Origin of the sequence: Pontibacter qinzhouensis (assembly GCF_008017455.1) — a bacterium.
GTDB classification, from domain to species: domain Bacteria; phylum Bacteroidota; class Bacteroidia; order Cytophagales; family Hymenobacteraceae; genus Pontibacter; species Pontibacter qinzhouensis.
Map to the genome: position 1 here is coordinate 1 of NZ_VRTY01000029.1, position 57,671 is coordinate 57,671.

The window sequence follows — 57,671 nt, forward strand, 5'->3', positions numbered from 1 at the left end:
TTTACCTGGTGGTGATGAATGTAGAGAAGAAATGGATAAAGCCACTGCCTAACTGGGCCTTGACTTTCTCTCAGCTTTTTATCATGTTTGAGGAAAGACTCAGGCCCCACCTGAGGGTTTGACTTTTTAGATGTTAGGCTAAAGCCGTAACATCTAAAAAGCCACTAAAAAAACGAGTGACACAGTTCTGTTTACACTCCCAATAAATTAAGTATTTTAGGATAACCTTACTCCTCTAGGTTTACCTGCTTATCTTCCGCTTTTAAACTTTTCCTTTTTGGGCTTTCCTTTAGCAAGTCCTCTGCATTGATGATTGGCAAAGTGAACCCCTCTAAAGGAGTACCAAGTGTCTTAGTAATAATCATTCCTCTTGCTGTTGAATATGCGGTTCCTAGTAATGGGACAACAAGATGAGGTCCTGGAATCATAGCGTCGGAAGTTTTTGATTTGACTAAATGATCTTCTATGTTTAGGACGTTAAATGTAAATCCTAAATTGAATTCTCCCTCAATTCCAGACGGTTCCGTCTTTTCATCAAATGCTTTGCATTCTATATGCAATTCAACCTTAACACCTTTCTCCTGGATGCTATATGTACTATTAGTAGAGAACTTGCAATCAAAACTAGCTATTAAGCTAGATGGAGAATTAGAAGAATTGTTGTTTTTGATGCAGAATTCTAAAAATAAAGCTTCCGTAAGTAGGAGCTTTGTGAAATCTAACTTTTTATTATTTGCTGCAGGCATGTTAATGCAAAGCTTCAGTTAAGTTTTTATCTAAAGATTGTACTTTGGGTAAAGAAACTTTAAACGTCAACGGCTCAGCCTGCTCATTGAATGATGTCCAGGCATGGATAGTTTCCTTTGTACTTACCTTTGGAGTACTTTCTACTTCTATAGTATTATTTGTGCCATAGATATAGTTCTCTAATGCCTTCAAGACCTTTTCGCCCACTATATGCTTTTGTTGTGCGATAATTTGAGCGAGGCCCGCATCTGAAACAACTAATCTTAATAGCAACTGATGTGAAGGCTTAGGGAGTTCACCATTCTCATAATAGCGATATTGATTGACTCCAAGTCCAAGAAGTTTAGACATTCCTTTTTGACTAAGCTTTAATCGGATTCGAACATCAACCAATTCTTCCGGAGAAGGAACTTTATAGCGCTCGCGCCATTTTTTTAGTAGTTCTTCAACTACATTAGTTGTCATTTCAATATCACCAAACTTTTCTCCAGTTTCATTACAAATGTAACTGACCACCTCTATTTCAAAGTCTTCACCTCTAAATGGAATAGTCTCTAGGGTAGTAACCTTAGTCACTTCTCCCCCAGTGTATGGGCTTTTCATATTATTCTTATTAAACCAAATTAGGATACTTCATTGCAAATTTTGAAGGATGAAATGAAATACAAATGATTTTATCATTCTCGTAGCCTATTTGCACCTTAATGTAATACTCAACCTTTTTCTTGCTATTAGTTTTATATTTGGGGCCGATTTTTTTTCCAAATATCCAAAGCTGACCTTTTGAAGGAATGTTCTGTGTGTCCTCAATTGGCCCCTCTGAATAGTTTTCAGGGGTGAGTTCTTTAATTATTTTAGTTAGCTCATTAGGCGGATACCCCCAAGTATAGAGCTCTGCATAAGCACTAATATATTCTGGTCTGTATATAAAATGCACCTCCTGAAATGCCAACTTTAAGTGGAGCGCTTCCAGGAAAGCCTCAACTTCTTTTAACGTCGGCATTCTTTCTTGCTTTCACAGCCCAAAACTATACTGTTTTAACTTAAAACGCAACAAATAAGTTGCGTTTTAAAAAAAATAACTAAAGGGTCACTCCTAAAACTCTTAAAGTTCAGTATGCGCACTACTATCTTTTCAATATAACTATGAACAGTTAAGCTCTCAATTTTATATAACGTATTTTCTATTTAACATAATGGTACTTATCGGCCAGGACAAAATAAGAAGTTTATCTTGTTTATCACAATTTAATGAGCAAAAGGAAGGGCTATAAGAGCCCCTCATCTGCCATAGAATAGTATGCCTCACTGGTGAGGATGATGTGGTCCAGCACGACAATGTCAAGCAGTTCTCCACCCTGCTTCATTTTCTTTGTCAGCTGTAGGTCTGCCGCGCTTGGTTTGGTATTGCCGGAGGGGTGGTTGTGGCAAAGGATGACGGAGGAGGCGCAGGCTTTGAGTGCTGCCGCGAAGATAAGCTTGGGGTCAGCTATGGTGCCTGCGATACCTCCGGTGGAAAGCTCATAAATGCCCAGCACCCGATTTGCCCTGTTGAGTAGCATCACTTTGAACTGTTCTACAAACTCGATCTTGCCAGTATCCCAGTTTTGACGGAGAACCTCTGCGCTGTTGGTGGAACAGGTCACCTGGGGGCGCTCGGACGGTTTCACTTTGGAGCGGTACGTCAGTTTAATTTCTGCGACTTTGTTCATTCCGGTTTTATTAGTCGGCTTTTCCATAATCTTGTTCTTTTAAGGTTTTAGGAATTGATTATGGTGCCTTCCCTGCCTGGCGAACGGACTAAGGGCAGGGTGGAGCCGAAGAAAATGCGGAGGGCTCCCTCCGGGATACCCATTTTCTTCGGACTACCTTGTCCCGTGTCCGGGCGCCAGGCTAACTTTGCGCCGGAATGAATGACCCTGGACTTTTGTATTTGCGTGTCTTGAGTGGGTGATCCTTTTAATTTCTCATCAAACTATTTTGCCTCAGTTTAAAAAAATGAGGAGGATACAGTCATCTTAAAACGAGTGAGTAAGAATAGAGTAGGAGCAAGGTTATTTGATGACCTTAACTATATTATCATTGATGTTTTAACTATAAAGACATTAAGAAAGTCTGTCCAGTTGCTAGAGCAAGAAACTGGACGTGTAGAGGCTTGTGAAAAAATGGGCTGAAAGAGTAAATAAGCTCTCAGAGTATACACTTAGGAGGCAGTAGCGGAGATCTCAAAGCTTTACTGAGAATTAATTGAAATAATAATAAGTCCAGCAATGTGGTTCGGAAGAAGGAAAGATGAAAAAAAGTTAAATAGCTATGGTGGGAATTATTTTACAAATAAGAAGGCGGCTGAATACTAAAGCTTGTGTGCAAATTGTGTGTACATAAAAAAAGCCACTTAGCAGTTTTACCTGTAAGTGGCTGATTTTCAAGCTCCCCCTCTTGGGCTCGAACCAAGGACCCCATGATTAACAGTCATGTGCTCTAACCAGCTGAGCTAAGGAGGAGTGTTTCTTTCAGCAACTGTCTTGCTGTTTGATGCTGCAATATTACGGCGGTTTTTCTTTCTACGCAAGTGCAGCCCAAAAAAAATCTTCAACTAAAGGGTAATTTATTGGAAATCAACCTGAAAAATTAATTGGTAATGTATAAGACCGATCCGCTTAAGGAGGTTCTGTATGGCTTAAGGCCTAAAATGGCCGGACCAGCGTTTACGTTGCCATACATGCTGAACTGAGAGCCGCAGCACTTATCGACCATAAACAGGTTAGAGTCGTCTACCTCTACTCTGGCGCAGTCGGCGGTGGGGTCGTAGGTACAGGCGCGTTCAAAGGCGTGGTAGATGGTGGAAGTCTGGCGCACGACAATGATACCTTTGTAGCCGGCATTAATATAAGCATAGCCGCCATCCTGGCGTAGCATCGGGTATTGCAAGCTGCTTACATTTAGCTGCTCGTTTACCGGCACGTTTGGTATGTTCGGGTGGTTGTTCTCGTCGCGGCACGAGAACAGCAGCAGGAGCGTAAAAAATGCTAAGAGTTGGTTAATCCTGGTCATAAGTATAAAAGCCTTTACCGGTTTTGCGCCCCAGGTGCCCGGCATCCATTTTTTGTTGCTGCACACGGCTGGGTCTGAATTTTGGGTCGTAATGAAAAGCCTCGAACATGGAAGCGGTTACGGTATAATTAATGTCAACACCTATCATGTCCATAAGTTCGAAAGGGCCCATTTTAAAACCACTGGCCCGCAGGAGCTCGTCTATGGTGGCAACATCGGCAACGCCTTCCTCCAGCAGTTTCAGGCTCTCCACGTAAAATTGGCGGGCTACTCTGTTAACGATAAAACCCGGCGAATCTTGTGCCATAACAGGAGTCTTGCCGAGCTTGAGCACGAGCTGCTCTATGGTTTGGGCTACAGCGGGTGCGGTAGCAGCCCCGGATATCACTTCGACCAGCTTCATGATATGTGCAGGGTTAAAAAAGTGCATGCCTACCACGCGCTCCGGGTTCGGTACCGCGGCTGCAATGCGTGTAATTGAAATAGACGATGTGTTGGAGGCAAAAATAGTGTCGGGGCCGTTAATGCCGGAAAGCTCCTTAAAAATACTCTGCTTTACCTCCAGGCGCTCCACAACGGCTTCTATAATAACATCGGCATAAAGCTCCAGGGTATTGCCGGTAAAGCTGAGGCGTTGCAGGGTAGCTTCTTTGTCGGTGGGCGTTAGCTTCTGGCGCACTATGCCCTGGTCCAGGTTCTGGGTAATAGTGGTTTCTGCCTGTTGCAGCTTGGAGGTACTGATGTCGTAGAGAATAGTGGTATAGCCTGCCTGGGCGCAAACCTGCGCTATACCTAGGCCCATGGTACCTGATCCTACTACTCCTATTTTTTTTATTTCCATCTTTTTTCAGACACAAGTACTAGGACACAGAACTCAAGATTGCTACTGCTTGAATAGCAGCAGCAGGTATAGCATAACATCACTCCAGAGGTTCATACCCTTGGCACATAACCAAAGAAAAAGCCTCCGGAAGGCCAAATTCATTAGAATAATTGAGTTAATGTGCTATGCCTCCGACTAAAGAGAAGAAAACGATTTAACCGTTGAGCAAATCAGCAATCAAGAACCAAAGATCAAATAACGCCTTCGAACTGCTTCAGGAAGCGTACGTCGTTTTCGGTGAAAAGGCGCAGGTCTTTTATCTGATACTTAAGCATAGTAATACGTTCTATGCCCATACCGAAGGCGAAACCGGAGTATGCTTCCGGATCGATGCCGCAGTTCTGGAGCACGTTCGGGTCTACCATGCCGGAGCCGCCAATTTCTACCCAGCCGCTGCCTTTGCAGATGTTGCAGCCTTCGCCTTTACAGATGAGGCAGCTAATGTCGATCTCGGCGCTTGGCTCTGTGAACGGGAAAAACGATGGCCGGAAACGAACCTTGGTGTCTTGCCCGAAAAGTTCTTTGGCAAAGTAATACAGCGTCTGCTTCAGGTCGGCAAAACTTACATTTTTGTCTACGTACAAACCTTCCACCTGGTGGAAAACCATGTGCGCCCGGGCCGAAATAGCCTCATTGCGGTACACGCGGCCTGGCATAATGCTGCGCAAAGGTGGCTTCTGCATCTCCATGAGGCGCACCTGCACGGTAGAAGTGTGCGTGCGCAGCAGCTTGTCGCGGTCCTGGCTAAGAAAGAACGTGTCCTGCATCTCGCGGGCCGGGTGGTTCTCCGGGAAATTGAGGGCCGTAAAGTTATGCCAGTCGTCTTCCATCTCGGGGCCTTCAGACACATTAAAGCCGATGCGCTCGAAAATGCGCACAATCTCGTTGCGTACCAGCGAAAGCGGGTGGCGTGTGCCAAGTGTGCCCGGCACAGGTGGCAGCGAGAAATCAAAGCTCGTTTCGGCGGTGTCGGCGGTGGTGGCTGCCAGTTGCTCCTGTGCCTGCTCCAGTTTCTCCTGCGCCAGGTTCTTGAGGCGGTTCAGGTCCTGGCCTACCTGGCGGCGCTGCTCCGGCGCTACCAGTTTCAGGTCGTCGAAAAGAGCGGCTATTTGCCCTTTGCGGCCAATGTATGTAATTCTGAATTGCTCCAGTTCGGCTGCATTGCCAATGTGTGCGGCCGCTATTTCTTGTTCTACTCGTTGTATGTTCTCAACCATAATACACAAAGATAACAAACCTATTAATTAATGTGCTAATGGGGCAATGTGCTCATTAATCAATTTGAAGATTTGAAAATGCTTTTGCTTTAGTAAACTCTTTGCTGGTGCGAGCTTGTAGCTCGTGCCTACATCCTTAAAGCAAGCATCTTTTCTTGCTTTGGTAAACATGGCTTTTACACCTAGAAGGTAAAGATGCAGCAAATATGTAAAGGTAAGGGTTACAAGCACTCACCAGCAAAGAGATTAAGTTGGCTTTTAAAATGACGAGCTGCAAAGGGGAACACCATTAGAATAATTCAGAAGCTACACGCTGCTCATGCAACGCTTTAGCAAAAAAACGACTCCTACCTGTTAAGATGTAAAAGTAAACTGTTCAGAGCCTGAAATTGCCAGTTTGTCTAGTTTCGCTTTTAGCTAAGGCCTTGTTTCTGCAAATTTGAGATATGGGGCTGATAGTAAGAGAGTTCTTTTTTAGCCGGAGGCAAAGCAGAGGCTGTCTGAAGGGCCATTTAGCACAGTGGCCATCGGTGAAAAAATCTGTATAGTAAATTTGCTATGCTTTTACCGACAGAAACCTGGTGTTCACCGATTTCTTCTTAGAGCTGGCCTATTAGCTGTTGAGTTGCGCCGGCCTACGCTGTAGCTTTGGTTAAAATTAAGAGTTATGGAAGAGACTAAATTACAAAAAACCGATCATTATAACCGGCTGGAGAAGCCTGGGCAGGGGCGCTCGGGCAGGGTGCTGGGTGGCCTGGTGGTTATTGGCGTGGGCATGGTGCTTTTGGCTAACCAGCTAGGCGAAGTTAATTTGCCGCGCTGGGTTTTCTCCTGGAAAATGGCGCTGATACTGCTGGGTATTTTTATCGGGGCACGAAGCTCCTTTCAGCGGTCAGGCTGGCTGGTGCTGGTGTTCATCGGGGCCATGTTTCTGGCAGAAGATCTGTATCCGTCTATCTCGCTGAGGGCATACATCTGGCCTATTGTGCTGATCTCGATGGGCCTCTGGATTATGCTTCGGCCTAACAGGTTTGGAGGCAACTGCGGCGGTTCCCGCAGAAGAGAATGGCGGCCTGGCCCGGGTGATCAGCAGGGCAGAGGCGGCATGGCAGCTGAACCGGGTTTCGCACCCAGCCCTGGAGCCGAGTTTATGTCTGATGACTATTTGAATGCTTTTACATTGTTTGGCGGTACCAAAAAGAACATCTTCTCCAAAGACTTTAAAGGCGGCACCATCGAGACTTTTTTTGGCGGATCGGAAATAAACCTGAGCCAGTCCGATTTGCAAGGTCCCGCTACCATAGATGTATCGCAGGCATTTGGCGGCACCAAACTTATTGTGCCCTCGCATTGGAAGGTGCAGTCGGATGTGATGGCGATACTTGGCGGCATAGACGATAAACGGCCACTGGTAAACGATACTTACAACACCGATAAAATACTCTACCTGAAAGGCACCATTATTTTCGGCGGCCTCGACATCCGGAGTTATTAATTTTTGAATTGTGAATGAGAGAGTGAGAGAATTTTTAAAATTCTGAGTGAGCGAATGGATGATTAAAAATGAATGGACTGTAATAGCAATTGCCTTGCCTCTACCCATAACTAGTTTACTCTCCGTCAGCACCTGAATACTATTCTCTCACTCATTCATTCATTCAAGATTCACAATTTAATTCACTCATTCAAAATTAAAAAATGTATTCTCTCAAGCTCATACTGCTGTACATAGGGTGGGCCTTGCTTTGGGCAATGGTGCAGGTGCTGGTGCTGTACCAGGCAGGTTATGCATGGGAGCTAACGGTAACAGATGGGTTAGTAACGAACGGCGCCATTGTGTTAGGGGGCTATGTAATTGGGTCGTGTTTACGGTTTTACCAGCCGGAACTTAAAAATGTAGCGTACCTGCTGGGGAGTACGCTGGTGCTGGCTGGCTTAGGAGTGGCTGCAGCCGAGTGGGTGCTGGAGCAGGCGCTGAATGGGCAAACGGCCTACCTGCAGTTTGTAGATGCCACGCTGCCCGTACGCTTTGCCTTTGCCTGGCTTATGCTGCTGTTCATGGCGCTGCTGCACGGGCTCTGGGCTTATATGCGGGAGCAGCAGCAGGCAGAGGAGCGGAAATTGTCGCTAGAGAAGCTGGCCCGGGAGGCGGAGCTGCATACCCTGCAGCAAAAATTGCAGCCGCACTTTCTGTTCAATAGCCTTAATTCTATCAGCGCCTTAATTGGGGCAAGGCCGGAGCAGGCCCGCTGCATGACACAGCAGCTATCGGAGTTTCTGCGCGGCACCCTCCGCAAAGACGACCAGCAGCTGGTGCCGCTGCAAGACGAGTTGCAGCACCTGCAGCTCTACCTCGATATTGAGAAAGTGCGGTTTGGGCACCGGCTGCAAACGGTGCTCGAGCACCAGTCCGAGACCCTAACCCTGCAACTGCCGGTGCTGCTCCTGCAACCTGTGGTAGAGAATGCCATTAAGTTCGGCCTCTACGATACCCTCGGCGATACCACTATCCGGCTGTCGGCCAGGGCAGAGGCCGGGCAACTGGTGCTGGTGGTGCAGAACCCCTACGACCCAGCTACGCTACAGCCCAGGCGCGGCACCGGCTTCGGCCTAGACTCGGTAAGGCGCAGGCTTTACCTGCTCTATGCCAGGCCCGACCTGCTAACTACCGAGCAATCGGGGGCACTGTTTATAACCACCATTAAAATTCCGCAAAGCCTATGATTAAATGTTTAGTTATTGATGATGAGCCCCTGGCGCGGAGCATCGTGCTGGAGTACCTGCAGCAGTACCCCGACATACAGGTAATGCAGGAATGCTGCGATGGTTTTGAAGGCGTGAAAGCCATTATGCAGCACCAGCCAGACCTGGTGTTCCTCGATATCCAGATGCCAAAGATCAGCGGTTTCGAGATGCTGGAGCTTGTGGAGGCCGCCCCCGGCGTTATTTTCACGACCGCTTTCGATGAGTACGCCATCAAAGCCTTTGAGGCCAATGCCGTAGATTACCTGCTCAAGCCCTTTAGCGCCGAGCGGTTTAACGCAGCCATAAAAAAATGGATGAGTCAGCAGCAGGCAAGTGTACACCAAACGGCCAAAACCCTGGACGAAGCCACCTCCCGGCACCCCGAGGAGCAGCATCGGATTGTGGTAAAGGTCGGCAGCAACATCCGGATTATTCCGGTGCACGAGGTGCAGTACCTGGAGGCCTACGACGATTATGTGAAAATTCATACCAAAGATGGCTGCTTCCTGAAAAAGAAAACCATGAGCTACTATGAGAAAACCCTGGACGAGGCGCAGTTTGTGCGGGTGCACCGGTCTTACATCATCGCCTTGCCGGAGCTAACCCGCATCGAGCCGTTCGAGAAAGACAGCCACATGGCCCTGCTCCGGACGGGCACACGCATACCCTTAAGCAAAAGCGGCTACAGCAAACTTAAAGCTGTTTTAGGTATTTAGACCCTGGTAACCCTTGACCTCAAAGAGTTAAAATATCTTCGGAAGGCTGTTTTCATTAGAATAATTTGGTTGTTGATTGTCTTTTGTTAATTGTTAAATGGTTGATGTAAGGATTTGAAATGTGAAGATGTAGAAATGATGTAAGGAGATTTTGAGTTCTAAATGAGTGGATATCTCATCACTTTTAACTTGTAAAAGGTCTCGGATCTAAAGTCAAAAAAATCCTTCAGAAGGCCATTTTTATTAGAATATTTGATTTTTTACACTTGCAGCTCAGGTTTTCTACTAGGCTGAAAAACGATTCTTAGGTACTTTCAGCAGGTGTGGCAGGTAGCTAACGGGTTGATTAAGACAGGCTTACAATTGTTAGTATTGCGAATAAATAATATAGGAAACTTTGGAAACTAAAAATGTTTCCGTAGTTTTGGCTTGTGGATCAGCAAACAGAGGCGCTTCAGTTGAAGTCAGAAAATCAGGTTAAAATTGCAACAGCTGCGTTCGAGCTGTTTTGCGAGCAGGGCATTAAAAGTGTGTCGATGGATGATATTGCGCAGCACCTGGCTATATCTAAAAAAACCATCTACAAGTGGTACAGCAACAAAGATGAGGTTGTTTTTGCTGCCGTAAAAGGATTTTTAGATAAAATGGGAAGCGATAGCGAGTGCTGCCTCTCTAATGCTGGAAATGCGGTTGCCCAGCTTTTTGACATCATGCAGACAGTGCGGCAGCTTTTCGTGAGTATCAGGCCAGCCGTTTTTCATGATTTGCGCAAATACCACCCTCGTGCCTGGAAACTCTGGCAAGACCACAAATGCGAATTTATGCTCGAGAAAATAAAAGAGAACCTGCGGCAGGGTATAGCCGAAGGCCTCTTCAGAAAAGACCTGGACATAGAAGTAATAGCCCGCATCCGGTTGATTATGGTAGAGTTGCCATTCGACCCGCACATTTTTCCGCAACACGAGTTTAACCTGCAGCAGGTGCAGCAGGCAAACCTGGAACTCTACATGCTTGGTATCGCCACACTTAAAGGCCACAAGCTTATAAACGAGTACAAACAAGTCAAAGAAGAAGAATAACCACACCTACTTCCAGCATAAATTATGAAAAAACTAGTTAGCCTTGTAGTGGCAGTGGCTGCTATGCTTGGCGCCTCGTGTGCACATGCGCAATCTTACTCGCTCAAGCAAAGCATCGAGTATGCGCTGCAAAACCGGATTAACCTGAAGATGGCCCGCAACCAGCAGCAGATCGATAAAGCCCAGGTAGGCGAGATCAGGGCCACGGGGCTGCCTCAGATAAGTGCCGTGTTCGAAGCCGGCGATAACTTTATACAGCAGCAGAGCTTTTTGCCAGCCGAGTTCTTCCAGGACCCCGACAACCCTAACTCGCCGGAGCCCGGCACCTTTGTGCCGGTTACTTTTACCCCAATTTACACCGGTAACGTGATAGTAAGCGGTAGCCAGCTCTTGTTCGACGGGTCTTACCTGATTGGCCTGAAAGCTGCCAAAACCTATACCGAACTGGCCCGAAAAGATTTAATTCAGAATGAAATAGATGTGGCCGAACAGGTTTCTAAGGCCTACTACAGCGTGCTGGTTAACCGCGAGCGCCTGGAACTGCTCAACCAGAACCTGCTGCGGCTCGATACGCTGCTCTGGCAAACGGATGTGATGTTTAAAAACGGCGTGGCAGAGAAACTGGATGTTGACAGGCTGCGCGTTTCTTTAAACAACCTGAAGGTGGAGAAACAGAAAACTGAGCGGCTGCTTGTGCTGAGCGAAGACCTGCTGAAATTTCAGATGGGGCTGAACCAGAAAGAGCCTGTTTACCTGACAGATGAGCTGGCTGAAGTAGAAGTGGAGGTCGCTAAAACCAACACCGCTAATTTCGATTACGCTAACAGAATAGAATATTCTGTGCTCGAAACACAGCACAGCCTGGCAGAACTGAACCTCCGCAACATTAACTCCGGCTACCTGCCTAAGCTCTACCTGAATGGCCGCTACGGCTACAATGCGGCCAGCAACGAGTTTAACGGCATGACCCGAACCCGTAACTGGCTCGAGTATGGCTACGTAGGCGCGCAGCTGCAGGTGCCTATTTTTGATGGCTTGCGCAAAAGCTACCAGGCACAGCAGGCCAAGTTGACCCTGAACAATACCAAACTCGGTTTCGAGAGCCTCAAGCAAAGCATCGACCTGCAGTTGTCGCAGGCCTCCGCCGACCTCACCAGCTCGCTCGAAGTACTGGCATCGCAGCGCGAAAACATGGAGCTGGCAGAAGAAATAGCGCGTGTGGCAAAAATTAAGTTTCAGGAAGGTGTGGGTACCAACCTGGAAGTTGTAACCGCCGAAACAGACCTGCGTGGCGCACAAACTAACTATTATTCTGCCATGTACGATGCCCTGATAGCCAAAGTGAACCTTGATAAAGCCACCGGCACCCTCTTAACAAAATAAAACTATAGCATAGGCAAACCTCAACCAACCATGAAAAGAGTATTAGGAATAGCAGTAACAGCCATTTTGGTGAGCCTGGCAGCCTGCCAGCAAAACAACGACAAAGAAGCACAGCTGGCTGAACTGAAAAGTCAGCAGACCGACATACAAGCCCAGATTGCCGCACTCGAAGCTGAACTAAAGGCCGAGGGTAAAGGCGGGGAGCCTGAAAAGAAAACCATTCCTGTAACAGTGGCCGCTATCCGGCAAGACACATTCCGGCATTACCTCGAAGTACAGGGCAAGGTAGACTTTACGCAGAACATAATGGTGAGCCCCAAAGTAGGTGGCGTGCTGACCAGCGTGCGGGTAGTGCCCGGCGATAAGGTAGGAAAAGGACAGACCCTGGCAACCATAGATGCCACCATACTCGACCAGAACCTGGCAGAAGTGCGCACCCGCCTCGACCTGGCCCGCATTTCTTACGAAAAGCAGAAAAACCTCTGGGACCAGCAGATTGGTACCGAAATGCAATACCTGACGGCCAAAAACAACTACGAAGCCTTGCAACGCAACATTGGCTCTATGGAGCAGCAGCGCGACCAGTTTAATGTAAAAGCTCCCATTAGCGGCGTGGTAGATGAGGTGGTGCCCAACTCAGGTGAGTCTGTAGCGCCGGGTGTAGGCATTATTCGGGTAGTAAACACAACCGGAGGTAAAGTAGTAGCCGAGGTGTCGGAGGCCTACCTCTCAAAAATTAAGAAAGGCGATGCCGCCGTGGTAAGCTTCCCGGATCTGCAGACAGAGGTAAACGCTACGGTAGATGTAGTGAGCCAGTTTATTAACCCGACTAACCGAAGCTTTAAAATTGAGCTGAGGCTGAAGGAAAACAAAGACATAACACTTCGTCCGAACCTGGTGGCGCTCGTGCGCATTCAGGATTACGTGAAACAGGATGCTATTACCGTGCCCGTTAACCTGTTGCAGAAAGACGAAAAGGCACAGTATATCTACGTGGCTAAAAAAGAAGGTGAGCGCTATGTGGCTACCCGAAAAGAAGTAACAACCGGTGTAACCTATAGCGGACAGGTAGAAGTACTCTCGGGGCTGTCGGCAAGCGACCAGATTATTACGGCTGGCTACCAGAACCTGAACGAAGGGCAGCCAGTGGTTTTTAACCAGGTTAGCAGTGTAGCTCCATAACACTTAAGCAGAAAACTATGAAACAGTTTAAGCCAACCAACTGGTCTATCGACAACCGGACCAGTATCTATATCATTACCATTATTATCTCTATTGCAGGTATCTTCTCCTACATTAACATGCAGAAAGAGAACTTCCCGGATATTGTAATTCCTACCGTGTTTGTGGGTACTATCCATCCGGGTACGTCGCCTTCGGATATGGAGAACCTGGTAACGCGCCCCATCGAGAAACAAATTAAGTCTATTTCGGGTGTGAAAACAGTAACTTCTAACTCGCTGCAGGACTTCTCTATGATTACCGTGGAGTTCAACACCGATGTGGAGGTGGTAGAGGCCAAGCAGCTGGTAAAAGATGCCGTAGACAAAGCCCGCACCGACCTGCCAACCGACCTCGACCAGGACCCCACCGTGCAGGAAGTTAACTTCTCCGAATTCCCGATTATGTCGGTTAACGTGTCGGGTAGCTACAGCCTCGACAGGCTGAAGAAGTATGCCGAAGACGTGCAGGACCGGATAGAAGGGCTGCCCGAGATTACCCGTGTGGATATGGTGGGAGCACTCGACAAAGAGGTGCAGGTGAACGTGGACATGTACAAAATGCAGACGGCCCGGGTTACTTTTAACGATATAGCCAATGCCATTGCCTACGAAAACATGACCATATCAGGCGGTAACGTGGCTGTGGGCGAAATGAAGCGCTCGGTAAGGGTAGTGGGGCAGTACACAGATCCGAACAAGATCGGCGACATTGTAGTGAAATCTGTAGCAGGTGCCAACATTCAACTTAAAGAAATTGCTGAGGTAAAAGAAGGCTTTGAAGAGCAGGAAAGTTATGCCCGCCTCGACAATTCGCCGGTTATTACCCTGAATGTAATTAAAAGGAGCGGCGAAAACCTGATTGAGGCATCAGACAAAATTACTGCCCTGATAGACGAAATGCAGGGTTCTGTGCTGCCCAACGACCTGAAGATAACCATTACCGGGGAGCAGGCAACACAAACGCGCCACACGCTCAACGACCTGATCAACACCATCATTATCGGGTTTGTGCTGGTAACGCTTATCCTGATGTTCTTTATGGGAACTACCAACGCTATTTTCGTTGGCTTGTCGGTGCCGCTGTCTATGTTCCTGGCCTTTATTTTTATGCCGACCATCGGTTTCTCGCTGAACATGATCGTGCTGTTCTCGTTCCTGCTGGCATTGGGTATAGTGGTAGACGATGCCATTGTGGTTATCGAAAACACGCACCGTATCTTTCATCAGTCGAACATCAGCATAATAAAAGCAGCCAAAGAGGCAGCCGGAGAGGTGTTTGTGCCGGTGCTGGCCGGTACGCTTACAACAGTGGCACCTTTCCTGCCGCTGGCGTTCTGGCCTGGTGTGGTAGGTAAGTTCATGTTCTTTCTGCCTATAACACTTATTATAACACTGATGTCGTCGTTGCTGGTGGCGTTTATCATGAACCCGGTGTTTGCTGTTACTTTCATGAAGAAAGACCATGGGCAGAAGATTTCGCCAAAGGCTCGCAAAAGGTTCTTGTTCATTACGGTAGGTGCGCTGCTGGTGGCAGTGGTGCTCTATATTGCCGGCTGGTACGGAACGGCTAATCTGATTGTGCTCGGTGTGCTGCTCGTGCTCCTGAACAAGTATGTGTTTACCCGCATGATCAATGGTTTCCAGAACAAGGTGCTGCCACGTTTTATGAATAGCTATGAGAAGATGCTTCGGTGGACGCTTGTAGGGAAAAGGCCGATAGGTGTTTTTGGAGGCATACTGGTGTTGCTCGTCATCTCCTTTATCGCGATAGGCATCCGGTCGCCAAAAGTGGTTTTCTTTCCTGAAAGCGACCCTAACTTTGTGTATACCTACATCCAGTTGCCTGTTGGTACCGACCAGGTTGTAACCGACTCCGTTACGAAACTTGTTGAAAAGCGCATTTATGGTGTGATAGGGGATAAAAATCCTGATGTGGAGTCGGTTATCTCGAACGTAGCCATTGGTGCCGGCGATGAGAACGACCGCAGCACGACAGCGCAGTCGCATAAAGGCAAGGTAACAGTTGCTTTTGTGGAGTACCAGGACCGCGTTACTGACAGAACTTCAGGTACTTATCTTAATGAGATACGGGAGGCAGTAAAAGGTATTCCGGGTACAGAAATTACAGTCAGTAAAGAACAGGATGGCCCGCCGGTAGGCAAGCCAATCAGTATCGAGATATCCGGTGAAGAGTTTCCGGAGCTTATTACGGTGTCCAGAAATGTGGCAGCCTATATAAACCAGCAGCAGATACCTGGTATAGAAGGCCTGAAGTCGGACCTGGAAGACAGCAAACCGGAGGTGGTGATTAACATAAACCGTGAGCGTGCCAACCGCGAAGGCATCAGTACAGGTCAGATTGGCTCTGAGGTACGAACAGCCATTTTTGGAAGAGAAGCCTCCAAGTTTAAGCTTGATGAGGACGAGTATCCCATCCAGGTGCGCTATGCGGAGCCTTACCGAAAGAATATTGATGCTGTGATGAACATGCTCATCACCTACCGCGACATGAACTCCGGGCTTGTACGCCAGATTCCGCTCTCGTCTGTGGCCACTATCGAGTACTCGAACACCTATGGCGGCATTAAGCGCAAAAACCTGAAACGCATGGTTACCTTAGAGTCTAACGTGCTGGACGGCTACAACGCTAACGAAATTGTACAGCAAATTGAGCAGTCGCTGGTTAACTTCCAGACACCCGAGGGCTATGAGGTGCGCATGGGAGGGCAGCAGGAAGAGCAGCAGGAGACCGGCCAGTTCCTAATGGTGGCGCTGGTAGCTGCGTTCTGCATCATCTTCCTGATTCTGGTAACACAGTTTAATTCAGTTTCCAAGCCATTCATCATTCTGTCAGAGGTGTTGTTTAGTATAATTGGGGTGCTTTTAGGGTTCTCTATTTTTGGCATGGATGCCTCCATTGTTATGACAGGAGTAGGTATTGTGGCGCTGGCAGGTATTGTTGTAAAAAATGGCATTCTAATTGTGGAGTTCACTGAAGTGCTGCTTGCAGAAGGTAAGGAGTTGAAGGAAGCCATTGTGGAAGCTGGCAAAACCCGTCTGAACCCGGTGTTGCTTACTGCTGCTGCTACCATACTAGGGCTTATTCCGCTGGCGTTAGGTATTAACTTAAACTTTTTTACCCTGTTTACAGCCTTCGAGCCAAACTTCTTTATGGGAGGCAGTAGCGCTGCTTTCTGGGGGCCGCTGGCCTGGACCATTATTTTTGGATTGAGTTTTGCAACCATTGTAACGCTGGTGATTGTGCCGGTGATGTACCTGCTGAATGAGAAGTTGAAAGACAGACTTATAGGTAAAAAGAAAAGAGCGCACGCGCTAAAATTAAGGCAACAGACTATGCCTGTTAATGGAAAAGTAAAGGACTATACGATTTAAATTTATGCTTACATCAGATAAGACGATAGAGAAAGAGGTTGTTAAGATTATTAGCAAAACCAAGCATATCAGGCCAGCCAGAGTGCGGGCTAAAGCAAACCTTTCGCAGGACTTTGGGTTCGATCCGATAGATGTGGTAGATATTATCCTGGAACTGGAGAAAAATTTCCACATCACGATTCCGGATGAGGTGCCGATTGATACGGTAGGCGATTTTATCAACTATCTCACCACCCACACCATCCAGAAGGTCGATTAACACGTACATTTTATCCTAAAAGCAAAGCAGCACGAGCGTAATCTCGTGCTGCTTTGATTTTATAGGGCTAGCAACTTCGTGCGCAAAACCGTTATTTTAAATGACCATCATGCCCTTAGCTCATTTTGGTAAGCACACTAATTATTCTAATAGTTTTGGCCTTCAAACAGATTATTGGTGTTTTTTAGTCAAGGGTAAGAGAATGATTTTTTTACTCAAACTCTCATGCACTCATTCAAAATTGCTTACCATCATCTTCAAATTTCCAAATCCTCACATCTCCAAATCAACATCAACAATCATCCAGATTATTCAGATCAAAATAGCCTTCCGAAGGTATGTAAACGGAAAAAGACCTTTGGCTGGCAGGCTAAAGGTCTTTCTTTTAAGGTTTAACAACATTTTATAAACGCCAGTTTAAAGTGGTTTCTGGCGGCTGATGTTCTTGTTTAGTAGCTGTGTTATCAAATAAGAAGTGGTTTAGTAGATGGTGATGCGGTAGGCTTTCAGTTTTTTGTCGAGCGACCTGGCATTGCCACAAATGCTGTCGAGGAGGGACCAGAAGCCGGGGCCGTGGTTCTTTTCGACGGTATGTGCCAGTTCGTGCAGAATGACGTAGTCGCAGAGGGAGTCGGGCAGGCGCATAAGGTGCAGGTTCAGGTTAATGTTGTTAGTAAAAGAACAGCTGCCCCACCTCGATTTGGCATTTTTGATAAATACATTCTGATACTCAAAACCAAACTTATCGGCAAAGTAAGCTACCCGCTCCGGCAGGTATTGCTTGGCCTCCTTACGGTAAGTTTCTTCTATCGACTTTCGAATAAACTTCTGCACATCGATATCGCGAACATCTTTGTGAGCCGGATAAAATACGTTGATGTACTCTTTGTCTATAACACAACGCATAGTGTACTGGGCGTGTGTGAGGAGGCGTAGCGTGTGCGAGCGGGTTCTGAAATCGCTGCTGTGGTCGTAAACCGTTACCTTGGCCTCATGCTTCTGCATAAGCGCCTGGTGCTCCTTTATCCAGTCGGTTTTGGTGTAGATAAGCTGCTCCGCTTTTTCGAAGCTTACATGTGGGGGCACAGCTACCCGAATGCCTTTCAGAGGTCTAACGCTGATGGTGAGGCGTTTTGCCTTATCGCTCCTTTCGATCAGCACCTTTCCAATGCCGTCAATGTGGAGGTTAACGGAAGATAAACGTAAAAATGATGAGGACACGTTGGCTAAAAAGTTAAAGTCCAAAAACAGTAAGCCAAATATAAATAAATATTTTCTTAAAACGCTATCATTGCCAGAGCTTTTATCTTAAAAAATGTATTTATCTGTATTTGAATTGTACTATATTTTAGCGTAGCAATAATGCATTATATGCGTTTTTTAACTAACTAAAGACATTTTTGTTAGGATGATATGGTAAACACTAAGGCTGTAAGTAGCAGCCTTAGTGTTTACGTTAAAAATACTTTATCTTATGTTGCCGCCTTCCGGAAGGTCGTCGTTGTTGTTCTTTGCGGAACGCGAACTATCGGTAGTGGCGGTGCGCAGAGTTGGCTCCTGGCTGTTGCCTTCCGCCCCCGTATTGGTGTGCTGAGGAGCCTCCTCCGGTTTCTGATCCGACTTTATGGCGCCGTCTTTCTTATCTGCTGCTTTTTCAGGGTTCTCCTTTTTGTTTGCATCCATAAGCGAATAGGGTTTAGTTAGAGATCTTTTTTGTCTTCTACTTGTACGGTGCCTGCAGCCTGATTGCTGTATTTTGGCGTACCAAACGAGCTGTCGGCGTTATGCACCTGCTGATCAGGAGTTGCTGCCGGCGTAACGGCGGCCAGTTGTTCCGGCGCTGGTGCAGCGGCTGGTTTGGTAGCTTCCCATTCGTTAAACCTATCCAGCTCCGATTTAATGCTTGTCATAAACCAGGCCAGCAAGGTGGCATCGTCGAGCAGGCCAATAACCGGGATTACGTCGGGTATCAGGTCGATTGGTGTCAGGAAGTAAATAAAAACAGCTATGCCACCCACTAAAGTAGAAGTCGGAATACCTTTATATTCTCCTGCCATCGCCGATTTTATCATGCGGCTTAGCAGTTGCAGGCTTTCCCAGGCCTCTGTGGCCAGTGTGCCGATGTTTTTCTTCGTGCTGGCTTTCTTCAGACTGTCTGCTAGGAGCTTGGTAACCTGCATCGGGTGCTGTAAGAACTGCTCTGCTTTTTTAAGTATATTTTTAAAAATAGGGCTCTGCGCAACTTTTTTTCCGTCGTATTGCTGTTTCTCCTCTTGTTGCTGATTCTCAGTTTGCATAATATGTGCTTGTGCTTTATGTTTAGTTGTAAGTTTATAATACCAAAAGTATGGATATCTGATGAACAAGAAAACAGGCAGGCTCCCTTATCAGTAGAAGTTTTAAGATCTTTTACCGGAGGCTGTTTTTTAGATGTTTTGCTCCGGGCCCACCTGTACCTGTAACTGTCGTGCTCTCTCCTATACTAACTCTCTCTTAAAATGTTATGGATATACTAAACCACAGCGCCCTGCCATAACTGGTATGGCAGGGCGCTGTGGTCGGGGCAAATGCGTTTGCTTAATTTACACGGCCGGCGGCAAAGTAGTGGTGGCGGTAATAAGGTTCTTTCAGCGAACTGATCATAACACCTCCGTTGGTAGCCGAATGAATAAATTTGTTGCCCTTCAGGTAAATGCCCACATGAAAAATAGGCTGCTTCGGACCTCTCCGGAAAAAAACAAGGTCACCGGTCTGTATGCTGTCTTTTTTTATGCGCTCCACATCTCCGAACATCGACTGCGAACTGCGGCTCAGGTCTATGCCGTACACTTCGCGGTAAATGCTGGTTACAAAGCCGGAGCAGTCGGTGCCTTTGCGGGTGCTGCTGCCGTACTGGTAAGGTGTCCCTATCCATTTGGTAACGGTTTTCAGCAATTCCTTGTCTTCGGTATAGTCGAGGCGGGTGCCCAGCTTTTTGGCATATTGCTCGTAAAAAAGAGAGTCGTTGGGAGTAGGAGCTTCTATTAATTCGGCAATTGGCTCAGGCTCGTAAGGCGGTGGCAGCAGAAAAGCAGCAGCATCGGCTACAGGAGGGGCAGGGGCATTAGTTTCAGGAGATATTTCGTATAAATACGAGAGCGTGAGCGAGGCTATAGCTAAAATGCTCAGTATAATGCTTTTAATCATAGGGTTTGGCTTGTTACGGCCCCGGCTATCGGGCCAACAGTTTCACCTTTTTATTTAAACAAATTGGCTCTGCTTAGTAGCTAAAATAAGCCAACGTATAACGTTTTTGATGTTGTCGCATCTTTACAAGCTGTGAAAATAGGCTTCAAATTTAGAAGTTCCAAATTTTAGAAGCATTTTTTGCTGCAAGAGCCTTTTTTGAGCTGGCAGTTTTAATGAATTGTTAATTTTTATGAGGTAGTAAAATGCCTGATGAAATTACCTTTTATAACATTTTTTAGATGAGAAAAATGGACGTACAAGTGGTGGAAAATTCGCCTTTTGCCCGCCTTGCCCGCATGGTGCTAAAGAGCAAAAACGTGGCGATGGTGCTGGGTAAAAAAGTGCACCTGAGTGGCGTAAGCAAAGAAGTTTTTTTGAAGAACGATGGCTGGGTGGCGCACGAACTTTGCCATGTAGAGCAGTTCAGGCAGCATGGGTACCTGCGCTTTCTGTGGCTGTACCTGGTAGAGTCGATGCGGGTGGGGTATTATAATAATAAGTATGAAGTAGAAGCTCGCCTGGCAGGCATGAAACACACCCAGCACCTGGCGGCAGTGCAAAAGGCTGCGAGCACGGTAAAACCCATAGAGCTTCCCTTGCCAGCCTATAAACGGGAAACATAAAAGCAAACGGCACAAGATGAAGTAATACCTCTTGTGCCGTTTGCTTTTAGCTGCAGTACCTGTTGCTTAGGCTTCGCGCCATTTAATGGTGCAGCCAATGGCTTTGGTATTAGGCTGGCTAATAGTTTTGCCTGCGGCTAGCTCCTCTATGGCCTCTTCGGCATATTTTTTCTGCACTTTGTCTGCCTCGCGCGAGTTGTCGTCTACGGCTCCTATGTAAGCTACTTTATAAGTGCCATTCTGCTGTTTCTGTACTACATAAATATGTGGTGTGCGGGAGGCACCGTAGGCTTTGGTAATATCCTGGGTCTCATCCTGCAGGTACGGGAACGGGAATTTCTTGTCTTTGGCGCGTTTCTGCATATCGGCAAACGAGTCTTTTGGCGATGCCTTGGTGTCGTTGGGGTTAATGGCGATAAGAGGATAACCTTTTGGCGCGAACTTGTTGTGGAGCTCTATCAGGCGGTCTTCGTAAGCCACGGAGTAGGGGCAGGTGTTGCAGGTAAAGGTCACGATAAATCCTTTGGCATCTTTGTAGTCGGCCATCGAGACCATTTTGCCATCTACGTTCTTCAGTTTAAAGTCGCGGGCAGTATCGCCCACCTGGTAACCCGATTCGGCAGCAGGAATAGCAGCGAGCAGCAGGCCCACAAAAAGTAGGCACGTAGCATAAATAAACGGTATTCTGACTCTTTTCATAGACGGTATGGTTTTAAGGTTTATATTTCTGTATGAGTTGCTGTAGCTGTTCCTCCTTCATTTCTCCCTCCAGAAAGTAATAGGTATTGCGCTTGTTATTGAACATAATGGTGGCCGGAATAGCACCTGTCCATTTCTGGTCTACTTTGTCTATAAACGTGTTACCGTCCGGTTCGTCGAGCAGCAGGAGCTCCGACTGCAGGCTACGCTTTTTGGCAAAGGTGTTTACGCGTTTCTCCAGGTCCTGCACCGCATCCATGCTGACCAGAATTACCTTTACCGGCTGGTTTTTATATTGCTTGTTGGCAGCTTCGAAGTAAGGCAGTTCTTTTACGCAGGGGCCGCACCAGGTAGCCCAGAAATTAACAACATACAGGGTGTCGTGGGGGAGTTGGCGCAGCTGTTCGAGTTCCGCATATTTTATTACTTTCACCTCCTGCGCCAGGGCTGGCAAGGCAGCAGCCACCGATAACAAGAGAGCAAAAGCAACGTGTTTTAACTTCTTCATAAGATAGAAACGGTGCCGGGTTTCAAAATGATATAGCAACTATCTAATTTACTCAAAATCCGGAAAACTGAAAATGCTGGCCTGCCTCTGTATCGAGTGCAGGCCAGCATTTTCAGTTTTAAGTGTAGCACCCTTCTGTGAGATTTTAAACACCAGATGTTAGCTACCAGTCCCTTCTTTATATCGAAGTTAAGGATAGCAGTTTTCGCTCCATCTCTCATTCAAAAATCGCCTTATGTCAGCTTTAAACTTGCCGATCTTCATCTCAACAATTAAACCATGCAGCAATCAGCAGCTAACCACCAGCAATTATTCTCATAAAAATGCCCTTCAGAAGGTTTTTTAGCTCCCGATGCTCGAGGCCATAGTTTTAGTTTTAACATGGCGGTTCCTCTGTTTTGGCTTTTTGCGGAGCTTGTTGATCCAGATAAGGGTGCCGGTAACTGGTAGCGAGGTTGCTACCAGGCAGGCAATAAAGTAAAGTATTTTGGAGAACGTGCCATAAATATCGCCCAGGTGCAGGGGCTTTATAGAACTTGCGATCTGTGCATTCAGGGGCTTGTCCGAAAATTTCTCCAGCTTCAGCACCTCATTGTTGTATTGGTTGAGCTGTACCTTGTCGGAGGCGGCAGGTGCAAAAAAGCCAGCTTTGCTTTTGTTTACCACCACCGAGCCAGTTGCGTCGGCCGGTAGCGAAATCCGGAGGTTGCCCTCGTAAGGAAGCACGGTGTTTGTCTTTTCTATAAAGGCCGCTAAGTTGGGTGTGGTACCGGTAGCCGTGGCAGGGTCTGAAGGTAAGGGCTGCTCGCGGCGTCCTTTAAAAACCTCTTCGCCTAATACAGCACTCACACCATCTTTGTACCACTCAAACGACCAGCAAAGCCCGGTAAGCGACATTATGAGCAGCAGCGGCAGCGAGTAGAAGCCTAACGTGTTGTGCAGGTCGTGGTTTGTACGTTTCCAGTTACCGCTGGTTTTTACTTTTAAGCCTTGTTTCCAGTTTTTCAGCTTTACCGGGAACCACAGCACCAGCCCCGACAGCACCAGAAAAGTAAAAATGATGGTAGAGACGCCTACAATTATTCTGCCCGGGTTTACAGCGCCTGGCTCTGCCTCCAGGAGCAGCCAGCGGTGCAGCTTCATCATGCTCATAAAAAACTCCGATGCGGCTGTTTCTGTTGTGCCTTTTACCGTGCCCGTGTACTGGTCTACGAGGTAGGTAGTTGGTCTGCCCCCACGGCTGCGGCCACCTGGTGCGGCCTGTGCTGTTGCTTCAGCAGGTTTTCCACGCTTAGCCTCGGCTGCTACTGCCTTGTTTTTGCCCTCAGGCTTTGCCTCCGGGCTGGCGGCAGTTACTCCAAAGCGATAAGGCCTGGCGGGGTCCTGTGGTATCTCTACTGCCACTACCTTGCCTTTTAGCTCCTGCTCCAGGGTAGCCGCCAGGGCATCGGGCGAAAGCGCTACGGCATTGGCCGGCACAGTTACCCGGAACTTGTCGGCTTCTATAAATTCTTCTATTTCGGTGCGGAAGGTGTAGATGGTGCCGCTCAGGCATACCACAAATAGTACCAGACCACTGCCAATGCCCAGCCAAAGGTGCAGGTCGGTAACGAGTTTCCGCCAAAGAGATTTATTTTTCATACAAGGAATCTGAAAAGTATGAGCTAGATGTGTTTCAGAAGAGGGCAGTCATACAAGAGCGCCTACTTATTTTCAGGTATTCAAAATTAACCTTGTTTAGATTAATTCCAAACAGTAGAAGGGGCTAAAGGTATTATTCTTTCGGGATAGGAACTGCATTGCCAGGTGTTTTGGCCAGCCTGAAAGGCAATGGAAGCATGTTGTTTTCTGATGTAACTGTTTGTTAATCATTTGTTTGATGCAGTTGATGGGCTTGCTGTAAAACCCCGGCTCATCAGGTAACGACCCTTGAGGCTTAAAACGTGTAAAAAGCTTTTGAAGACCTTTTTCATTAGAATAATTTGCTTATTTACAGCAGCAGGTAAACGATACAGGCCGGTTTACTTTAACAAATAAGGCGCCGGGCCGTTTAAAAAGATAACAATGTTAAAACAATGTTACACGAAAAGAACTATAACCATGGCTGCAGAACTGGCTGGAAAAAAAATAGCAATATTAGTTGATAACGGCTTTGAGCAGGTAGAACTGACCGAGCCACAGAAAGCACTGAAAGAGGCAGGAGCCGAGACCCACCTTATTTCGCCACAGAAAGATGAGGTAAAGGCCTGGGAGCACACCGATTGGGGAAAAAGCTATAAAGTCGACATCCATTTATCGGAGGCAAAGGCGGAGCAGTACGATGGCCTGCTGTTGCCTGGCGGTGTCATGAACCCCGACCACCTGCGCGGAAACAAAGAGGCCGTAGCCTTTGTAGATGCCTTTATGGTTAGCGGCAAGCCCGTAGCCGCCATTTGCCACGGCCCCTGGACCCTGATAGAAACCGGAAAGGTAAAAGGCCTCACCATGACCAGCTACCCCACCCTGAAAACGGACCTGATAAATGCCGGAGCCGACTGGGTAGACGAAGAAGTAGTGGTAGACAAAGGCATTGTAACAAGCCGCAACCCAGATGATATTCCGGCTTTCAACAAAAAAATAATAGAAGAATTTGCCGAAGGGAAGCATGAGCGCTAAACGCGTATTATGCAGGATTGTGAAGAAGCGAAAAGGCTGCCTTAGTTAAGGCAGCCTTTTCTTATATGCTGTTGTTTCTGGTTCTGTTCCTAATCTGCCGCAACAGTTGTGCCGGCTGCTGGCTTGGCCAAAACAGAAAGCCCAATGTTTACGCTGGAGTAAATTGTTTTGTCGCCCAACGACTCGTCGGAGCGGTAAACCAGGCCCCACTTGGTGCGATCTATATTAAAGTTAGCTTTGGCTTTTAGCTGGCTATCTTCTACTGTAACTCTTGCCGGAAACGTAACACTTTTGGTATTACCTTTTATTGTCAGGTTACCGGTTATAGTGTGTGTAGGGTTATTTACCTTCAGCTCGCTTTGAGTGGCTTTGCTCTGCGCGCTTTCCTCCTTTTTGGAGAGGCTGTCGTAGGGCGCCACAGACACAATTTCGAATATGGCAGTCGGGTGGTTCTCTACATCAAAAAAGTCGGCAGACTTCAGGTGTGTAGCCAGTTTATTGCTGCTTTCTGTGTTGATAGATTTGTCGGTACACTGCAGCCCCGTGAGGTCCAGAACAATTTGGCCACCGCTAATGCGCCCGCTCTGTACTTCAATTTCGCCGCTTTTTATACAGATGGTGCCATTGTGCCTGCCTGTCATTTTAGACCCGATCCAGGTTACTTCGCTTTTGGTTGTGTCTATCAGCAGTGCCTCTGCTGGCCCGCTAAGTTCAGTTTTGGCCAGAGCTTCGCCCACTTCGGCATCGTCGGTTTTAATGGTTGTATCACATGCCGCTACCAATAACAGCAGGAGCATGCCTGCTAGTGTTCTCCATCTTCTTCTGCTCATCATGTTCTGGTAGCGGCTTAGTTATATGGCTTAAATGCCTATGCCCAGGTACACCTGAAACACACCATTCTTTATATCTTCGTTTATTTTCTGGCCCAGCGCATTCTCTTTGCGCAGGTCTGTGAGCCCCAGGAAATAGCGTGCTCCGAGTCGAAGCCAGCTAATTTTAGCCTCTATACCGGCTGCAGCGCCATAATCGAAGGTGTTGTAGGGGGCAAGGTCTATCTCGGAGCCTCCCCGTTTACCTGACATCAGGATGCCGATTTGCGGACCTGCATGTAAGCTGATATTCTCTGTTACATTAAAAACAGCCAGAATAGGCACATTCAGGTAATCGAACCGGAAGGTAGAGTCGTTACGCTCATAACCTCTCCGTGAATATAACACTTCGGGCTGAATAGAGAAAGCATCAGAGAAGGCAAACTGCGCAAAAACACCTGCATGAAAGCTGGTGTGTCCGCTAATGCTGCCGAGCATGTCTTTGTCGCTGCCTCTTAACTGCGAAAAATTTACGCCACCTTTAATACCGAAACCGGAGTTATGGGCACCGGCACCACTAAACAGATTGTGATTTCGCTGCATGCTCGAAGGGCCGCCGTAATCTTCTTGTTGCGCGTGAGCCGTAGAAACAAGGGTAAACAATATAAGCAGTAAGGTGAAGGTCTTTTTCATAGTTTTTTGGTTTGTTTAAGAAAAATGTTCTTCTGAACAACTTGTTCAAAATGGGTCTTAGTAGTTTATACTACTTATAGAATAGGATAGGTTACAAAAGCAGGTAAACCAACCAAGGAGCAGCACCTATAAAAAGGTGCTTTTTAGTGCAATAGAATATAATGTAACCTGTGTATTATGTAAACTACTGGTAATTACTATAGATATGATAAATTTGTTAAGAAGAACCTTGTTTGTTAACACCCTTTTAACAGCGAATAGTGGATAAACATACGCTTTCAACAAAGTTATCCACATTTTAGAGGTTTGTTAACGTGTATTTTCTGAAATAGCTATACCTGAATAGTTTACAACAGCTTTTTTACTTAAGTAATTTCTGTGCAATTTGGGTAGTGGCGTGGGCGCGCCGGGGGAGCAGGCCAGGCTGGAGCCTGATTTTGTACAATGCTTCAAAACTTCTGTCGGGCTTTTGTTGTTTCTTTGTGGTATGCTTAAAATTGCCTGGTCCGAGATATTTGCCCATTCGCTGCCCGAAGGCCATCGCTTCCCGATGGCGAAATACGATCTGTTGCCGGAGCAACTGCTCTACGAAGGCACTATTACGTCTCAGAACCTTTTTGCCCCCACACCGCTAGAAGATGCGGTTATAACAGCTACGCACGATGCTACCTACTGGCACCGGCTGCGCAACCTTCAGCTCACGCCCTCCGAAATCAGGAAAACGGGTTTCCCGCACTCCAAAGAACTTATTCACCGCGAAATCGTGATTATGAACGGCACCGTGCAGGCGGCCCTGTTTGCGCTGGAGTTCGGCATAGGCATGAACATTGCCGGCGGCACCCACCACGCCTTTACCGGCCGCGGCGAAGGTTTTTGCCTGCTAAACGACATTGGTATTGCGGCCAACTTTCTGCTCCGGCATAAAGGCATCCGGAAAATACTCGTAGTGGACCTGGATGTGCACCAGGGAAACGGTACTGCTGAAATTTTCAGAGAGGAGCCGCGCGTGTTTACGTTCAGCATGCATGGCGGCAACAACTACCCGCACCGCAAAGAGCAATCGGACCTGGACATACCCTTGCCCGACCACACAGACGACAAAGCGTACCTGCACCTGCTCCGCAACACCCTGCCCCGCTTACTCGATGAGCAGCAGCCGGAGTTCGTTTTTTTCCAGTCGGGGGTAGATGTGCTGGCTACCGATAAACTCGGGAAGCTTGGCATGAGCATAGCCGGCTGCAAAGAGCGCGACAGGCTGGTGCTGGAATTGTGCGCCACCAGCAAGTTGCCGGTAACTGTAAGTATGGGAGGAGGTTACTCTACGCAGATAGCGCATATCGTAGAAGCGCATGCCAACACGTTCCGGCTGGCACAGCATATTTTCTTTTAAGAACTGTAGTTAGTTAAGAGTTAAAAATTATGAGTTAAAAGTTGAAAAGGATGGTTCATTCATCTACTCATCTTCACATTCCTACATCTCCAAATTTCCAAATCTTCACATTCCCAAATCAACCATCAAACAATCAACAACCAACAAACAAATTATTCGAATAAAAACTCCCTTCCGAAGCATTTTCTGGGGAAAAAGGTCAAGGGTGGCAGGCAGGTTTATTTCTCGAGGAGGAAGTACAGGTAGGAGTCGGAGCCAGCTTCGTTACTGGTGGAGTAGTTACTGCTCTTCAGTTGCCAGCCATTGTTTTGCTGCGCCTTCACCAGCTGCAGCACCGACGAGTAATCGCCGTCGCTTTCCGATTTCGTTTTTTTCTGGACAAAGCTGGTTTTGGTGCTGGTGCTCGAAATGTTGATGGTAATACTTCGGCCACTGATAGATGCCAGGATCGTCATCAGCTCTTTTGGTGCTGCTGCTGTTTGCTCATACTGCTTAAAACCAAATAAGGCGCTTACTGTAAAAGCTATGACCACTACGATCATCGTGTTTCTGTTCATAAATTGGAGTTTTTATTTAAGCTTTTGTAAGTGCAGGTACCAGTAAAGTGGTACCTGCACTTACAGCATCTTTTTAGAATTTCTGTGGGATTACTCTCTTCTTTTAAGCTTGTTGTCCGGTTTTTTTGCCCTGCCGATAAACAACCGGAGCACCAGGTAAATAACAGGAGCCAGGGCCGCCACCAGAATAACGTACAGTATAAGCTTGAGTGCCTTAAAGAAAAGAGAAATGGCAACAACCGAGAGTATGATCGAAACAATAAAGAGAAGCCAGAATTGTATAGTGCCTTTGTTCATAAAATTTATAAGTAAGAAGTGAGAATAGGTAGGCTGCTGCTCCGTAAATTCAAATTACATCTGTCGCATCAAGTAAAATTCTGCTCATGATCAGAACTCCAATTTTTCTAATGAAAATGGCCTCCGGAAGGAAATACATCACAAATTAGCCAAGGGTCTCTCAATCTATTCTTCTTGAATGTACTGCACCAACAGGAAAATACAAGACAGCTATACGGTAATTTCCCGGTTTAGATGGTGCCCTTCTTCAGGATCAGCTGCCACCTGAAAGCCCACATCCAGCTCAGTTTAAAGTTAGGAGCTTTTGCCTCCTGCACTAACTGTTGCAACTCTTCCCGCTTAAAAGCCCGCCACACCGATAGGGGCGCATCGTTTTTTACCAGATAGGATTTAGAGAACAGCGCCGTAATCCATTTAATAGAATAGTAGGCCAGCCAGTGCCGGTGCAGGTCGTTTACTATAACGGCCACTTGCGCCTGCCGGTGCAGTTGGCTGAAAAGCCGCACCAGTTGCGCATTGCTGAAATGGTGGCAAAAAAGGCTGCAGACAACAATATCGTAAGGCTGCTGGCTGAAATTGTGAGAAAACACATCGTGCTGCTCCACCTTTATTTCGGGAAAGGAAGTGCTGTGCTGCCGTGCATACTGCACCATAAAATCGTTGGCATCTACACCAATCAGTTCTACGGCTACACCCTTACTTCTGGCCCAGCGGGCCATGGCCCGCAGCATGTCGCCACCGCCGCAGCCAATATCGGCAATGCGCAGGGGCTGGGGGAGTAGCTTTGAGCCGCTTACCAGCTGATTGAGGGCGTGCAGCACCACTTTGTGGCCGCCAAGCCAATGGTTTATAACCTCCAGCTCCTGCAGGTTGCGGCGCAGGTCCTCGCCCGAGAGCGAGAGGTCGTCCATGAGCTCGGGCCGGTTTGTTCTTTCTTTAAGAAGCATAATGCACTTTCAGTAACATAGACTCCAGGGTAAGGCCGGGGCCGAAGGCAAAGCTCAGAACAGGCTCATTTTTGTCTTTCAGGGTAAGCGACTCCATCAGCGATTTCAGCACAAACAGCACCGTGGCCGACGACATGTTGCCAAACTCCTGCAGCACCTGGTAAGCAAAGCGGTTGTGATAGCGCGGCATGCCCAGTTCCTGCTCTATTACCTCCAGAATACGGCGCCCGCCTGGGTGTATGGCAAATAAGTTTATTTCGGAGATGGTGGTTTTGAGGCCTAGCAATAGCCGCTCGGTTAGCTGCTTTATCCCGTTTTTTATCAGGTCGGGAACGTAAGACGACAGCGTCATTTCGAAGCCTGTGTCGCCTATATGCCAGGCCATATCGCGTTTGCCTGCCGGTGCCAGGTCGCAGTGGAACGACTGCAGCTCCAGGCTCAGCTCGGTGCAGGGTTGCCCCTGCAGCAGCACGGCAGCTGCGCCATCGCCAAATAAGGCGTTAGATACCAGCTGGTCGTGGGCAGCGTTTTTTTGAAAATGGATGGTGCAGAGTTCAGTGCATACCATCATTACGTTAGCGGCAGCGTCGGCTTTGCAAATGGCATCGGCTAGTTTCAGGGCATTAAAGGCGGCGTAGCAGCCCATAAAGTTAACAGCAGTTCGTTGCACGCTAGGCGAGAGGGCCAGCCGCTCCACCAGCTCAATATCGAGGCCGGGTGCATACATGCCGGTGCAGCTAACGGTAATCAGGTGCGTAATGTCTGCTGCCTGAAACGCAGGAGCGGCCTGCAGGCAGTTGCGCACGGCAGCTTCGGAGAGCGTAACGGCATGCTCCCGGTACACATCCATGCGCTGCTGCACCGTTGGGAAGGGTTCGAGGTCGGGGGTGTTGGGGTAAAAGGTAAAGGCACCGTTTGAACGTGTGTAGTCTTCGAGCACGCTGTAGCGTTGCCCAATGCCGGAAACACGGTAGAGCGCCTTCAGCTTTCTTGTTTGTGGCTCATCGAACTGCAGGGCCGCAGCCATAAAGTCGGCCACCTGCATCTGCGGAATTACATGTGGCGGGTTAGCCGTGCCGATGGCACATAAATAGCTTTTCATGCAGTTTTGTTGTTTCTGGTTAAATGCCCGTTTCAGAGCTTGAACGTTACTGGCTCCTACACCACCTTATCTGGTGAGAGCATAAACAGGCAGGAAACACGCTCATCAGGATGAACATTACCTACGGATTCAGGCTGGCATAAGATGTATTCTCCTGAAACAAACTAAAGTCAAAAAGGTTGGCCGTGCGTTTGGCGCATGAGCAGCTGCACTGCAAAAGGCAGTTGTTTGAGGGTGCCTACCGCCAGTTCTGTTAGCACAGGGTGGCCAAAGAGTTGCTGCACCACACGGCCAATCTGAAGCCTGGTGGCAAACTGGTTTCTCCAGGCGCGGGTATAGCCCTGCTCCAGCTGTACCCGGTCGCGGCCGTTTTGGAAGTAGTGCAGCACCTGCTCTGTTGCCAGCTTTCCTGCGTGTATAGCCATGGCCATGCCGTTACCGCAGAGGGGGGTAATCATGCCGGCTGCGTCGCCGCACATGAGCATGTGATTCTCGATGCAGGTTTTGGTAGCAAATGAGATCTCGTTTATGACCTCCGGCTGCTCGTATAAAAATTCGGCTTCGCGGAAAATGTGTTGCAGGTGCGGGTTGCGGTGCAGCACTGCTTTTTCCATGGCTGGTATGTTGCCGTGGCTGCGCAGGTTCTGGCGGGTGGTCAGGTAGCAGAAGCAGTACCGGTCGTCTTCCACGGCCGATATGCCGGCGTACCCGTCTTTAAAGTTGTGCAGCGCGATCTGGTCTTTTGGTAGCTCCAGCCGCACATGGTACTTTACGCCAATGTAGGGCGAGGGCTGCTGAAAGAAGGGTCGGTTGAGGGTGCGGTCGAGGGAGGTGCGTTTGCCGTATGCGCCCAGTACCACAGGTGCCTGCAAGGTTTGCCCGCTGTTGAGCTGCACGGTAAAAATATCATTGGCATAGTTTACTTTATCTACCTGCTGGCGCGTGTGCACCTGTACGCCCTGCTGCAGCGCCACCTGGTACAGAAAATAGTCGAGGGTGAAGCGGCTCAGGCCCCAGCCGCCCAGGTCTAACGTCGCCTCCAGGGTTTTGCCTGAAGGAGCGCTTAGCAGAAATCGCCGGATGCGGGCAGGCTGCAGCGGAGCAGGGTCGGCACCAATGGAGGCCAGGTAAGGCAGCACTTCGTTCGAAACATACTCGCCGCACACCCGATGAAAAGGATACGCTTTTTTTTCGACCAATGCCACCGAAAGCCCCTGCCTGGCCAGCCCGATACTGCTTACCAGACCAGCCAGTCCGCCCCCTATAATAACGATATCTTTCAATGGTTTTTATGATAAAGTGCATTATGGTTTTAATCCAATGCAATTGTTGAAATTAAGTTATTTTAACATGAAAAATACAATAACTAAATCTAAATAAAAGCGTTTTATTACAATTAGACATATAATAATACGTATTGTGACCTGAACTAACTATGAAACAACATATACTAAGCTTTTTCTTGTGCCTGGTAGTGCTGGTACCACAGGCGCAGACCCGCAGCACTGTGCCCGGGCCTGTTGTCGTGCAGCCAGACAAAGAAAAGGTGCTTGAAGAAGAAGTTCGCGAAGACCAGGAAATCGCGATTTACCCAAATCCTAACTCCGGCATTTTTACGGTGTCGTTGCCTACATCGGAGGCAAAGCAGGCGGACCTTCGCATTATGAATGTAATCGGAAACGAGATTCACCGGGAAGTGCTGACAAGGACCAACGCGCAATTTTCTACGACCATAAACCTTAACAGATTCGCCAAAGGGCTGTATTACGTAAAACTGGAAACAGATAATTTCAGCGCCATTAAGCGGGTTGTTGTAAAATAAAGAACCTTTAGGTTTAGTTACCGGCTACCCCCGGTTATGCTGCCAAAGCACAAGCGGCCACTCTGCCAACAGGGTGGCCGCTTTTTTGTTTTCGTTTAATATTTTCTGTGTAAGCGTTAAACCCTTGGCCGCTGGCTGTGTCAAAGAACAAACGTTCATAAAATTAATTAAACATGAAGAAGTTACTTAACCTTACCCGTGTGCTTGCGCTTTGTTTTGGTGTTTTCTTAGCTACCGGAGCTGTTGCCCAACAAGGGAACAGGCCGCAAGGGCAGGGGCAGATGTCGATGCAGGACCGGAATGCGCAGATGCTGAAAGACTACAAAGAGCAACTGAACCTGACAGCCGAGCAGGAAACCAAGATTCAGGCCATACTAACAAGTGCTGCAGAAGAGCAGCAGGCCCTGCGTAACCAGAATGCCACCCGCGATGAACTGATGGAAAAGCGCCGGGCACTGATGACCAAAAGCCAGACTGAGATTAAAGCCGTTCTGACACCGGAGCAGGCAAAACAATTCGATACCATGGTGGCCAACCAGCAGCAGCGTATGCGCAACGGGCAGGGGCAAAGGCCGAGCAGAAGTAACTAAACTTTTGTAAGTTAAAAGTATACAAACCAAATCCGCTCAGGTATTCTGCCTGGGCGGGTTTTTATTTTTTGTTCAAGCGGATGTGGTAAATACTCGGACTGCACCAGAACAAGTTGCCCTGGCTTTCTGCTTTGGAGCAGGCTGGCAATTATGCGAATGAAAAACCCCTTCCAAAGGATTTTGTCTGTTTAAGGGTCAAGGGTACCCGAGAAGTTCTATTCAGGCAAGATGGCTTTGGGAATAAAACCGGTATATTCTTTTTCTTCTTTCAGCACCCGCACTTTAGTAAAAATCACATCGGAAGTATCGAGAATCTGCAGTTCCTGGGAGCTTTCGAAACTGGTAAGAGTGGTGCCCTCAAAACTGGCTTCGTCGTAAAGCTGCCCTCCAATTAGGGGTCTGGTAACGCTGATGACGTCTTTAGGCAGTTCCTTCTGACCTGCCGCGCTTGTCTGATCATCAATAGGTTGGCTGCTGCACCCTGTCATTATTAAAAGAGACAAACTAGAACAGAAAAGGAGCAGAGGCTTCATGAGAAATAATTTTCGTGTTTAAGCTGTATATGCCAGTTCTGTGTAGAAAGTTGCTAAAAAGGAGATGTATGTCTCAAAGATTTGTTCTTTGGTGTTTAAGAAATAAGGCAGCCCCTTTGCCTGGGGAACACAAATTATTTAAATGAAAACGGCCTTCCGAAGCCTTTTTAGCCGAAATAGCTCAAGGGTCCAGCTATAGTTTTGCCCAACTCTGGTGATTAGCCATAGACTCAAGGTAAATAATTGTGTAATATTTATAAAATATTGAACAAAATACCTGGAATTGGGTATTGTTATCCCTCAGAAATGCTTCTACATTTATTTGGCGCAATTATTTGTGAGTTAAAAACCTTTTATCGCACTGTCGTTTTGCCCTCTTAAATATATAATTGTATGAAGAAACAACTACTAAAGCCAGCCAGATGCTTGTGGCTACTCATTTTTTATGCTGTTATGGTTAACGTGTATGCGCAGGAGCAGCTAAATGTTCAGGTAATTAGTCAGGCGACTACCCCTGCTTTGCCTTCCAATGTTTTTCAACGGATCGAAGTGGATGGAAAAGGCCATATATGGGCGGGAACAAATGGGCAGGGCATAGTAAAGTTTAACCCTTATACTCAGAACCCGGATAGCATCGTCTTTACCGCTTTTACGACACATCAGGTAAGAGCCATCACCAGAGATAGTAAGGGCGATATCTGGGCTGGATCTGCTGCCAGTGGCGTACAGGCGAATACTGGGGCCATCCGCAAATTTGAGAAGGGCAATACAAATGCTGTTACTTCTTATAATATTGTTGGGGTTGATTATCCTATTGTGTCGAGGCTAATATATGATTTAGCTGAAGGACCGGGAGGAACCATGTGGGCCGCACACGGGCAAACTACTACCGGTACAGTTGTAACAGAAGGCGGGTTAGGCCGCTTCGATGGCGAAAAGTGGCAACGGATAACAGCTGGCCTGCCAGCCTCCGACAGAAGAGTTTTGGCAGTAGGAAGGGTAGGCGATAAGGTGTGGGCTGGTGTTGACCGTGCCTGCAGAAACGGAAACTGCACAGCTCCCTACCTGGCAGAATACAGCCAGAACGGCGACTTTGTAAAGATTGTATCAGAAGGCTTGCCTTTTTCTAACGCTGGCGGGGCGCTTCCGCGGGTTATTTTCAACGACAGTAAAGGCCGCGTCTGGGTAGGGTTAAGCACTGGCACAGGAGTAGTGGCTGTTTATGAAAACGATACCTGGACAGTTATCGATAATGCCATTACACAACTGCCTGTCGGCACAGCGGTAAATTTTAGTTCTATTAAAGAAGATAGAGCTGGCCACATCTATGTCGGCACAACTGCTGGTCTGCTTAAGCTCAAGGGCTTAAACTATTCGGAGAAATCGGATTGGGCCTTGTACAGCACAGAAAGTGGTTTGCCGGCAAATTTTATTAATGGCATTGCACTAGATGATAGTGGCGATATGTGGTTAGCCACCAGTGGCGGTATTGTAAAAGTAATGTTAGGTGGCATAGAAATTTTAGATCCTAACCCGGAGTTAATAGACGTAACCAACGGTGCCCTGCTTACCAGAATTGATTATGTTGCCGAACTGAAGACGAAAAGAGTTGGCGCCGCCACTGATGGGGTTACAAAACTTATACTGAGAGTTAAAACAGACAAAAAATTAACCTTTGTCATCAGGAGCATTTTTACAGGAGAAGGTACTATACATGCACTTGCAGACCCAGGCAAAAAAGGCACGAACACACTGGAGCCTGTGGAGGTAGAGCCACAGGTAACCTCTGGTGGCGTTTCGTATGTGGCGGTTGTTTATACAGCGCCTGAGTCGTGGGGAAATAATGGAGCCGAAAGCAAACGTAGCATTAAGGTAGAGGCTTATGAAACAGATAATCCTGCTAAATCTGAAGAGGTTGAAATTATTTTGAAAAAGGCTCCTGTGGTATTGATTCATGGCATGTGGTCTGATATGCATGCCTGGAAGGATGGCGGCTTTGAGCGATATCTGAAGCTTAACAAATACGATAACATTCAGTTTGCCGACTATTCTACAGATTCTTATTCCACTTTTGATCCTAACACAAGTGGCAAATACGATTGGCTATCGAGGCCACTGGGCGTATTGGCACTACAAAGTGCTATAAGTGATGGTATTGATCAGTATAGAAAAGAAAATATAGCTGTTACGCAGGCAGATGTTGTGGCCCACAGCCTGGGAGGACTGATGACCAGAAGTATGATTGCGCAGGATTATTATGTAAAAAATGACTACAGAGATTTCACAAACTTTTATGAAGGAACAGTTCATAAACTGATAACGCTGGGAACACCTCATAAAGGCTCCCCTTTTGGAGAATTTGTGTGGGAAAAAAGCTTTGAATCTGCTATTCTGAGAGGAGAGGGCGGCTTATCTCAAATTCCGGTTTCCCAATTCTTCGAAAGGTTTGGTCCGGGTAAGATCGGCACTGTGCATAAAGACTTTAGTCCAAGTTCCAAAGCCTTTCAAAACCTGAAAGTAACTAAAGTTAAAACGCATGCTATTTATTCTTCTTACAAGCCAGATGCAACAGAGAGTTATTATGCGCTTGCTGCTTTAGTGCGTACGTTAGCCTTAAACAGAACAAACCACGAAGACCTGTTTAAAGAGGAAAACGATCTTATTGTAAAAGTCAGCAGTCAGAAAGGCGGGTTGGCAGAAAAGTATACCACCCGCTTCGATAGCCATATACATTCTTCTATCCCTGTCGCAAGTAAAGTAGGAAGAGACAAAGCACAAACAGCGTCTTTGGCTGTACAAAGCAGGGTGGTTGCCCTTTTGCAAACGAATGACACCACACTTTTTGCGAAGTCAATACCGCTATCTTACGATCCTGCAAAGCCTGATAATGAAAGAGTAGGAGTGCAGGCAGCTCCGGCACATACCATGCCTGCAAACCAGCGCGCTGCAGCAGCAACCGGTTATATTCAAATTTCGACTTCTGCGCAAGGGCGTATTTTAAAATATGGCTCTTCGGCGCCAGTAACACTTACGGTTTTGCCCAAAGAAGACGCAAAAATTGTAAGTGCTGTCATCATGGTTGAAGGAATTGGGATTCTGGCTGTTCCAGAAACAGCTCCTTATGCAGTAACCTTTAATTTGCCAACAAACACTCCCATCGGTAAAGTTGGAGTTGCTGCGTTAGCAAGAGACGAAGATGGCACTCTCATGGCTGATACAACCAGTATCTACATTCAGTCCGACCTGCCTTTCATAAATTTTGAAGTGGTGCCCGGTAGGGTTACACTTAATGCCTCCGAGAGCAAAATGCCGTTATTTGTTTCGGCTTCTGTTAAAGTAGAGCAGGATACAACCTATCTTAACCTGACAAACAAAGCCTCGGGTACTACCTATACAGCAACAAAAGGAATAGTAAGGGTCTCGGAAGATGGTTTAGTAGCAGCCGAAGCAGTGGGATCTGATGTAATTGAGGTTAAAAATGGCACAAACACTTATTTGGTGCCTGTTACCGTTACGGCTATCTGTGCTGTAATAAAGCCTGTTATTACCCAAAACGGAAACACTTTAACATCGAGCAGTGATGCAGGTAATCAGTGGTTTTTAGACAATGCCATGATCGTGGGTGCAACAGCAAAAGAGTATGTAGCTACTCAGTCTGGTTCGTATACCGTTCGTGCAACTGTCGGCTGCCCTGGGCCTATGTCAGATGCTGTACGGGTAACAACTGCCAAACAGGAACAAGCCATAACCTTTGCCACCATTCCGGATAAAACAGTTGGCGATGCTCCTTTTGCATTAGCAGCTAGCACTTCTTCAGGCTTACCGGTAAGTTATACATTAGTATCAGGGCCAGCAACTTTGGCCGGTAATGTTGTAACTGTAACCGGCGAAGGTACTGTAACAGTTAAGGCGCTGCAGGATGGAAACGAAGCGTATAGCCCGGCTCCGGAAGTTACCACTAGCTTCTGTGTGACACCTGCTAAACCAGCTATTACGGAATCGGGTAATACGTTAACTTCTTCCAGCCAGACTGGCAATAAATGGTACCGTAATGCAACCTTGCTCCCCGGCGCAATGGCTAATACTTATACAGCCACTGAAGCTGGTGTTTATACGGTTCAGGTTACTGGCAGCTGTGGTGTAAGCGCCATGTCGGAGGCGTTAACCTTAACTATTACATCTGCTGCAGAGGAACTTTCGAAGTTGCTGCTTGTATACCCAAACCCTGCACAAGAAAGAGTTAGGGTAGAATTGCCCGATAACCTGCCATGGGCAAATCTGATGTTGTATTCCGCGCAAGGTAAAGTGGTTCTTCAGGCTGAAGGAAACAATAAAACAGCTGTTATCTTAGATGTGAAGCAACTTCCAAAAGGTCTTTACTTTCTGCAGATTCAAACTAGTAAGGGTGTACTGTTTAAAAAACTGATGCTGGAGTAGTAGTAAAAAGGAACCTGCCCCAAATGCATTATTCTTAATTAGCCATATTTTTTGATTACAAATCAACAAGGCCCCTCTCCTGAAGATGTATGGAGAGGGGCCTTTTGCTTCAATAATACCACCAGTCTTTAGAAGGTTCTTTTTAGTAGAAGAAGGTGGGGTAGAGGTGGTTAGTTTGTATATATAGTATTTTGATCTCGTAGGTCAATACTTCCGATGAAGAGCAAAATAGTTTAACAAAAAATTGCGTAGTTAAATAGCTACATGTAAATTAGTAGCCAAATAGCTACATAATGAATTTAAGACGAGATGTATTTCAGGCAATTGCCGACCCAACCAGAAGGGCTATTCTGCTTTTGCTTGCTACACAATCTATGACAGCCGGTGCCATTGCAGCGAACTTCGATACAGCCAGACCCACTGTTTCTAAGCATTTACAGATTCTGACAGCATGCGAATTGCTGGAACAGGAGCAGCAAGGACGTGAAGTGTATTATCATCTCAATGCAGCCAAAATGAAAGAAATCGCTGACTTCATAGAACCATTCCGGAAAGTTTGGGACGATAGATTTAACAAACTGGAGCAAGTAATGAAATCTTATAAAGCTAAAAAATAAAGCCTCGTGGATCAGAAAACCAAGATTACAGCCGAAAATGGCAAACAGGAAATTGTAATTACAAGAATTTTCGACTTGCCTGTAGACCTCCTGTTTAAAGCTTATACAGAGCCTGAGCTTGTGGAGCAATGGATGGGTAACAAAGTTCTGATGTTAGCATGCAAAGCCCACGGCAGTTATCAGTTTGAAACAAGAGACGAACACGGAAACGTCTTGTTCCGGGCCAATGGGGTTATCCATAATTTCGTTCCTAATCACTCTGTTACCCGGACTTTCGAAATGGAAAACACGCCGTTTCCGGTCCAGCTTGAATTTTTAGACTTTGAGCAACTTTCAGAAGAAACAAGTAAACTCACCATGCAAATGGTTTTCAAATCGGTGGCCGACAGAGATAATATGCTTAAGCTGCCATTTGCCCAAGGTATAAATATGGCGCATAACCGACTCCAAAAACTAATAAGCAAACTAAAACAACAATGAGAAAGAGAGACAAAATTATTTACTGGATTGCAACCATTTGGCTATGCTTAGGAATGGTGTCAACAGGAATAGTGCAACTTATACGAATGGAGGAGGAGGTGCAGAAAATGAATGAATTGGGTTATCCGGCCTATTTCCTGACCATTATTGGTGTATGGAAGTTACTGGGAGCAATAGCCGTTCTTATTCCTGGCGTTCCGTTGGTAAAGGAGTGGGCGTACGCAGGGTTTTTCTTCTTAATGACTGGAGCTATTTTCTCGCATTTTGCCAATAGCGACAATGCCGTAGAATATTTTGGCCCGGCCTTATTACTGGTTCTCACTATAATTTCGTGGAGTTTCAGCCCGGCTAACAGAAAGCTCATTAAAGCAGCACGTTAGTTAAAAGTATGTAATGTTACGCACCTCAGGCTTTAGCCAAAGAACGCAGCAGCAGTGGCTAGAATAGTGAAACGTAATAAGTGTATATTTTATATGCTGTTTATAGGAGCACCCTTGAGGGTTTTCTGCACTAAAACCTTCGGAAGGCCATTTTGATTCGAATAATTCTTAGCGGGGAATATTTAGAATTAATAATTGTTAATTTTAAATATTTTTTGCTATATAGTATATTCGGTAATCCGATTACGGTTATCTGTAGTTTTCGACAAAAAAGCGTATGTTTATTACTGCTAGCCGCTAGTTGGCAAAAAGCTATAATAAAAAGAAGAATGGAAAATAATACACCAAAAGTAATTCAATCAGAAACAGAAGTCAGAAAAGTTTCTTATGACGTGCAGCTTAGAGATTTTGAAAACGGTCTTCAAAATTTTCTAGCGGTACACAATTTACCAGCAGAAGGAATATTTGTTGGAATTCCAGAACGTGCAAACGTTTTTAAAAATTTAGATTCTGTACTTGACCAAGTTGACGTTCAAGAAAAGGAAAAGTCAATTTACCTATCAAAGTTTATTGCTGGTGTTGCTTCTGGCCTCTTTGATGCTGCCTTGAATTACCTTTGGGACGAAACAATTCTGCAAATCCGGAAAAGAGTAATAAAATACGACATCGAGTACTTCTATGACAATGCAGTTTCAGGGGATAGAAGAAAAAGATTAAAAGACGAAAATGATTTAAATAAAGTTGATGACTATGATTTGATAAAAGGAGCCAAAGAAATTGGCTTAATATCAGATTTAGGCTTTAAGCATTTAGAATATATTAATTATATGCGGAATTGGGCTAGTGCAGCTCATCCAAATCAAAACGAGATAACAGGATTACAGTTAATTGCTTGGTTAGAGACTTGTGTTAAAGAGGTTATAACGCTTCCAATTTCTAACATCACAATCCAGATAAAACAATTGCTTATAGGTGTCAAGAATACCTCTATATCTGAAACGGAAGCACAAGAAATATCAGTATTTACTACCAACCTAACACAAGACCAAATTAATAACTTAGCTTCAGGTTTCTTTGGTATATACGTAAAGCCTGAAACAGAAAGTCAAACCCATCAAAATATAAATAGGCTTTTACCTTTGATTTGGGGTAGAGTTGATGAAGACAGTAAGCACACCTTCGGCTTAAAGTATGGAAATTTTGTTGCTAGTAACAGCCAAGCAGAAAGAAAACTTGCAAGACAGTTTTTACAAGTTGTAAATGCAGAAAGTTATATACCTGATGACTTAAGAGCAATTGAAATTGAAAATGCCATCGATAATTTATTAAGTGCTCATAGAGCTTACAATAATTTCTACAATGAACCATCTTTTGCTAGGCAATTACAAAGAATGGTAGGTGAACCTTTAAAAGTGCCTAGAGCAGTAACAAAAAAGTTTGTACTTGCTATTGTAGAAACTTTTTTAACAAATGGAAATGGAGTTGCAGTAAGTGCAAATTCAATTTATGTTCAAATATTGTCGAATCTAGATTCCCATCAAGCAAACATTGCAGTCTTGTCTTTTAGTGATACACAAATTTCAAGCCGACTCCAGTTTCCTCTTTGTCAAAGGAAGTTTAAAGAACTAATTGAAATTGTAAAGCCTAGTATTACATCTCCACCTGTCAAAGATTTGATAGAAAAAATCGAGGAATTCAAGGGTAAACCATCTTATCTAATGAATGATAAATCTATAAAAACAGCTTTCGATAGTCTCAAAACTCTGCTTAAATAAAGCCTCTTGCCAACCACGTATAAACGTCATGCTTCGGCCGACGGCCTCGCACGTCGTTTACACAAGTACGTTGTACACAATTCAAATAATAAAAAATGAGCTGGGACATTGTTTTATTTAACTCAAAGCAGAAAATAGAAACAGTAGAAGAACTGGATGAAGAACTATTGGAACCAATCGATTTCAATTCGCTTCTCGAAGAATCATTTGCAGGAGTGGAAAAGGATGGGAAACACATAGAATTAATTGGTAATGATTTTTCACTCGAATACTTTACCGACGAAGAAACAGCGAGCAATTTGATGATGAGCATAAATGGAGAAAATGGATTATATGTTTTGATAGAATTAGCAAAAGAGCATGGGTGGCAGATGTTCGACACAGCTCTGGGTGAAATGATAGATTTGGAAAATCCTGAAAAGAACGGATATAAAAATCACCAAGCATATGTCCAGCAAATACTGAAAAAATAAGAACTGTGTACAATCGAGTAGCCTGCCGTGAGCAAAATTACTCACGGTGAGGCTCTCCCACCACCCTGCGTACGGTTCTCGTACAGGGCGGTTCGTTAAGGATAGCACAGCCGCTCTTTACACCGACCATGCCCTTGCCCTAGTTTGGGATAAGGCTAGCAAACTCTAGTGTTTGAACCTCCTTATCGGATTTTGGGCAACTTAACGTTTGGTCCTTCATCACCCTGTGAGGCCTCCGTAGCGCTTACGGCTCGTTTCCAGGTGACTATTATGACCGCTGCTGACTTCTTGGCTCATAGAAACCGAGTCTATTCCAAGACCTCCCCAGGTAAGACGCTTATCCTTCCACCTAATCCTGCTGCATCTACACAGAGTCGTTTGTTGGCCAGGGGCTTTGCAAAGATGTGCTTGCTTACCCACGACTCCCTGCCTCTTATACAGTTTCTGTTCGTCAGTTCAGGCTTTTGCAGTCCCGCTTTCTTCACTGCACGCCTCACGACGAACCAGCTTGCGGCTTGCTTATCGGCTTCGCCAACTTGCCGATAAGGGATTTGCACCCTCTGGATAATCTGAGTATATTTCATAACAAAATATACTCGCGCCATACTGGGCGCACACAACAGCTAAACGCCAGCATTGGCCAACGGCCTGCGCCGCCGTTTAGCCTAACCGTATAGCATTGTAATGATAAAATTGAAAAATAGATTATCCCTCGTCAGTTCATTTACTCTTTTGCTGTTAGCTCAATGTGGTAGTGTTTACACTATGGAATCAGATAGCAGGAATTTTAGAAAAGGTGAAAAGCTGTTTGCAAAGTACTATGAAGAAAACGGTAATGCTTTTATGTATTCAGTCGGAACAGTAGGCTATAAATACATATGGACTATCACAAGTAGTGAAATTATCATGACCTCAATAGATTTGAAAGGAAAAACAGATACTTTAAGGGTTAAATCTATTGGTAACTGGACGCAGCATAGTGGAGTGAATTTTGAAGAACCTAATTGCTCTATGGTACTTGATGGTGATGTTTTAATATTAAAGTTTAAAAATGAAGAAGGACAAGAATTGGAAAAATCACTGATAAATGAGATAGACTGCTTAGAGAAAAGCAATTCGCCAATACTTGTGAGTGTTCTTAATGATATGAAATCGCTGAAAATAAAATAACGCTGTACAACAAAGCGCAGCTTTAACCCTTGCTACGCTACGGGCTTCAGCTGCACCAGCACGTTAAGCAACCATAAGTACAAAGTTTAATCAGATTAGCTACCCACACTTATACATGGCTGCTTCACCACCCGTACAGTTTCCCCAAAATCCAAAAGGCCCGTTTCATAGATTATTCTAATGAAACAGGCCTTCAGAAGCAAAAGTTATCCAAATAGCTCCAGGCTATTTCCTTACCATTTCCAACATATCAGCGGCGCGTTTGCTCAGCCACTCGTAGTTATCGCCGGCATCTGCTGGTTTTTCGAATAGTTTAGAGCCCAGGCCAGTGGCAGTTACGCCGGCACTGAACCATTCATCAAGGCTTTCTTTGGTTGGTGCTACACCGCCGGTTGGCATAAAGAGCAGGTTCGGGAACAGTTCTTTAATGGCTTTCAGGAAGCCGCTGCCCAGCACGTTCCCAGGGAACAGTTTCACAAGGCTTGCTCCTGCTTTTTCAGCCTGGTCGATTTCGGTAGGAGTCATGCAACCGGGTATCCAGAGCAGCCCCTGCGCGTGCACCGTTTTAGCAATGTCGGCATTCATAATCGGGCTCACGATAAAATCAGCGCCAGCTTCTATAAATTTAGTAGCCGTTTCGCTGTCTTTAATCGTACCGATGCCCAGCTTCATGCCAGGGTATTGCGCTTTGGCAGTTTCTACCAGAATCTTAAAGTTGGCAAGCGCCTGCTCACCACGATTTGTAAACTCAAACACCCGCATACCGCCTTCGTAGCAAGCTGCCAACACAGCCTTGCAAACCTCAGGGTCAGCATTAAAAAATACGGGAATAACCGGAGATGTTTTGATGGTATCTAATACCTGGTTTTTATCTGTTGCCATTTTTTATTTTTTAGATGTTAGATGCTAGATTTTAGATGTTAGATTTTTTTCAAAAGTAATCAGATAGTAATCGTGACAAATGATCTTATAGCCTAACTAAAAGAAAAATCCATCAAAAGCAGGCTAATCCGCTTTAACTTGGCAATGAGTGAAACCGAAAAAATCTAGCATCTAATATCTAACATCTAAAATCTAGTGGATAATATGTTGTTTAATATGCGATAAGGAGTGGTTGCCAAAGTCGCCGGGAACGAAGAGCTTTTGGTAAGCAGAGGCTGTAGCGAAATCAATAACATCCTGCCCCTCCAACTGCTCGTGCAGGCTGTAGATCAAGCCGGCCATAAACGCGTCGCCGCTGCCTATGCGGTCTACCACTTCCTGTGTTTCGTAGGTGTGCGATACGTACTGCTGCTGCCCGTTGTAGTAGGTGCCGTAAAAAAGGTTATGGTTCGGGCTATCCATAAACCGGAACGTAAAGGCTACGTGCTTGCACTCCGGGAATTTTTCCATGATAGCCTTTGCCGACTTTTCTGAATGCTGCAGATACTCTTCCTGGCTGGTTTCGCGGTTCAGGCCTTCTGCCACTGGGGTGCCCAGCATTACGTTGGCGGCCCAGATGTTGCCCATAATTACATCGCAGTACTGCACCAGCTCCGGCATTACCTCCAGAGGAGTTTTGCCGTAAGTCCAGAGGCGGTTGCGGTAGTTCAGGTCTACCGATGTGGTAAGGCCCAGCTTTTTGGCTGCTACCAGAGCTTCTTTACAGAGAGCCGCAACGTTTTCGTTCAGAGCAGGCGTAATGGCGCTCCAGTGAAACCAGGAAAAGTCTTTCAGGATGCTTTCCCAGTCGATGCTGCCGGGCGTTAGCTGGCTGAAAGCAGAATATTTGCGGTCGTACACCACCTGCCCGGTGCTGAGGCCGTTGGCAGATAATAAAAAATAAAGCCCAACGCGGTCGCCTTGCTTCAGAATAAGGTCTGTCTCGACGCCACGCTGCTCCAGTTCGCCCAGCGCTTTAGCCGTAAGCTCATTTTCGGGTACGCAGGTAAGGTAGGAGCAGGGTATGTCCCAGAGGCCCAAAGAGGCAGCCACATTGGCTTCGGCTCCGCCCGGATAAATTTGTAAAAGGTTATCTGCTGATTCCAGGCTTTTGTTTACGGAAGCCAGGCGCCATAATAATTCTCCGAAAATGAGAACTTTCCCTTCTCTCATATGCTATTATTCTGTTAGGGGTGTACTTAATTTTTGACCGATTGAGGTTGAACTTTGACTAAAGTTAGGTAGTTTTACTTTCTTTGCAAACGATTGCAGGAATATTACATGAAGAAACAGGTTCAGCACACAATAAAGGATGTTGCGGCGGCTCTTGGCCTGTCTGTTTCTACTGTGTCGCGCGCCCTTAACAACCACCCGCACATAAGCCAGGAAACAAAACAGCGCGTGCAGGAAGTGGTTGAAAAACTGGATTACCGCCATAACGCGCTGGCTGCCAGCTTGCGCAACAGCAGGTCTAACATGATCGGCCTCATCGCCCCCCGTATTACCATGTACTTTCAGTCTACGGTTATAACGGCCATCCAGAACAAACTGCATGAGTATGGCTATAACCTGATGGTGTGCCAATCGAACGATTTGCCGGCTATCGAGAAGGAACTGGTGAAGGTAATGTATGCCTCGCGCGTGGAGGGCCTGATTGTATCGTCGACACTGTATACCGAAGATTTCTCGCATTTCGATATTTTTAACCGGGCCAACATACCGCTGGTGTTTTACGACCGGGTGCCACGCGAGTACCCGGCCCATAAAATACAGGGCGACGATTACCAGGGCGGTTACCAGACCACGCGGCACCTGCTCGAGCAGGGAGCCCGCCAGATTGCCTACATTACAGGCCCCTTAAGCTGTAAACTCTACAGCGACCGGTACGAAGGGTACAAAAAGGCGCTTCGGGAATTTGAAGTGGAGCCAAACGACAACCTGATTTTTTGCCACGAGCTGAACAAGGAAAACGCGCTGCAAACCTGCGAACTGCTTTTTGCCGATGGTACATTTCCGGAGGCTGTGTTTGCCGGCAACGATACTACTGCCGTGGCGGTGGTGCAATATGCCAAAGAAAGAGGAATTGCAGTGCCCGCGCAACTTAAGGTAACAGGCTACTCCAACGACTCCCGCACCGAAATTATAGAGCCTCCAATTACCTCTGTAGAGCAGTTCCCCTACGAGGTGGGGGTGCAGGCGGCTACGCTGATGATGGAACTGCTGGAGCAGAACAGCAAGCCTGGCCAAAATTATATTTCTCTTACTACACCCATTGAGTTGGTAAAAAGGCAGTCTAGCGGCCTGTAGAAAATGCTGGAACGGCATGAAAAATATGTCTGAAAAACATAATTTTGATGTCTAGGCAAGAGAATTACGATGTGAAAGTAAGTAACAGCAGGATATTGCTGCCTCCATACTGGCAATTACTGCTCTACCTCTTACTTTAGCAGCTTACATAAATTTCGTCCTGCACCTGGTTGTGCAGGCTTCACTCTAAAAACTATAATGTATGAGTATGCAATACGACGTGCGCTATGCAGTAAGTCCGCAGGAAACAAAACAGATGGACACGGAAGCGCTGAGAAAAAACTTCCTTATCGAAACCGTTTTCGCAGCCGACCAAATTCAGCTGACCTATACTCATTATGACCGCTACATGGCTGGTGGTGCAATGCCCGTAAGCAAAAGCGTGAAGCTGGAAACCATTGATCCGCTGAAGGCTGAGTTCTTTCTCGAAAGAAGAGAAATGGGTATTATTAACGTAGGTGGTGCCGGCACGGTAGAAGCCGATGGCCAAACCTTTGAGCTGCAGAACAAAGAGGCGCTTTACCTGGGCAGAGGCACAAAAGACGTTACTTTCTCTAGTGCTGATGGCCAGAACCCGGCTAAGTTTTATATTAACTCTGCCCCAGCACACCATGCTTACCCTTCTAAAAAAGTTACCCGCAAGCAGGCAGAGGTGGTAGAGCTTGGCACCCTCGAAACTGCCAACGCCAGAACCATTACAAAGCTATTGATTGCAGGCGTAATAGAAACCTGCCAGTTGCAAATGGGCATGACAGAACTAAAAACCGGAAGCGTTTGGAACACCATGCCAGCCCACTCGCACGATCGCCGCATGGAAGTGTACCTGTATTTTGATGTACCGGCAGAGCAGTCGGTATGTCATTTTATGGGCGAGCCTACCGAAACGCGCCACATCTGGATGCAGAACGAGCAGGCCGTTATTTCACCGCCCTGGTCTGTTCATTCAGGTTCCGGTACTTCTAACTACACCTTTATCTGGGGCATGGCCGGCGAGAACCTCGATTATGGCGACATGGACATCCGAAAAATTACTGAACTAAGATAACTAGTACACAGTCAAATTAGAAATTAAAAATTCAAAATTAGAAATTGGCACACACAAGCTTCATTGATCGTAATTTCAAAAAAGCTTATTCTTTAGAAATAATGTTGACTGTGCACTAGTAACATACGCACAGGTCTTCTACAAAACATGTTTGAGGCCTGTGCTTATGCTTTTTTTAATAAGTACTACACTGCTTTGGGTTTTCGTGCCCGATACCTTGTGCAGCCTCTAAAACATAAAACCTCAACAACATGATATTAAAGCAATTTGACCTGACCGGAAAAGTGGCCTGGATAACGGGCGGCACACATGGCTTAGGTATGGCCATGGCCATGGCACTTGGCGAAGCAGGTGCCACTGTGGTTGTAAATGGAAACTCCTCGCAAGAGAAAATAGACCAGGCATTAGAAGCTTACAAGGCAGCCGGCATAAAGGCATACGGCTACCGCTGCAACGTTACCGACCAGAAGCAGGTAACAGAGCTGGTGGCCACTATCGAGCAGGAGGTAGGCCCTATCGATATCCTGGTGAATAACGCTGGCATCATCAAGCGCATTCCGTTGGTAGATATGCCCCTAGAAGAGTGGAAAGAAGTAATTGATGTGGACCTGACCTCGCCTTTTATTGTAACGCAGGCCGTTATTAAAGGCATGATTGCGCGCCAGCAGGGTAAGGTTATAAACATTTGCTCTATGATGAGTGAGCTGGGCCGCCAGAACGTAGGTGCTTACGCAGCTGCCAAAGGTGGGCTTAAAATGTTGACCAAAAACATGGCAACAGAGTGGGCAAAATTTAATATACAAGTAAATGGTTTAGGCCCGGGTTACTTTGCGACCTCACAAACTGCTCCTATCCGGGTAGATGGTAATCCTTTCTTCGAGTTCATTAACAACCGCACACCGGCCGGCAAATGGGGCGAGCCCGACGAACTGGGAGGTGCCATTGTATTTCTGGCATCGCAGGCAAGCAACTTTGTAAACGGCCAGATCCTGTACGTAGATGGTGGCATACTGGCAACCATCGGGAAGCCGGCAAACGAGTAGTTAGTACATAGCTTTAACCCAAGTTGTGCGGTAGTAGCGAAAAAAAGATTCATTTTCTGTCATCCCCATTTGTCATCCCTTTTGGATCTTGTGGGCGAGATCCAAAAGCAGTGGCTACTGGCTTTTTAGTCTAAGTTCCTATAGCTGCTGTTTCAGCTTTGACAGCAGCAGCCATTTGTTGTATTTCCTGCTTTCTTGTTCTTTTGTCTTAATACGAAAAGAACTAAAAAAATCAAGAAAATAGAAATCGAGGGGCCCTTCCCTTACTCGCTGACAGCTCAAACAGTCTATATTCATTTAGTGCACTGGGCAAAGATGGTCGCGCTGTTGTTGCCAGTCGCAAAATAATTAGAAAAGCAGTTACCGCACAACTTGGGTTGATTTTAACATAAAAGCCTCTCTTTCTGCTAGAAGGAGGGGCTTTTTTTGTGCCCTGTGGTACAGCAGGAGCGCTAGTTATGGCAGGTTATACGGGGCAGACCCTTGACTAATTTCTGATCAAAATCCTTCTGAAGGCTATTTTTATTCAAATAATTGATAAGATGCAGTAATAGGCGCTGCACTTACAGCGCAACAAGCCGTTCGGCAGCTTTGCGTAAGGTTTCTTCAGACTTGGCGAAGCAGAAACGCAGGAATTTGTTATCTGTTTTATCGTGGTAAAAAACGGAAACCGGAATGGCGGCAACACCAATTTCGCGGGTGAGGCGTTTGGCAAACTCCAGGTCGTGCTCCTTCGAAATGGCCTCATACCTGGCAAGCTGAAAGTAAGTGCCCGACGAAGGAAACACCTGGAACCGCGATGGCTCCAGCAACTGGCAGAAAAGGTCGCGTTTGGCCTGGTAAAAAGCCGGGAGCTGCAGGTAATGGTCTTCCTGGTCGAGGTAATCGGCGAGGGCCAGCTGCATGGGTGTAACGGTGCTGAAGGTGAGGAACTGGTGCATTTTGCGCAGCTCCACTGTAAGCGCAGGCGGAGCAATGGTATACCCGATTTTCCAGCCGGTGGTGTGGTAGGTTTTGCCGAACGACGATATGGCAATGCTCCGTTCGCGCAGCGAAGGATGCCGCAACACGCTGCTGTGCAGGTCGCCATCAAATACCATGTGCTCATATACCTCATCGCTGATCACCAGAATATCGGTGCCGTCTATAATATTGGCCAGCGTTTCCATGTCGTGGTGCGTTAGAACAGCACCGGTTGGGTTATGAGGCGTGTTTATGATGATGGCGCGGGTACGGGAGCAGATGCGTTTCTTTACCAGGTTCCAGTCTATATGAAAATCGGGTACTACCAGCGGCACATGTACCGGAATGCCACCAGCCAGTCGTATGGCCGGAATGTAAGAATCGTAGCAGGGCTCCAGCACGACCACCTCATCTCCTGGTTTTACGATGGCGGCAATAGCTGCAAACAAAGCCTCTGTGGCACCAGATGTTACGGTTACTTCGCGCTCCGGGTCTGGCAGGTAACCGTACAGCAGCTGTGTTTTCAAACTGATCTTTTCGCGGAGTTGTAGCACTCCCGGCATAGGGGCATACTGGTTAAAGCCTGCACGCATGTACTTGGTAACCAGCTCCACCAGCTCCTCAGGGCAGTTAAAATCGGGGAACCCTTGCGAAAGATTAATGGCCCGATGCTCCGTTGCCAACCCCGACATAACTGTAAAAATGGTCGTGGTAATATCCGGCAACTTACTGGAAGGATAGTTTATCATGAGGGAATAATATTTAACACTTCAATATAAGTGAATACTCCCAAATTTGCAGTGAAACTTATAGAAGCGTATGAATAAGTTGTTGTACTACGGGTACAGCTTCCTGTTCAAACCAGGGGTTTCGCGTAAGCCAGAACTGGTTGCGGGGCGATGGGTGGGGCAAGGGCATAAAGGCAGGCAGGTACTCGTGCCACTTTGCCACTGTTTCGGTAAGGGTTGGTTTGGCGCGGCTTCCTAAAAAGTAGTCCTGTGCATATTTGCCTACCAAGAGCGTCAGCTTTACTTTTGGCAGATGAGCCAGCAGTTGCTGGTGCCAGTGCTGCGCGCACTCAGGCCGTGGCGGCAGATCACCGCTTTTTCCTCTGCCGGGGTAACAGAAGCCCATCGGTATAATAGCTACTTTCGTTTCGTCGTAGAATATTTCATCTTCGATGTGCAGCCACGCACGCAGGCGTTTTCCGCTTTGGTCGTTCCAGGGGATGCCGCTGGCGTGCACTTTTGTGCCGGGTGCCTGCCCCACAATTAACACACTCGCACTGGCCGATGCCCTGAGAACGGGGCGCGGACCCAGGGGCAGGTGTTCTGCGCAAAGGCGGCAGCTACGCACCTGCTGCAGTAGTAAGTCGAGTTCGGTTGTGGCTGGCATACAGGCTGCAAAGATACAGCGTATTTGGCAATTCTTAAGTTTCCTGCCCCAGGCAGACATTTAACAGTATCGCTTTCGATGGTATTTCTGCTTTGCCCTGACGCTCGCAGGAGCTGCGCATACTGCGAGGTCTTAGTTGTTCCGCCTCTTTATTGTCGCAATAACTGTTCATTGTTTTCCACTTAAATTATTGGGGCCAACCTGCGCGGTTATCAGAATGCTACTTTTACTATTTCCATCTCCTTACTTTTGTCATCTTATAAAGATCGAGTGGGCGAGAGCCATCAACAAAGGCTGATGGTTTGGCTGTATAAGTTGGCATTGCTGCTGCATAACTCTTTATCAGGCTGAAGCTGTTTAATAACCTGATTTTTTGGTGTTTTCACCTTAATATCATATTCATTTGGCTCAGAATAACCTGTTGTTACCTGCCGCAATTAAGTAAGGGGTAGCTATCGCACAACCGAATTATTGTAATCAAAACAGCCTTCCAGAGGGTTTTGGGTCGTTTAAATGCCAAGGGTATGTACCACAACTTTAAGGCGGCTCAGGCGCAGGTGTAGCGGGTGGCCAGGTGGTGCGGTGGAGTAACGGCTATAGAAAAACTAACTTTACAGTTGGCAAGCAGTATAAGCAGAAATATGTTTCGGATCTGGTTTACGTTATGGCTTTTGGTTTTAAGTGTGCTGCCGCTTACAGAAAATAAGGCGCAGCAATATACCGAGTTCAGAAACTCTGTTACGGTAAAGGCTTTCGGGCTTTCGGTGCATTTAAAGGAGAGTCCATATCCAGAAATCTTCCCGAACAGGCTCGACAACAAAGGCTACACCACGCTAAACTTTGGAGGTATTATTGGCTACGACCGTTTTCTGGTTCGCAACGATATAAGTGTACGGGTAGAGCAGGGGTTCTACGCCGATTGTGCCGCCTCTATGGCAGGCTTCTCGCATGTTGGGTTTCGGGCTAAGATTTTCAGGAGCGGCAGGCACTCTGTAAACGGTGGCATAGGCCCCACCTTGGTTTACCGCCACGACTGGAACCGGCTGGAGCAGTACATAGACGATGGCTATTTTAAAAAGCGTGGCGACTGGCAATACAAGTTCTACTGGTATGGTGGTGAGTTTGAGTATAACTACCAGCTCTCAGCACAAAACGACCTGTCGCTTACGCTCATCCCCGGTATACCAGAACTAATCTCCATCGGAATTGGCTTCAGAAGAAGGTACTGAAAAGCTATGGAACATAAAAGACCAGAGCGTGTCTGGTCTTTTATGTTAGTCTCGTCTGCGGCGTCTGTCTTCTTCTTCCCAATCTCTGAACTGCCTGTTGTAGCGTCTGCGCAGTTCTTCTTCGCGCAGTATATAATCATCCTGATGCCAGCGGTCTTTGGCAAACTGGTTATTCCTGTTAAAATTTTCGTCCTGCTGCTGGTGCCTTGGGTCTTGTTGCTGCCTGTACCTGTTCTGGTACCATTGCTCATACTCATCGCGCTGCTGGTCCGGGTGCTCCTGCCGCTGGTCAAACCGATCCTGATCGTTTTTTAACCGCCTGCGTTCGTCCAGCATGTCGTTGCGGGTGCTGTGCAAAGGAGGAACATCGTCGTTCCACCGGCTGCTGAAATCGTTAAAGTGCTCCTGGTTTGCAGGCCTAGGCCGTCGGTTTCTGGAGCCTTGCTGCCATCTCTCCTGATGGTTTCTATGGTCGTCTTCCTCGTTGTGCATCCTGATTTCTTTTTTAGGTTCTGGAAAATATACGCGAGCTTTATCTTGCTTCAGAGCATGCTAAAAGTCTTCGTTTTACAAGACATGGTTTGCCATGCTCTTGTTTTGTACGGGTGCCTTTTAAGGATGTTTAAAGCTCCGGCCATTTTGAAATAACAGGCTAAAAAACTGAGCCGCGTTATAAGTAGCTTAAATATAAGTTAATATGAAATTAGACACAAATGGTAGTCCATAAAAGTGTAGTGTTTCAGCAAATGCCTGGTGCTACGTTACTTGCCTTAGCAACACCTGAGCCTACGCAAGTGCTAAAAAACAAAAGCCAGCACGTTATGTACTGGCTTTTGTTTATGGTTGCCTGTAGCTCCATAAGCTATTGCTTATCTTCGGTAGCGTTGGCTTCTGTCGGAGTCGTTGTAATAATCGTCCCGGCCTGAATCTGTTTCGTCGGCCCAGCGCGGTCCGCCTTCGTAGCCCCGGTCGTAGCGCCTGTCGCGGTAAGGCTCAGATCCCATGCGCACTCTGTCACTTCCTTTTTCAGGTGCACGATAACGCTGGTTCCTGTCCTGGTAGTCGCGGTCATCGGCATGCATTATATCATTCCAGGTGTCGCGTATGCCTTCGCCCATGCGCTCAAAAAAACCGCGGTCATCGTGGCGTTGGTCTCTGTCTTCGTCTGGTGAGTAGCGGTTCTCGCGGTACCAGTTATGGGAGCCACTGCCATAGCGGTAGTCGTCTTCTTTGTAGCGGCTACGCGAGCCAGGTCCTTCCCGATGGATGTTGTCTTTTTGGGTAGGTGGCTCGTTGTAATTACCTGGCTGAGAACCGCTTATGCCGCCATAGCGGTTTTTCTGATTCTTGTTGTTGTAATTGTCGCCGTGGTTCAGGTAAGAGCCCTCGTTGCGGTAGGCACTGCTGCTGCGGGTGCCATAGTGTTCGCTTTGGCTGGGGTGCTGGCGTTGGTTATAGGAGTTGCTATGCGGAGCATCGCTGTTGTAGCTGTTCTTTCTGTCGTGGTCTTGTGCGCCTCTTTTGCTTGGGCCCGTATGGAAGTAAGAATCTTCGCCCCATTCCTGGTAGCTGGCTCTTCTTGGTTCATGGCGGTTTTCGTTCCGCTCCTGATCTTTCCGATATAATTCGCGTCCTACCTGCTGGTTGTCTCCACCACGGTTGCTATAGTTTCTATCTCGCTCGTTATGTTCCATTGCTTTATTTTTAGGTAAATGCATTTGTTGCTCACCGCATTAGCGGTTACCCTTTTTACGGCATTTCGGGCGCAGAGTTAAACGCAGGCGCAAGGAGTCATAAACGCAGAAAGGCGCCCTGGTTAAAAAGGCGCCTTCTCTCTTCAGCAAACCAACAGGCTCCTAAAAGTATTCCGACATAATTTCCCGTACGTCGGCTTCGGCCAGTGGCTTGGAGTAATGTTTCCGAACATCAGGGTATTTTTTTAGCCGCTCCAGGTCGTAAAAACTTGCCGATGAGGTTAGCATGAGCATCACAATGCGGCTCTTTTTACGATCATCGAACTTCTGGTATTCCTCCAGAAACTCAAATCCATCCATCACAGACATCTTAATATCAACAAAGATCAGATCCGGGTACGGATAATCTTCTGCTCCCTGAAAAGCGTTTGTCAGGTAATCCAGTGCTTTCTCTCCGTCTGTCACCACCCGAATGTCATCGGCCAGATCCATGCGCGAAAGCAGCCGGTGGTTCAGGTAATTCGTGGTATCGTCATCGTCGATTAGCAAAATGGTTTTAAGCGGCTTCATATGTTTTATTTTACTGCTGGGTTAGACTAAATCTTTCTTCTGGTTAAAATAAAGGTAAAAAGTGGTTCCCTCGTTTAATGTGCTTTCTATATTAATGTATCCTCCACTGTTGGTAATTAACCTGTTTACAATGTATAATCCAAGTCCGGAGCCATTTACATGGTTATGAAAACGCTTAAACATCTGAAACAGTTTGTTCTGGTGTTTGTTCATATCGATGCCCAACCCGTTGTCTTGCACTATTAACTCTATAAAATCGCCGCGCACAGAGGTTTTCAGGCTTATTTCGGCAGCCCGGTTATGGTCGCGGTATTTTATGGCGTTGCTGATGAGGTTGTAGATAATGCTTTTCAGGTTTGCCCTCGAAAAGGCAATGGCCGGTGCCTCACTAAAGTCGGTGGTCAGGCGCGTTCCGGTGTTCTGCATGGTTTCCTGAATGCTCTCGAGTACATCGTTTGTAAGGGCCACCAGGTCAACCAGTTCCAGGTCGCGCTCATTGTTTTTCTGCACCTTTACTACCTCCGACAGCTCATGAATGGTATTATGGATCTGCCGCAACGATTTGTTGAACATTCCGATCATTTTCTGTGCATCCGGGTCGCTGAACTCTATGTTGCCGGTAAGCTCCTCAAATATACTTGCCATGTTTATAATGGGCAGCTTAAGGTCGTGCGAAGCCGTGTACACAAAGCTGTCGAGGTCGTAATTAATGCGTTTTAGCTCCAGGTTCTTTTCCAGTAGCTCCTCTTCGGCTTTTTTATGATCTTCTATGTCGGTGCAGGTGCCGAACCATTTCACAATGTTTCCGTGCTCATCGTGCATGGGCATGGCTTGTGCCAGAAACCAGCGGTATGTGCCATCGTTTGTGTTCTGGAAGCGATACTCTATTTCGTAGAACTCACCGGTACGGAGCGAATGCTGCCACCTTTCCCAGGCCCGTGGGCGGTCGTCGGGGTGTAATACGGAGTTCCAGGTAAAGCCAATGCTATCTTCCAGCGAAAGGCCGGTGTACTCCGTCCAGCGTTGGTTAAAATAATCGTGGAAGCCGGTAGGGTCGGTGGTCCAGATAATTTGAGGAATAGACTCGGCCAGAAACCGGAATTGCTTCTCCGATCGTTCCAGTTCTTCCTGTAGCTGTATCTGGTCGTGTATATCGGTGGCGGTGCCAAACCATTTTGTAATACGCCCCTGCTCGTCGCGCATGGGCTGGGCACGCGCCAGAAACCAACGGTAATCTTCGGTGGCGACATTGCGCAGGCGCAGGTGACGATTAAATGGCTCACCGGTGTGCACGCACTCTAACCAGGTAGAAATAGTGAGCTGCTTATCGTCGGGGTGCAAGGCATGTGTCCAGCCAAAGTTTTTGCTGTTCTCCAGCGGTATGTGGGTGTACTGGTACCAGCCTTTGTTAAAATAATCGATGGTGCCATCGGGGTTGGCGCTCCACACTATCTGCGGAATAGACTCAGAAAGGAACCGTAACTTCCTGGAGGTTTCTTCCAGTGCCAGCAAGGTCTGTTTGCTGTCTTCGATATCGGTATGAGAGCCGACCCATTTGGTAATAGTGCCGGAAAGGTCGCGCAGTGGTATGGCGCGTGCCAGGAACCAACGGTAGGAGCCATCTTTGCCAGACTTCCAGCGACTCTGGATTGTAAAGGTGCTGCCGGTGGCCACACAGTGCAGCCATAAGTCTTTAGTTGTTTTTGCATCGGCTGGGTGAATAAATTTTTCCCAACCCCAATCTCTCATCTCTTCCAGGTTAGAGCCGGTGTAGTCGAACCAGCGTTGATTGTAATAGTCTACCAGACCCTCGGGAGTGGTGGTCCAGGTCATGAGCGGCAGCGATTCCATTACGATGCGGCTGTGGGCCACACTCTCCTGTAGCTTTTGCTCAATTCTGCGCCTCTCGGTAATATCGAGCATGGCACCGATCATGCGTACAGGGCTACCTGTTTCGTCGTGCATCACGTAGCCATTATCCCGAATAATCAGGTATTGTCCTGAAGCGCAGCGGAACCGGTACTCATCGTGCCAGTAAGTGTTGCCGCTATCTATTACATCATGAATCGAAGTCTGTACCCGATCCACATCATCGGGGTGTATTCTTGATGTCCAGGAAATAGCTGTGGGCTCAATTTCTTCTTCGCGGTAGCCAAACAGGTTCTTAAAGCCATCGTTCCACCAGATTGAACTGTCGAGCAGGTTCCAGTCCCAGATAACGTCGTTAGTGGCTCTGGCAATCAGTTCGAACCGCTCGTTGCTCTCTTTAAGCCGTGTGTCATGATCTTTTTGCCTGTTTAAGTCGATCATAGACCCGACCATGCGTGTGAGCTGGCCGGCATAGTTGTACATAATATAGCTATGGTCGTACACGGCGGTATAGCTGCCATCAGCTTTCCGGTAGCGGTACTCCCCTTTCCAGAACCTGCTTCTGGTCTGCAGGGCATTGTGTATGCTGGATTGTATATAGGCTACATCGTCGGGGTGCACCAGTTCTTTCCAGGCCTCCAGGTCGTAGGTTAGCCGGCTATCGGGGTAGCCAAATATATCTTTATAAGACTCACTGAACGTTAACCTGTTATTGTCCATGTCGGCTTCCCACACTGTGGCACCTACTGTTTTCGCCATCTGCAGCAGGTGCAGGTGGCTCGCCTGTGCCTCATGTTCTTTGGTGACGTCTTCTGTCACGTCCCGGAACTCTACTATTAGTAATGGCACTTCCTGTGTACTGCTCAGTAGCGGTTTAATTGTGATTTGCCAGAACTGTTTCCTGTTTCCGGTAGCCAGCAGGTAGAACGATAAAACTGGCAAGGTACATTCTTGCTGCTCCTGCATGGCATGTTGGCAAGCCTCTAAAAAAAGTTGCTGTATATCGCTTGTGTTGTTTGCTTTACTTTCTTCTTTAAAAACAGTGAAAAAGCTATTTCCTACTAGTTCGTTCTGTGTTCTTTTTGTTGCCTCCAGAAAGCTGTCGGTGGTCGCCAGTATGGTTAAATCAGCATCCAAAACAACACTGCGCGTAGGCATTGACCGGAACAGATGCTCGAAGTTAAGGCTAGTGTAAAGTTCAGGCTTATTTTTCATGTTAACGGTTAATGCTTAAAGCAAACGCATGGCTGCTCAAAGTGTTTTGAAAGGTAGCTGTCAGGAATGAATTTTATTTGGAGCAACTCTTACTGTTAAATACAATCAAGCAAGTTTTGCCGCATAAACCAAACCTGTTTCCGTCTTCGCTTCTGAATTATTTGAATGGAAACAGCCTCCAGAAGGTTTTGTATCCGGATTTTGCCAAGGGTTAACCCAATATGTTTTAGTTGATTGTATTTAGAATATGCGTAACATCTGTAAGTTAGGTGAAAGCGGCCTTCCAGACTAAAATAAGTTACCTATAGGGCGCTAGGCTTGCTCCTGCACTACACCTGTTTTTGCAATGCTATTTCAAGTTCGGCTATTCGGTTTTTTGCCAGAATTAGGTCCGTTACTTCTACGGCAGAAATCAGGACACCTTCTATGTTCTCGTTCTCATCCAGGATGGGCTGGTACTTAAAGTTAAACCAGGCCTCGGTTTTCTGACCATTCTGATGACGGTCTATGTTTACTTTAAAGGCATCGATCGTAAATGTTTTACCTTGTTGGTACACATGGTTGAGCAGCAACTGGAAATCAAACTCGTCGAGTTCAGGCCATATCTCGCGGGCCGGCTTGCCAAGGTACCTCCTGTTGCCGTACATGGCGTATACGCCTGGAGTTATAAACTTGCAAACATGGTTTGGCCCCTGCAGGAGGCAAAGGTGTGCCGGCGATAGTTTTAGTATGTTTTCGAGCCTGCGGTCGCGGATTTGTACCTGCTCAAATGCCTGTTTCTGCTCATCTATGTCGGTGTAGGTGCCAATCCAGAGCTTAATGTTGCCTTTATCGTCGAACAGAGGTTCGGCCCGTTCCAGAAACCACCTGTACTGGCCATCGATGCTGCTTTTTACCCGGCACTCTATTTCGTAGTAGCCTAAGGTAAGGGCATTG

General features: G+C 46.9%; 55 protein-coding genes and 1 tRNA gene (1 of these 56 running past the window's edge). 24 read left to right on the top strand and 32 right to left on the bottom strand.

Annotation, left to right across the window (positions count from 1 at the left end; all coding sequences use genetic code 11):
* Nucleotides 1-227 precede the first annotated feature (227 nt).
* From FVR03_RS09380 to pheS, 8 genes are all read right to left on the bottom strand, one after another.
* Nucleotides 228-746 (bottom strand): hypothetical protein, encoded by a 519-nt coding sequence (locus FVR03_RS09380; protein ID WP_147921487.1) that lies wholly within the window; start codon nt 744-746, stop codon nt 228-230.
* A 1-nt stretch (nt 747) separates the two neighbouring features.
* Complete coding sequence (locus FVR03_RS09385) at nt 748-1,350, bottom strand: type II toxin-antitoxin system MqsA family antitoxin (protein ID WP_147921488.1); 603 nt, start codon at nt 1,348-1,350, stop codon at nt 748-750.
* Between the two features lie 10 nt (nt 1,351-1,360).
* Nucleotides 1,361-1,750 (bottom strand): hypothetical protein, encoded by a 390-nt coding sequence (locus FVR03_RS09390; RefSeq protein ID WP_147921489.1) that lies wholly within the window; start codon nt 1,748-1,750, stop codon nt 1,361-1,363.
* 265 nt (nt 1,751-2,015) lie between these two features.
* Nucleotides 2,016-2,459, bottom strand: coding sequence for a JAB domain-containing protein (locus FVR03_RS09395; protein WP_255474143.1), 444 nt, complete (start codon nt 2,457-2,459; stop codon nt 2,016-2,018).
* 718 nt (nt 2,460-3,177) lie between these two features.
* Nucleotides 3,178-3,251, bottom strand: a tRNA-Asn gene (locus FVR03_RS09400).
* Nucleotides 3,252-3,378: 127 nt separating this feature from the next.
* Nucleotides 3,379-3,801: a Rieske (2Fe-2S) protein gene (locus tag FVR03_RS09405; RefSeq protein WP_255474144.1), complete on the bottom strand. Its 423-nt coding sequence runs from the start codon at nt 3,799-3,801 to the stop codon at nt 3,379-3,381.
* Complete coding sequence (locus tag FVR03_RS09410; protein ID WP_147921491.1) at nt 3,788-4,642, bottom strand: 3-hydroxyacyl-CoA dehydrogenase NAD-binding domain-containing protein; 855 nt, start codon at nt 4,640-4,642, stop codon at nt 3,788-3,790. Before FVR03_RS09410 ends, FVR03_RS09405 begins: the two co-directional genes overlap by 14 nt.
* A gap of 233 nt (nt 4,643-4,875) precedes the next feature.
* On the bottom strand, nt 4,876-5,901 hold the full coding sequence (gene pheS / locus FVR03_RS09415) for a phenylalanine--tRNA ligase subunit alpha (RefSeq protein WP_147921492.1): 1,026 nt from the start codon (nt 5,899-5,901) through the stop codon (nt 4,876-4,878).
* Nucleotides 5,902-6,568: 667 nt separating this feature from the next.
* Here pheS and FVR03_RS09420 point away from each other — a divergent pair.
* From FVR03_RS09420 to FVR03_RS09455, 8 genes are all read left to right on the top strand, one after another.
* Complete coding sequence (locus FVR03_RS09420; protein WP_147921493.1) at nt 6,569-7,396, top strand: LiaF transmembrane domain-containing protein; 828 nt, start codon at nt 6,569-6,571, stop codon at nt 7,394-7,396.
* 203 nt (nt 7,397-7,599) lie between these two features.
* Nucleotides 7,600-8,625, top strand: coding sequence for a sensor histidine kinase (locus FVR03_RS09425; RefSeq protein WP_147921494.1), 1,026 nt, complete (start codon nt 7,600-7,602; stop codon nt 8,623-8,625).
* Nucleotides 8,622-9,362: a LytR/AlgR family response regulator transcription factor gene (locus tag FVR03_RS09430; protein WP_147921495.1), complete on the top strand. Its 741-nt coding sequence runs from the start codon at nt 8,622-8,624 to the stop codon at nt 9,360-9,362. The genes FVR03_RS09425 and FVR03_RS09430 overlap by 4 nt, the downstream gene beginning before the upstream one ends.
* Before the next feature lie 431 nt (nt 9,363-9,793).
* Complete coding sequence (locus FVR03_RS09435) at nt 9,794-10,441, top strand: TetR/AcrR family transcriptional regulator (protein WP_255474145.1); 648 nt, start codon at nt 9,794-9,796, stop codon at nt 10,439-10,441.
* A gap of 24 nt (nt 10,442-10,465) precedes the next feature.
* Nucleotides 10,466-11,824 (top strand): TolC family protein, encoded by a 1,359-nt coding sequence (locus tag FVR03_RS09440; RefSeq protein WP_147921496.1) that lies wholly within the window; start codon nt 10,466-10,468, stop codon nt 11,822-11,824.
* A gap of 30 nt (nt 11,825-11,854) precedes the next feature.
* On the top strand, nt 11,855-13,006 hold the full coding sequence (locus FVR03_RS09445) for an efflux RND transporter periplasmic adaptor subunit (RefSeq protein WP_147921497.1): 1,152 nt from the start codon (nt 11,855-11,857) through the stop codon (nt 13,004-13,006).
* A gap of 17 nt (nt 13,007-13,023) precedes the next feature.
* Entirely contained in the window at nt 13,024-16,440 is a 3,417-nt protein-coding gene (locus FVR03_RS09450) for an efflux RND transporter permease subunit (RefSeq protein WP_147921498.1), read from the top strand.
* 4 nt (nt 16,441-16,444) lie between these two features.
* Nucleotides 16,445-16,699 (top strand): acyl carrier protein, encoded by a 255-nt coding sequence (locus tag FVR03_RS09455; protein WP_147921499.1) that lies wholly within the window; start codon nt 16,445-16,447, stop codon nt 16,697-16,699.
* 480 nt (nt 16,700-17,179) lie between these two features.
* Here the strand turns inward: FVR03_RS09455 and FVR03_RS09460 are convergent, their stop codons facing one another.
* The 4 genes from FVR03_RS09460 to FVR03_RS09475 form a co-directional block, all read right to left on the bottom strand.
* A complete protein-coding gene (locus tag FVR03_RS09460) occupies nt 17,180-17,920 on the bottom strand; it encodes a M48 family metallopeptidase (protein WP_147921500.1) in 741 nt (246 codons plus the stop codon).
* A gap of 246 nt (nt 17,921-18,166) precedes the next feature.
* Nucleotides 18,167-18,382 carry a hypothetical protein gene (locus FVR03_RS09465; RefSeq protein ID WP_147921501.1) on the bottom strand — a complete coding sequence of 72 codons (216 nt, stop codon included), beginning with the start codon at nt 18,380-18,382 and terminating at the stop codon, nt 18,167-18,169.
* 17 nt (nt 18,383-18,399) lie between these two features.
* Nucleotides 18,400-18,996 (bottom strand): YkvA family protein, encoded by a 597-nt coding sequence (locus FVR03_RS09470; protein ID WP_147921502.1) that lies wholly within the window; start codon nt 18,994-18,996, stop codon nt 18,400-18,402.
* Nucleotides 18,997-19,276: 280 nt separating this feature from the next.
* On the bottom strand, nt 19,277-19,885 hold the full coding sequence (locus tag FVR03_RS09475; protein ID WP_147921503.1) for a C40 family peptidase: 609 nt from the start codon (nt 19,883-19,885) through the stop codon (nt 19,277-19,279).
* Between the two features lie 281 nt (nt 19,886-20,166).
* On the opposite strand from FVR03_RS09475, the gene FVR03_RS09480 reads away from it, so the two are divergent.
* Complete coding sequence (locus FVR03_RS09480) at nt 20,167-20,550, top strand: hypothetical protein (RefSeq protein ID WP_255474146.1); 384 nt, start codon at nt 20,167-20,169, stop codon at nt 20,548-20,550.
* Between the two features lie 66 nt (nt 20,551-20,616).
* Here the strand turns inward: FVR03_RS09480 and FVR03_RS09485 are convergent, their stop codons facing one another.
* The 3 genes from FVR03_RS09485 to FVR03_RS09495 form a co-directional block, all read right to left on the bottom strand.
* Nucleotides 20,617-21,249 carry a thioredoxin family protein gene (locus FVR03_RS09485; RefSeq protein WP_147921504.1) on the bottom strand — a complete coding sequence of 211 codons (633 nt, stop codon included), beginning with the start codon at nt 21,247-21,249 and terminating at the stop codon, nt 20,617-20,619.
* A gap of 13 nt (nt 21,250-21,262) precedes the next feature.
* Nucleotides 21,263-21,757, bottom strand: a complete 495-nt coding sequence (locus FVR03_RS09490) for a TlpA family protein disulfide reductase (protein WP_147921505.1) — start codon at nt 21,755-21,757, stop codon at nt 21,263-21,265.
* Nucleotides 21,758-22,099: 342 nt separating this feature from the next.
* Nucleotides 22,100-23,398: a PepSY-associated TM helix domain-containing protein gene (locus tag FVR03_RS09495; protein ID WP_147921506.1), complete on the bottom strand. Its 1,299-nt coding sequence runs from the start codon at nt 23,396-23,398 to the stop codon at nt 22,100-22,102.
* 459 nt (nt 23,399-23,857) lie between these two features.
* Between FVR03_RS09495 and FVR03_RS09500 the strand changes: the two genes are divergently transcribed.
* On the top strand, nt 23,858-24,412 hold the full coding sequence (locus FVR03_RS09500; RefSeq protein ID WP_147921507.1) for a type 1 glutamine amidotransferase domain-containing protein: 555 nt from the start codon (nt 23,858-23,860) through the stop codon (nt 24,410-24,412).
* 89 nt (nt 24,413-24,501) lie between these two features.
* Here the strand turns inward: FVR03_RS09500 and FVR03_RS09505 are convergent, their stop codons facing one another.
* Nucleotides 24,502-25,245 carry a YceI family protein gene (locus tag FVR03_RS09505; RefSeq protein ID WP_147921508.1) on the bottom strand — a complete coding sequence of 248 codons (744 nt, stop codon included), beginning with the start codon at nt 25,243-25,245 and terminating at the stop codon, nt 24,502-24,504.
* A gap of 27 nt (nt 25,246-25,272) precedes the next feature.
* The gene (locus FVR03_RS09510; protein WP_147921509.1) at nt 25,273-25,914 is read right to left on the bottom strand and encodes a porin family protein; all 642 of its coding nucleotides are present in this window, start codon (nt 25,912-25,914) and stop codon (nt 25,273-25,275) included.
* Nucleotides 25,915-26,401: 487 nt separating this feature from the next.
* Between FVR03_RS09510 and FVR03_RS09515 the strand changes: the two genes are divergently transcribed.
* Nucleotides 26,402-27,304, top strand: coding sequence for a histone deacetylase family protein (locus tag FVR03_RS09515; RefSeq protein ID WP_147921510.1), 903 nt, complete (start codon nt 26,402-26,404; stop codon nt 27,302-27,304).
* A 218-nt stretch (nt 27,305-27,522) separates the two neighbouring features.
* Here FVR03_RS09515 and FVR03_RS09520 read toward each other — a convergent pair whose 3' ends face one another.
* The 5 genes from FVR03_RS09520 to FVR03_RS09540 all read right to left on the bottom strand — a co-directional run bounded on the left by FVR03_RS09520 (nt 27,523) and on the right by FVR03_RS09540 (nt 31,490).
* A complete protein-coding gene (locus FVR03_RS09520) occupies nt 27,523-27,861 on the bottom strand; it encodes a hypothetical protein (protein WP_147921511.1) in 339 nt (112 codons plus the stop codon).
* A gap of 90 nt (nt 27,862-27,951) precedes the next feature.
* The gene (locus FVR03_RS09525) at nt 27,952-28,167 is read right to left on the bottom strand and encodes a DUF6095 family protein (RefSeq protein WP_255474148.1); all 216 of its coding nucleotides are present in this window, start codon (nt 28,165-28,167) and stop codon (nt 27,952-27,954) included.
* Nucleotides 28,168-28,388: 221 nt separating this feature from the next.
* Nucleotides 28,389-29,105: a methyltransferase domain-containing protein gene (locus FVR03_RS09530; RefSeq protein ID WP_255474147.1), complete on the bottom strand. Its 717-nt coding sequence runs from the start codon at nt 29,103-29,105 to the stop codon at nt 28,389-28,391.
* Nucleotides 29,095-30,243, bottom strand: coding sequence for a type III polyketide synthase (locus tag FVR03_RS09535; protein ID WP_255474149.1), 1,149 nt, complete (start codon nt 30,241-30,243; stop codon nt 29,095-29,097). The genes FVR03_RS09530 and FVR03_RS09535 overlap by 11 nt, the downstream gene beginning before the upstream one ends.
* 134 nt (nt 30,244-30,377) lie before the next feature.
* Entirely contained in the window at nt 30,378-31,490 is a 1,113-nt protein-coding gene (locus FVR03_RS09540; protein ID WP_147921514.1) for an NAD(P)/FAD-dependent oxidoreductase, read from the bottom strand.
* Nucleotides 31,491-31,642: 152 nt separating this feature from the next.
* Between FVR03_RS09540 and FVR03_RS09545 the strand changes: the two genes are divergently transcribed.
* Together FVR03_RS09545 and FVR03_RS09550 are read left to right on the top strand one after the other, a co-directional pair.
* Nucleotides 31,643-32,029 (top strand): T9SS type A sorting domain-containing protein, encoded by a 387-nt coding sequence (locus FVR03_RS09545; protein WP_147921515.1) that lies wholly within the window; start codon nt 31,643-31,645, stop codon nt 32,027-32,029.
* Between the two features lie 173 nt (nt 32,030-32,202).
* Nucleotides 32,203-32,619, top strand: coding sequence for a hypothetical protein (locus FVR03_RS09550; RefSeq protein WP_147921516.1), 417 nt, complete (start codon nt 32,203-32,205; stop codon nt 32,617-32,619).
* Between the two features lie 215 nt (nt 32,620-32,834).
* Here FVR03_RS09550 and FVR03_RS09555 read toward each other — a convergent pair whose 3' ends face one another.
* Nucleotides 32,835-33,107, bottom strand: a complete 273-nt coding sequence (locus FVR03_RS09555) for a hypothetical protein (protein ID WP_147921517.1) — start codon at nt 33,105-33,107, stop codon at nt 32,835-32,837.
* A gap of 438 nt (nt 33,108-33,545) precedes the next feature.
* Between FVR03_RS09555 and FVR03_RS09560 the strand changes: the two genes are divergently transcribed.
* The 7 genes from FVR03_RS09560 (at nt 33,546) to FVR03_RS09595 (ending at nt 42,484) form a co-directional block, all read left to right on the top strand.
* A complete protein-coding gene (locus FVR03_RS09560) occupies nt 33,546-37,589 on the top strand; it encodes a two-component regulator propeller domain-containing protein (protein WP_147921518.1) in 4,044 nt (1,347 codons plus the stop codon).
* Nucleotides 37,590-37,882: 293 nt separating this feature from the next.
* Nucleotides 37,883-38,206: an ArsR/SmtB family transcription factor gene (locus FVR03_RS09565; RefSeq protein ID WP_147921519.1), complete on the top strand. Its 324-nt coding sequence runs from the start codon at nt 37,883-37,885 to the stop codon at nt 38,204-38,206.
* Between the two features lie 6 nt (nt 38,207-38,212).
* On the top strand, nt 38,213-38,686 hold the full coding sequence (locus tag FVR03_RS09570) for an SRPBCC family protein (protein ID WP_147921520.1): 474 nt from the start codon (nt 38,213-38,215) through the stop codon (nt 38,684-38,686).
* Entirely contained in the window at nt 38,683-39,066 is a 384-nt protein-coding gene (locus FVR03_RS09575) for a DoxX family protein (RefSeq protein WP_147921521.1), read from the top strand. Before FVR03_RS09570 ends, FVR03_RS09575 begins: the two co-directional genes overlap by 4 nt.
* Before the next feature lie 329 nt (nt 39,067-39,395).
* Entirely contained in the window at nt 39,396-40,841 is a 1,446-nt protein-coding gene (locus FVR03_RS09580) for a hypothetical protein (RefSeq protein ID WP_147921522.1), read from the top strand.
* Nucleotides 40,842-40,936: 95 nt separating this feature from the next.
* Entirely contained in the window at nt 40,937-41,314 is a 378-nt protein-coding gene (locus FVR03_RS09585) for a hypothetical protein (protein ID WP_147921523.1), read from the top strand.
* A 684-nt stretch (nt 41,315-41,998) separates the two neighbouring features.
* Nucleotides 41,999-42,484: a hypothetical protein gene (locus tag FVR03_RS09595; protein ID WP_187270103.1), complete on the top strand. Its 486-nt coding sequence runs from the start codon at nt 41,999-42,001 to the stop codon at nt 42,482-42,484.
* A gap of 225 nt (nt 42,485-42,709) precedes the next feature.
* Here FVR03_RS09595 and FVR03_RS09600 read toward each other — a convergent pair whose 3' ends face one another.
* Nucleotides 42,710-43,366, bottom strand: coding sequence for a beta/alpha barrel domain-containing protein (locus FVR03_RS09600; RefSeq protein ID WP_147921526.1), 657 nt, complete (start codon nt 43,364-43,366; stop codon nt 42,710-42,712).
* Nucleotides 43,367-43,558: 192 nt separating this feature from the next.
* Complete coding sequence (locus FVR03_RS09605; protein ID WP_147921527.1) at nt 43,559-44,578, bottom strand: sugar kinase; 1,020 nt, start codon at nt 44,576-44,578, stop codon at nt 43,559-43,561.
* A 108-nt stretch (nt 44,579-44,686) separates the two neighbouring features.
* Between FVR03_RS09605 and FVR03_RS09610 the strand changes: the two genes are divergently transcribed.
* The 3 genes from FVR03_RS09610 to FVR03_RS09620 all read left to right on the top strand — a co-directional run bounded on the left by FVR03_RS09610 (nt 44,687) and on the right by FVR03_RS09620 (nt 47,800).
* A complete protein-coding gene (locus tag FVR03_RS09610) occupies nt 44,687-45,712 on the top strand; it encodes a LacI family DNA-binding transcriptional regulator (protein WP_147921528.1) in 1,026 nt (341 codons plus the stop codon).
* 202 nt (nt 45,713-45,914) lie between these two features.
* Complete coding sequence (gene kduI / locus FVR03_RS09615) at nt 45,915-46,757, top strand: 5-dehydro-4-deoxy-D-glucuronate isomerase (protein WP_147921529.1); 843 nt, start codon at nt 45,915-45,917, stop codon at nt 46,755-46,757.
* A 251-nt stretch (nt 46,758-47,008) separates the two neighbouring features.
* Nucleotides 47,009-47,800 (top strand): gluconate 5-dehydrogenase, encoded by a 792-nt coding sequence (locus FVR03_RS09620; RefSeq protein WP_187270104.1) that lies wholly within the window; start codon nt 47,009-47,011, stop codon nt 47,798-47,800.
* Between the two features lie 563 nt (nt 47,801-48,363).
* On the opposite strand, the gene FVR03_RS09625 is transcribed toward FVR03_RS09620, so the two are convergent.
* Nucleotides 48,364-49,512 (bottom strand): pyridoxal phosphate-dependent aminotransferase, encoded by a 1,149-nt coding sequence (locus FVR03_RS09625; RefSeq protein WP_147921530.1) that lies wholly within the window; start codon nt 49,510-49,512, stop codon nt 48,364-48,366.
* 58 nt (nt 49,513-49,570) lie between these two features.
* Nucleotides 49,571-50,158: a uracil-DNA glycosylase family protein gene (locus FVR03_RS09630; RefSeq protein WP_147921531.1), complete on the bottom strand. Its 588-nt coding sequence runs from the start codon at nt 50,156-50,158 to the stop codon at nt 49,571-49,573.
* A gap of 641 nt (nt 50,159-50,799) precedes the next feature.
* Here FVR03_RS09630 and FVR03_RS09635 point away from each other — a divergent pair.
* Nucleotides 50,800-51,387: a hypothetical protein gene (locus FVR03_RS09635; protein WP_147921532.1), complete on the top strand. Its 588-nt coding sequence runs from the start codon at nt 50,800-50,802 to the stop codon at nt 51,385-51,387.
* A gap of 45 nt (nt 51,388-51,432) precedes the next feature.
* Here FVR03_RS09635 and FVR03_RS09640 read toward each other — a convergent pair whose 3' ends face one another.
* The 5 genes from FVR03_RS09640 to FVR03_RS09660 form a co-directional block, all read right to left on the bottom strand.
* The gene (locus FVR03_RS09640) at nt 51,433-51,879 is read right to left on the bottom strand and encodes a hypothetical protein (protein ID WP_147921533.1); all 447 of its coding nucleotides are present in this window, start codon (nt 51,877-51,879) and stop codon (nt 51,433-51,435) included.
* Nucleotides 51,880-52,256: 377 nt separating this feature from the next.
* Nucleotides 52,257-53,081, bottom strand: a complete 825-nt coding sequence (locus FVR03_RS09645; protein ID WP_147921534.1) for a hypothetical protein — start codon at nt 53,079-53,081, stop codon at nt 52,257-52,259.
* A 162-nt stretch (nt 53,082-53,243) separates the two neighbouring features.
* Complete coding sequence (locus FVR03_RS09650; protein WP_147921535.1) at nt 53,244-53,651, bottom strand: response regulator; 408 nt, start codon at nt 53,649-53,651, stop codon at nt 53,244-53,246.
* A gap of 21 nt (nt 53,652-53,672) precedes the next feature.
* Entirely contained in the window at nt 53,673-56,735 is a 3,063-nt protein-coding gene (locus FVR03_RS09655) for a PAS domain-containing protein (protein WP_147921536.1), read from the bottom strand.
* 329 nt (nt 56,736-57,064) lie between these two features.
* Nucleotides 57,065-57,671: the final stretch of a PAS domain-containing protein gene (locus FVR03_RS09660; protein WP_147921537.1), read on the bottom strand. The gene runs 1,025 nt beyond the window's last position; the window shows 607 of its 1,632 coding nt (coding positions 1,026-1,632); the start codon falls outside the window, past its right edge; its stop codon occupies nt 57,065-57,067.

Coding starts and splice junctions, on each gene's coding strand:
- FVR03_RS09495 (WP_147921506.1), bottom strand. CDS start 23,398: ATGAAAAATAAATCTCTTTGGCGGAAACTCGTTACCGACCTGCACCTT.
- FVR03_RS09560 (WP_147921518.1), top strand. CDS start 33,546: ATGAAGAAACAACTACTAAAGCCAGCCAGATGCTTGTGGCTACTCATT.
- FVR03_RS09600 (WP_147921526.1), bottom strand. CDS start 43,366: ATGGCAACAGATAAAAACCAGGTATTAGATACCATCAAAACATCTCCG.
- FVR03_RS09530 (WP_255474147.1), bottom strand. CDS start 29,105: ATGCTTCTTAAAGAAAGAACAAACCGGCCCGAGCTCATGGACGACCTC.
- kduI (WP_147921529.1), top strand. CDS start 45,915: ATGAGTATGCAATACGACGTGCGCTATGCAGTAAGTCCGCAGGAAACA.
- FVR03_RS09550 (WP_147921516.1), top strand. CDS start 32,203: ATGAAGAAGTTACTTAACCTTACCCGTGTGCTTGCGCTTTGTTTTGGT.
- FVR03_RS09605 (WP_147921527.1), bottom strand. CDS start 44,578: ATGAGAGAAGGGAAAGTTCTCATTTTCGGAGAATTATTATGGCGCCTG.
- FVR03_RS09475 (WP_147921503.1), bottom strand. CDS start 19,885: ATGATTAAAAGCATTATACTGAGCATTTTAGCTATAGCCTCGCTCACG.
- FVR03_RS09440 (WP_147921496.1), top strand. CDS start 10,466: ATGAAAAAACTAGTTAGCCTTGTAGTGGCAGTGGCTGCTATGCTTGGC.
- FVR03_RS09555 (WP_147921517.1), bottom strand. CDS start 33,107: ATGACAGGGTGCAGCAGCCAACCTATTGATGATCAGACAAGCGCGGCA.
- FVR03_RS09485 (WP_147921504.1), bottom strand. CDS start 21,249: ATGAAAAGAGTCAGAATACCGTTTATTTATGCTACGTGCCTACTTTTT.
- FVR03_RS09650 (WP_147921535.1), bottom strand. CDS start 53,651: ATGAAGCCGCTTAAAACCATTTTGCTAATCGACGATGACGATACCACG.
- FVR03_RS09635 (WP_147921532.1), top strand. CDS start 50,800: ATGTTTCGGATCTGGTTTACGTTATGGCTTTTGGTTTTAAGTGTGCTG.
- FVR03_RS09640 (WP_147921533.1), bottom strand. CDS start 51,879: ATGCACAACGAGGAAGACGACCATAGAAACCATCAGGAGAGATGGCAG.
- FVR03_RS09470 (WP_147921502.1), bottom strand. CDS start 18,996: ATGCAAACTGAGAATCAGCAACAAGAGGAGAAACAGCAATACGACGGA.
- FVR03_RS09580 (WP_147921522.1), top strand. CDS start 39,396: ATGGAAAATAATACACCAAAAGTAATTCAATCAGAAACAGAAGTCAGA.
- FVR03_RS09545 (WP_147921515.1), top strand. CDS start 31,643: ATGAAACAACATATACTAAGCTTTTTCTTGTGCCTGGTAGTGCTGGTA.
- FVR03_RS09505 (WP_147921508.1), bottom strand. CDS start 25,245: ATGATGAGCAGAAGAAGATGGAGAACACTAGCAGGCATGCTCCTGCTG.
- FVR03_RS09655 (WP_147921536.1), bottom strand. CDS start 56,735: ATGAAAAATAAGCCTGAACTTTACACTAGCCTTAACTTCGAGCATCTG.
- FVR03_RS09510 (WP_147921509.1), bottom strand. CDS start 25,914: ATGAAAAAGACCTTCACCTTACTGCTTATATTGTTTACCCTTGTTTCT.
- FVR03_RS09585 (WP_147921523.1), top strand. CDS start 40,937: ATGAGCTGGGACATTGTTTTATTTAACTCAAAGCAGAAAATAGAAACA.
- FVR03_RS09575 (WP_147921521.1), top strand. CDS start 38,683: ATGAGAAAGAGAGACAAAATTATTTACTGGATTGCAACCATTTGGCTA.
- FVR03_RS09625 (WP_147921530.1), bottom strand. CDS start 49,512: ATGATAAACTATCCTTCCAGTAAGTTGCCGGATATTACCACGACCATT.
- FVR03_RS09380 (WP_147921487.1), bottom strand. CDS start 746: ATGCCTGCAGCAAATAATAAAAAGTTAGATTTCACAAAGCTCCTACTT.
- FVR03_RS09630 (WP_147921531.1), bottom strand. CDS start 50,158: ATGCCAGCCACAACCGAACTCGACTTACTACTGCAGCAGGTGCGTAGC.
- FVR03_RS09455 (WP_147921499.1), top strand. CDS start 16,445: ATGCTTACATCAGATAAGACGATAGAGAAAGAGGTTGTTAAGATTATT.
- FVR03_RS09445 (WP_147921497.1), top strand. CDS start 11,855: ATGAAAAGAGTATTAGGAATAGCAGTAACAGCCATTTTGGTGAGCCTG.
- FVR03_RS09595 (WP_187270103.1), top strand. CDS start 41,999: ATGATAAAATTGAAAAATAGATTATCCCTCGTCAGTTCATTTACTCTT.
- FVR03_RS09520 (WP_147921511.1), bottom strand. CDS start 27,861: ATGAACAGAAACACGATGATCGTAGTGGTCATAGCTTTTACAGTAAGC.
- FVR03_RS09410 (WP_147921491.1), bottom strand. CDS start 4,642: ATGGAAATAAAAAAAATAGGAGTAGTAGGATCAGGTACCATGGGCCTA.
- FVR03_RS09390 (WP_147921489.1), bottom strand. CDS start 1,750: ATGCCGACGTTAAAAGAAGTTGAGGCTTTCCTGGAAGCGCTCCACTTA.
- FVR03_RS09500 (WP_147921507.1), top strand. CDS start 23,858: ATGGCTGCAGAACTGGCTGGAAAAAAAATAGCAATATTAGTTGATAAC.
- FVR03_RS09490 (WP_147921505.1), bottom strand. CDS start 21,757: ATGAAGAAGTTAAAACACGTTGCTTTTGCTCTCTTGTTATCGGTGGCT.
- FVR03_RS09465 (WP_147921501.1), bottom strand. CDS start 18,382: ATGGATGCAAACAAAAAGGAGAACCCTGAAAAAGCAGCAGATAAGAAA.
- pheS (WP_147921492.1), bottom strand. CDS start 5,901: ATGGTTGAGAACATACAACGAGTAGAACAAGAAATAGCGGCCGCACAC.
- FVR03_RS09480 (WP_255474146.1), top strand. CDS start 20,167: ATGAGAAAAATGGACGTACAAGTGGTGGAAAATTCGCCTTTTGCCCGC.
- FVR03_RS09395 (WP_255474143.1), bottom strand. CDS start 2,459: ATGAACAAAGTCGCAGAAATTAAACTGACGTACCGCTCCAAAGTGAAA.
- FVR03_RS09620 (WP_187270104.1), top strand. CDS start 47,009: ATGATATTAAAGCAATTTGACCTGACCGGAAAAGTGGCCTGGATAACG.
- FVR03_RS09645 (WP_147921534.1), bottom strand. CDS start 53,081: ATGGAACATAACGAGCGAGATAGAAACTATAGCAACCGTGGTGGAGAC.
- FVR03_RS09385 (WP_147921488.1), bottom strand. CDS start 1,350: ATGAAAAGCCCATACACTGGGGGAGAAGTGACTAAGGTTACTACCCTA.
- FVR03_RS09610 (WP_147921528.1), top strand. CDS start 44,687: ATGAAGAAACAGGTTCAGCACACAATAAAGGATGTTGCGGCGGCTCTT.
- FVR03_RS09515 (WP_147921510.1), top strand. CDS start 26,402: ATGCTTAAAATTGCCTGGTCCGAGATATTTGCCCATTCGCTGCCCGAA.
- FVR03_RS09450 (WP_147921498.1), top strand. CDS start 13,024: ATGAAACAGTTTAAGCCAACCAACTGGTCTATCGACAACCGGACCAGT.
- FVR03_RS09425 (WP_147921494.1), top strand. CDS start 7,600: ATGTATTCTCTCAAGCTCATACTGCTGTACATAGGGTGGGCCTTGCTT.
- FVR03_RS09420 (WP_147921493.1), top strand. CDS start 6,569: ATGGAAGAGACTAAATTACAAAAAACCGATCATTATAACCGGCTGGAG.
- FVR03_RS09405 (WP_255474144.1), bottom strand. CDS start 3,801: ATGACCAGGATTAACCAACTCTTAGCATTTTTTACGCTCCTGCTGCTG.
- FVR03_RS09565 (WP_147921519.1), top strand. CDS start 37,883: ATGAATTTAAGACGAGATGTATTTCAGGCAATTGCCGACCCAACCAGA.
- FVR03_RS09430 (WP_147921495.1), top strand. CDS start 8,622: ATGATTAAATGTTTAGTTATTGATGATGAGCCCCTGGCGCGGAGCATC.